Source organism: Streptomyces sp. NPDC005262 (assembly GCF_042872425.1).
GTDB lineage: Bacteria > Actinomycetota > Actinomycetes > Streptomycetales > Streptomycetaceae > Streptomyces.
Genome location: NZ_JBIAKK010000003.1, coordinates 456,793 through 513,861, shown reverse-complemented (window position 1 = coordinate 513,861; position 57,069 = coordinate 456,793). Strand labels below are relative to the sequence as shown.

General features: G+C 69.9%; 47 protein-coding genes and 7 pseudogenes (2 of these 54 cut by a window edge). 32 read left to right on the top strand and 22 right to left on the bottom strand.

Annotated features, from left to right (window positions below; genetic code table 11):
* The 3 genes from ACFYP5_RS12275 to ACFYP5_RS12265 all read left to right on the top strand — a co-directional run.
* Positions 1-177, top strand: the 3' end of a protein-coding gene (locus ACFYP5_RS12275) for an FAD-dependent oxidoreductase (protein ID WP_389034017.1). Its footprint begins 1,638 nt before the window's first position; only the last 177 of its 1,815 coding nucleotides appear in the window; the start codon falls outside the window, past its left edge; its stop codon occupies positions 175-177.
* A gap of 48 nt (positions 178-225) precedes the next feature.
* The gene (locus tag ACFYP5_RS12270) at positions 226-726 is read left to right on the top strand and encodes an Hsp20/alpha crystallin family protein (protein WP_389034015.1); all 501 of its coding nucleotides are present in this window, start codon (positions 226-228) and stop codon (positions 724-726) included.
* A 213-nt stretch (positions 727-939) separates the two neighbouring features.
* Positions 940-1,572: a hypothetical protein gene (locus tag ACFYP5_RS12265; protein ID WP_389034012.1), complete on the top strand. Its 633-nt coding sequence runs from the start codon at positions 940-942 to the stop codon at positions 1,570-1,572.
* A gap of 444 nt (positions 1,573-2,016) precedes the next feature.
* Here the strand turns inward: ACFYP5_RS12265 and ACFYP5_RS12260 are convergent.
* Positions 2,017-2,232 (bottom strand): annotated as a pseudogene (locus ACFYP5_RS12260) (SpoIIE family protein phosphatase); the annotation flags it as partial.
* On the opposite strand from ACFYP5_RS12260, the pseudogene ACFYP5_RS12255 reads away from it, so the two are divergent.
* From ACFYP5_RS12255 to ACFYP5_RS12240, 4 genes and pseudogenes are all read left to right on the top strand, one after another.
* Positions 2,232-2,414, top strand: a pseudogene (locus tag ACFYP5_RS12255) (hypothetical protein); the annotation flags it as partial. The pseudogenes ACFYP5_RS12260 and ACFYP5_RS12255 overlap by 1 nt on opposite strands.
* A 287-nt stretch (positions 2,415-2,701) precedes the next feature.
* The gene (gene panD, locus ACFYP5_RS12250; protein ID WP_389034009.1) at positions 2,702-3,127 is read left to right on the top strand and encodes an aspartate 1-decarboxylase; all 426 of its coding nucleotides are present in this window, start codon (positions 2,702-2,704) and stop codon (positions 3,125-3,127) included.
* A gap of 28 nt (positions 3,128-3,155) precedes the next feature.
* Positions 3,156-3,506, top strand: coding sequence for a GNAT family N-acetyltransferase (locus ACFYP5_RS12245; RefSeq protein ID WP_389034007.1), 351 nt, complete (start codon positions 3,156-3,158; stop codon positions 3,504-3,506).
* 44 nt (positions 3,507-3,550) lie between these two features.
* The gene (locus ACFYP5_RS12240; RefSeq protein WP_389034005.1) at positions 3,551-4,177 is read left to right on the top strand and encodes an aspartate/glutamate racemase family protein; all 627 of its coding nucleotides are present in this window, start codon (positions 3,551-3,553) and stop codon (positions 4,175-4,177) included.
* 357 nt (positions 4,178-4,534) lie between these two features.
* Here ACFYP5_RS12240 and ACFYP5_RS12235 read toward each other — a convergent pair whose 3' ends face one another.
* The gene (locus ACFYP5_RS12235; protein WP_389034002.1) at positions 4,535-5,917 is read right to left on the bottom strand and encodes a diaminopimelate decarboxylase; all 1,383 of its coding nucleotides are present in this window, start codon (positions 5,915-5,917) and stop codon (positions 4,535-4,537) included.
* Between the two features lie 208 nt (positions 5,918-6,125).
* Positions 6,126-7,544, bottom strand: coding sequence for a helix-turn-helix domain-containing protein (locus tag ACFYP5_RS12230; protein ID WP_389033999.1), 1,419 nt, complete (start codon positions 7,542-7,544; stop codon positions 6,126-6,128).
* 212 nt (positions 7,545-7,756) lie between these two features.
* On the opposite strand from ACFYP5_RS12230, the pseudogene ACFYP5_RS12225 reads away from it, so the two are divergent.
* Positions 7,757-8,212: pseudogene (locus ACFYP5_RS12225) on the top strand (M64 family metallopeptidase); the annotation flags it as partial.
* Between the two features lie 57 nt (positions 8,213-8,269).
* On the opposite strand, the pseudogene tnpA reads toward ACFYP5_RS12225, so the two are convergent.
* A pseudogene (tnpA, locus tag ACFYP5_RS12220) lies at positions 8,270-8,605 on the bottom strand (IS200/IS605 family transposase); the annotation flags it as partial.
* Between the two features lie 71 nt (positions 8,606-8,676).
* On the opposite strand from tnpA, the pseudogene ACFYP5_RS12215 reads away from it, so the two are divergent.
* The 3 genes and pseudogenes from ACFYP5_RS12215 to ACFYP5_RS12205 all read left to right on the top strand — a co-directional run bounded on the left by ACFYP5_RS12215 (position 8,677) and on the right by ACFYP5_RS12205 (position 10,766).
* A pseudogene (locus ACFYP5_RS12215) lies at positions 8,677-9,895 on the top strand (RNA-guided endonuclease InsQ/TnpB family protein).
* Positions 9,896-9,917: 22 nt separating this feature from the next.
* Positions 9,918-10,286: pseudogene (locus tag ACFYP5_RS12210) on the top strand (M64 family metallopeptidase); the annotation flags it as partial.
* Entirely contained in the window at positions 10,281-10,766 is a 486-nt protein-coding gene (locus ACFYP5_RS12205; RefSeq protein ID WP_389034474.1) for a M64 family metallopeptidase, read from the top strand. The pseudogene ACFYP5_RS12210 and the gene ACFYP5_RS12205, both read left to right, overlap by 6 nt.
* A gap of 24 nt (positions 10,767-10,790) precedes the next feature.
* On the opposite strand, the gene ACFYP5_RS12200 is transcribed toward ACFYP5_RS12205, so the two are convergent.
* From ACFYP5_RS12200 to ACFYP5_RS12185, 4 genes are all read right to left on the bottom strand, one after another.
* Positions 10,791-11,588: a family 1 encapsulin nanocompartment shell protein gene (locus ACFYP5_RS12200; protein WP_389033996.1), complete on the bottom strand. Its 798-nt coding sequence runs from the start codon at positions 11,586-11,588 to the stop codon at positions 10,791-10,793.
* Entirely contained in the window at positions 11,588-12,658 is a 1,071-nt protein-coding gene (locus ACFYP5_RS12195; protein ID WP_389033994.1) for a Dyp-type peroxidase, read from the bottom strand. Before ACFYP5_RS12195 ends, ACFYP5_RS12200 begins: the two co-directional genes overlap by 1 nt.
* A gap of 325 nt (positions 12,659-12,983) precedes the next feature.
* Positions 12,984-14,426, bottom strand: coding sequence for an NADP-dependent phosphogluconate dehydrogenase (gene gndA, locus ACFYP5_RS12190; RefSeq protein WP_389033991.1), 1,443 nt, complete (start codon positions 14,424-14,426; stop codon positions 12,984-12,986).
* A 283-nt stretch (positions 14,427-14,709) separates the two neighbouring features.
* Positions 14,710-16,239, bottom strand: a complete 1,530-nt coding sequence (locus tag ACFYP5_RS12185; RefSeq protein WP_389033988.1) for an SDR family oxidoreductase — start codon at positions 16,237-16,239, stop codon at positions 14,710-14,712.
* Between the two features lie 339 nt (positions 16,240-16,578).
* On the opposite strand from ACFYP5_RS12185, the gene lepB reads away from it, so the two are divergent.
* The 4 genes from lepB (at position 16,579) to ACFYP5_RS12165 (ending at position 20,978) form a co-directional block, all read left to right on the top strand.
* Positions 16,579-17,361 (top strand): signal peptidase I, encoded by a 783-nt coding sequence (gene lepB, locus ACFYP5_RS12180; protein ID WP_389033985.1) that lies wholly within the window; start codon positions 16,579-16,581, stop codon positions 17,359-17,361.
* Between the two features lie 94 nt (positions 17,362-17,455).
* Positions 17,456-18,055 (top strand): TetR/AcrR family transcriptional regulator, encoded by a 600-nt coding sequence (locus tag ACFYP5_RS12175; RefSeq protein WP_389033982.1) that lies wholly within the window; start codon positions 17,456-17,458, stop codon positions 18,053-18,055.
* 160 nt (positions 18,056-18,215) lie between these two features.
* Positions 18,216-19,583, top strand: a complete 1,368-nt coding sequence (locus tag ACFYP5_RS12170; protein ID WP_389033980.1) for an ROK family protein — start codon at positions 18,216-18,218, stop codon at positions 19,581-19,583.
* 126 nt (positions 19,584-19,709) lie between these two features.
* Positions 19,710-20,978: a transglycosylase family protein gene (locus tag ACFYP5_RS12165; RefSeq protein ID WP_389033977.1), complete on the top strand. Its 1,269-nt coding sequence runs from the start codon at positions 19,710-19,712 to the stop codon at positions 20,976-20,978.
* Here the strand turns inward: ACFYP5_RS12165 and ACFYP5_RS12160 are convergent.
* Positions 20,948-22,147, bottom strand: a complete 1,200-nt coding sequence (locus ACFYP5_RS12160) for a DMT family transporter (RefSeq protein WP_389033974.1) — start codon at positions 22,145-22,147, stop codon at positions 20,948-20,950. The genes ACFYP5_RS12165 and ACFYP5_RS12160 overlap by 31 nt on opposite strands.
* A gap of 228 nt (positions 22,148-22,375) precedes the next feature.
* Here ACFYP5_RS12160 and ACFYP5_RS12155 point away from each other — a divergent pair, with 228 nt between their 5' ends.
* On the top strand, positions 22,376-23,074 hold the full coding sequence (locus tag ACFYP5_RS12155) for a (2Fe-2S)-binding protein (protein WP_389034472.1): 699 nt from the start codon (positions 22,376-22,378) through the stop codon (positions 23,072-23,074).
* A gap of 194 nt (positions 23,075-23,268) precedes the next feature.
* On the opposite strand, the gene ACFYP5_RS12150 is transcribed toward ACFYP5_RS12155, so the two are convergent.
* A complete protein-coding gene (locus ACFYP5_RS12150; protein ID WP_389033971.1) occupies positions 23,269-23,859 on the bottom strand; it encodes a TetR/AcrR family transcriptional regulator in 591 nt (196 codons plus the stop codon).
* A gap of 290 nt (positions 23,860-24,149) precedes the next feature.
* On the opposite strand from ACFYP5_RS12150, the gene ACFYP5_RS12145 reads away from it, so the two are divergent.
* From ACFYP5_RS12145 to ACFYP5_RS12130, 4 genes are all read left to right on the top strand, one after another.
* Positions 24,150-25,091, top strand: coding sequence for an alpha/beta hydrolase family protein (locus ACFYP5_RS12145; protein ID WP_389033969.1), 942 nt, complete (start codon positions 24,150-24,152; stop codon positions 25,089-25,091).
* 208 nt (positions 25,092-25,299) lie between these two features.
* Positions 25,300-26,244, top strand: a complete 945-nt coding sequence (locus ACFYP5_RS12140) for an NAD-dependent epimerase/dehydratase family protein (RefSeq protein WP_389033966.1) — start codon at positions 25,300-25,302, stop codon at positions 26,242-26,244.
* Between the two features lie 365 nt (positions 26,245-26,609).
* Positions 26,610-29,213, top strand: a complete 2,604-nt coding sequence (locus ACFYP5_RS12135; RefSeq protein ID WP_389033963.1) for a PA14 domain-containing protein — start codon at positions 26,610-26,612, stop codon at positions 29,211-29,213.
* Positions 29,214-29,361: 148 nt separating this feature from the next.
* Positions 29,362-31,725 (top strand): GH92 family glycosyl hydrolase, encoded by a 2,364-nt coding sequence (locus ACFYP5_RS12130; RefSeq protein WP_389034469.1) that lies wholly within the window; start codon positions 29,362-29,364, stop codon positions 31,723-31,725.
* A gap of 70 nt (positions 31,726-31,795) precedes the next feature.
* On the opposite strand, the gene ACFYP5_RS12125 is transcribed toward ACFYP5_RS12130, so the two are convergent.
* Positions 31,796-32,128, bottom strand: a complete 333-nt coding sequence (locus ACFYP5_RS12125; protein WP_389033960.1) for an STAS domain-containing protein — start codon at positions 32,126-32,128, stop codon at positions 31,796-31,798.
* Between the two features lie 258 nt (positions 32,129-32,386).
* Positions 32,387-32,899, bottom strand: coding sequence for a MarR family winged helix-turn-helix transcriptional regulator (locus ACFYP5_RS12120; protein ID WP_389033958.1), 513 nt, complete (start codon positions 32,897-32,899; stop codon positions 32,387-32,389).
* 80 nt (positions 32,900-32,979) lie between these two features.
* Here ACFYP5_RS12120 and ACFYP5_RS12115 point away from each other — a divergent pair, with 80 nt between their 5' ends.
* Positions 32,980-34,143: a PP2C family protein-serine/threonine phosphatase gene (locus ACFYP5_RS12115; RefSeq protein WP_389033955.1), complete on the top strand. Its 1,164-nt coding sequence runs from the start codon at positions 32,980-32,982 to the stop codon at positions 34,141-34,143.
* 65 nt (positions 34,144-34,208) lie between these two features.
* On the opposite strand, the gene ACFYP5_RS12110 is transcribed toward ACFYP5_RS12115, so the two are convergent.
* From ACFYP5_RS12110 to ACFYP5_RS12090, 5 genes are all read right to left on the bottom strand, one after another.
* Entirely contained in the window at positions 34,209-34,664 is a 456-nt protein-coding gene (locus ACFYP5_RS12110) for an ATP-binding protein (protein WP_389033952.1), read from the bottom strand.
* A 99-nt stretch (positions 34,665-34,763) separates the two neighbouring features.
* Complete coding sequence (locus ACFYP5_RS12105; protein WP_389033950.1) at positions 34,764-35,207, bottom strand: response regulator; 444 nt, start codon at positions 35,205-35,207, stop codon at positions 34,764-34,766.
* Positions 35,204-36,829: an ATP-binding protein gene (locus ACFYP5_RS12100; RefSeq protein ID WP_389033947.1), complete on the bottom strand. Its 1,626-nt coding sequence runs from the start codon at positions 36,827-36,829 to the stop codon at positions 35,204-35,206. Before ACFYP5_RS12100 ends, ACFYP5_RS12105 begins: the two co-directional genes overlap by 4 nt.
* Positions 36,822-38,033 (bottom strand): PP2C family protein-serine/threonine phosphatase, encoded by a 1,212-nt coding sequence (locus ACFYP5_RS12095; RefSeq protein ID WP_389034467.1) that lies wholly within the window; start codon positions 38,031-38,033, stop codon positions 36,822-36,824. Before ACFYP5_RS12095 ends, ACFYP5_RS12100 begins: the two co-directional genes overlap by 8 nt.
* A 386-nt stretch (positions 38,034-38,419) precedes the next feature.
* Entirely contained in the window at positions 38,420-39,307 is an 888-nt protein-coding gene (locus ACFYP5_RS12090; protein WP_389033945.1) for an RNA polymerase sigma factor SigF, read from the bottom strand.
* 454 nt (positions 39,308-39,761) lie between these two features.
* Here ACFYP5_RS12090 and ACFYP5_RS12085 point away from each other — a divergent pair, with 454 nt between their 5' ends.
* From ACFYP5_RS12085 to ACFYP5_RS12075, 3 genes are all read left to right on the top strand, one after another.
* Complete coding sequence (locus tag ACFYP5_RS12085; protein WP_352305537.1) at positions 39,762-41,246, top strand: SDR family NAD(P)-dependent oxidoreductase; 1,485 nt, start codon at positions 39,762-39,764, stop codon at positions 41,244-41,246.
* Positions 41,247-41,525: 279 nt separating this feature from the next.
* Positions 41,526-41,699 carry a hypothetical protein gene (locus tag ACFYP5_RS12080; RefSeq protein ID WP_389033942.1) on the top strand — a complete coding sequence of 58 codons (174 nt, stop codon included), beginning with the start codon at positions 41,526-41,528 and terminating at the stop codon, positions 41,697-41,699.
* 237 nt (positions 41,700-41,936) lie between these two features.
* A complete protein-coding gene (locus ACFYP5_RS12075) occupies positions 41,937-44,297 on the top strand; it encodes an alpha-L-fucosidase (RefSeq protein ID WP_389033940.1) in 2,361 nt (786 codons plus the stop codon).
* On the opposite strand, the gene ACFYP5_RS12070 is transcribed toward ACFYP5_RS12075, so the two are convergent.
* The 4 genes from ACFYP5_RS12070 to ACFYP5_RS12055 form a co-directional block, all read right to left on the bottom strand.
* Entirely contained in the window at positions 44,275-45,711 is a 1,437-nt protein-coding gene (locus tag ACFYP5_RS12070; RefSeq protein WP_389033937.1) for a lipase maturation factor family protein, read from the bottom strand. The two genes, ACFYP5_RS12075 and ACFYP5_RS12070, sit on opposite strands and share 23 nt — an antisense overlap.
* Positions 45,712-45,749: 38 nt before the next feature.
* Positions 45,750-46,259: a DUF1990 family protein gene (locus ACFYP5_RS12065; protein WP_389033934.1), complete on the bottom strand. Its 510-nt coding sequence runs from the start codon at positions 46,257-46,259 to the stop codon at positions 45,750-45,752.
* A complete protein-coding gene (locus ACFYP5_RS12060) occupies positions 46,256-47,221 on the bottom strand; it encodes a YndJ family protein (protein ID WP_389033932.1) in 966 nt (321 codons plus the stop codon). Before ACFYP5_RS12060 ends, ACFYP5_RS12065 begins: the two co-directional genes overlap by 4 nt.
* 151 nt (positions 47,222-47,372) lie before the next feature.
* Positions 47,373-47,876 (bottom strand): cyclic nucleotide-binding domain-containing protein, encoded by a 504-nt coding sequence (locus tag ACFYP5_RS12055; RefSeq protein ID WP_389033930.1) that lies wholly within the window; start codon positions 47,874-47,876, stop codon positions 47,373-47,375.
* A 286-nt stretch (positions 47,877-48,162) separates the two neighbouring features.
* Here ACFYP5_RS12055 and ACFYP5_RS12050 point away from each other — a divergent pair.
* From ACFYP5_RS12050 to ACFYP5_RS12020, 7 genes and pseudogenes are all read left to right on the top strand, one after another.
* Positions 48,163-48,915, top strand: a pseudogene (locus ACFYP5_RS12050) (glycosyl hydrolase family 18 protein); the annotation flags it as partial.
* Positions 48,916-49,023: 108 nt separating this feature from the next.
* A complete protein-coding gene (locus ACFYP5_RS12045) occupies positions 49,024-51,090 on the top strand; it encodes a SpoIIE family protein phosphatase (protein ID WP_389033927.1) in 2,067 nt (688 codons plus the stop codon).
* Positions 51,091-51,258: 168 nt separating this feature from the next.
* Entirely contained in the window at positions 51,259-52,683 is a 1,425-nt protein-coding gene (locus ACFYP5_RS12040) for a wax ester/triacylglycerol synthase family O-acyltransferase (protein ID WP_389033924.1), read from the top strand.
* A 118-nt stretch (positions 52,684-52,801) separates the two neighbouring features.
* Positions 52,802-53,800, top strand: coding sequence for an aldo/keto reductase (locus ACFYP5_RS12035; protein WP_389033922.1), 999 nt, complete (start codon positions 52,802-52,804; stop codon positions 53,798-53,800).
* Positions 53,801-53,802: 2 nt separating this feature from the next.
* Positions 53,803-54,114, top strand: a complete 312-nt coding sequence (locus ACFYP5_RS12030; RefSeq protein ID WP_389033919.1) for an L-rhamnose mutarotase — start codon at positions 53,803-53,805, stop codon at positions 54,112-54,114.
* Position 54,115: 1 nt separating this feature from the next.
* Complete coding sequence (locus ACFYP5_RS12025; protein WP_389033916.1) at positions 54,116-54,973, top strand: amidohydrolase family protein; 858 nt, start codon at positions 54,116-54,118, stop codon at positions 54,971-54,973.
* A gap of 34 nt (positions 54,974-55,007) precedes the next feature.
* Positions 55,008-55,868 carry an Fpg/Nei family DNA glycosylase gene (locus ACFYP5_RS12020; protein ID WP_389033915.1) on the top strand — a complete coding sequence of 287 codons (861 nt, stop codon included), beginning with the start codon at positions 55,008-55,010 and terminating at the stop codon, positions 55,866-55,868.
* A 27-nt stretch (positions 55,869-55,895) separates the two neighbouring features.
* Here ACFYP5_RS12020 and ACFYP5_RS12015 read toward each other — a convergent pair whose 3' ends face one another.
* A complete protein-coding gene (locus tag ACFYP5_RS12015) occupies positions 55,896-56,591 on the bottom strand; it encodes a zf-HC2 domain-containing protein (protein WP_389033912.1) in 696 nt (231 codons plus the stop codon).
* A gap of 36 nt (positions 56,592-56,627) precedes the next feature.
* Here ACFYP5_RS12015 and ACFYP5_RS12010 point away from each other — a divergent pair, with 36 nt between their 5' ends.
* Positions 56,628-57,069 carry the 5' portion of a LytR/AlgR family response regulator transcription factor gene (locus tag ACFYP5_RS12010; RefSeq protein WP_389033909.1) on the top strand. It continues 341 nt past the right edge of the window, so the window shows 442 of its 783 coding nt (coding positions 1-442); the start codon lies at positions 56,628-56,630; the stop codon falls past the right edge of the window.

Sequence of the window (57,069 nt, the reverse complement as noted above, 5' to 3'; positions counted from 1 at the left end):
AGCGGCTCGGTAAAGCGGGTGGCCTCGGCGGCCGGTGAGGGCGCGATGGCCATCCACTTCGTGCACCAGCACCTGGGGCACTCGGCTGCACCCGGCACCACGGGCACGTCCGCTGGCGCGGGCGGCTCGGACGTCTCCCCACGCATACGGCACAAGGAGTCCGCATGGCTCGCATGACGAATGGCGGACGATGAGATTACGAGAAGGAAGAAGGAGGCGATGGCGATGGCCATGCCCGTCCGGCGCCACAGCGGTGGCGGTGTGCAGGAAAGGCCCGTCTGGGCACCAACCCCTCTCAATCCCCTGGTCGAGTTCGACGAACTGCTCAACCAGATGAGCGGCCTGCTGGAGTCGACGGTGGGCGCGACACCCGCGGTTGCGTGGACGCCTCTCGCGGACGTGTCGGAGTCCGAGGACGCGTTCCACGTAGAGATCGAACTCCCCGGCGTGAAGAGCAAGGATATTGACGTCGAGGCCAACGGTCCCGAACTCGTGGTCAACGGAGAGATCAAGGAGCGAGAGCGCAAGGGCGTCCTGCGCCGCAGCACCCGCCGCGTCGGAACCTTCGAGTACCGTCTGCGGCTGCCCGAAGAGCTGGACACCCACAAGATCAAGGCTGAGATGCAGGACGGAGTGCTCAGCATCACCGTCCCCAAGGCCAAGGTCGCAAAGCCGCGACACGTCGAGATCACCGAGACGAGTGAAAGCACCGAGAGCAGCGGCTGAGACGCGAGCACCGCGGTGCCGGACACCCGTCCGGCACCGCGGGCCGGGCCGGCGAGGCTCGACACCCCTCACGGCGGCGGAGACGCGCTACGTGGATCCCCACCGGATTCCCTTTCGGCGCCGCAGACGCCAGGCGCGCAGCAGCCGAAGGGGAAGCAGACCCAGCGGTGCTCGGCCCATGTCCGCCTGGTCCTCACTGTTGGCAGAAGGCCGATGATCACGGGCACCTATATCGGCTCGGCCGTGGTGACAGCCGGCCTCGCCGTTCTGCTGATCAACGGCTCCCTGACGACATGGTGGTTCTTCCTGCTGGTCTCGCTGACCTTCTTCGTGGCGTCCGCGGAAGCGAGCTCGTCCAATCTGACGGTGAGCGAGGTCTTCCCCATGGGGACCCGAGCCCTGTCCATCTGGCTGGCCTCGATCGGCACGGCCGTGGGCGGAATCACCTTCCCGCTGCTGTTCGGCCACTTGATTCACAGTGGCGATGCCGACCTGGTGGCCATCGGCTTCCTCGTCGGAGCGGCAGCCATGGCGCTGAGCGGGCATCCCGAGGTCTTCTGCGGTGTCCGGGCCGAACAACAGTCCCTGGAGAACACCGCCCGGCCGCTCACGGCTGAGGAAACCCAGGCAGCCTGGCGCAACGAGCCCGCAGCATCGGCCGGTCCGCCGAGCACGCCTGCGACGGCGGGCAGAGCAGGCGCTGTCGTTGTCCCGCGGACAGCCGGCCCAGCAGTCCGGCCGATGGCTGGCTCCTCCCCGGTTCGTGCCCATCGCGGAGTCAGCTCTCGGGTTCCCCCTTCGCTGCCTGAAACGTCCTGGTCTGGCTTGGCGCCGCATTCGCAGTAGGACTGCTTGACCAGCTCACCGTTCTCGGACACCGCCGTGCCCTGGCTGAACGACGGAGTGACCGGCCTGATCCGCCAGGCGCGCCCGATGAACTGCCGGAGGCACTGGAGGCCGTGGGGGATCCCAACCCGGCGCAATGCCGCAAGAGCGTCGTGGACCAGTTCCCGCCGGACGCCATGGCGGCCGGCTACGAGAAGGTGCATCTACGGCGGGCCACCACAGAATCCAAGCCTCCGGCAGCACCGCCGATAAACAGGGCGCCGATGCGGCCAAGGAGTTGCAGTCCGTCGCCTGGGGCCCCTACATGCGCGGGTATGGCGCTGCGGATGTGGGGCACCATCCCCGCCGCTTTCCGGAGACTGAGCTAGGCTCGGCATCCACCGACGTCAGCGTCTGCGTCCTCGCAGTGCCGGCGCCGCGGCTGCGTCCTTCGGTCTCTTGCGGTCACGGATCTGGGGGCTGCCACTCGAACATCAAAATCGTGGCGTCGTCGCTGAGTTTGTTGTGCCGATGCTCGAGGATGGCATTGATGAGCAGGCGCAGCACTTCCGGTGCGCTCTGTCCTGCTGCCGTCGACCGGATGATGTAGTCGGTGAAGCGCTCCAGGCCGAACTCTTCGCCTGCCTCGTCGCGTGACTCTACGACGCCATCTGAGTAGATTCGAGTCCCACGCCGTCACGCTTGTGGCGTCGCTCATCCTCGGCAAGGAGGCTTTCGGCCCGTCCGGCCTGGTGTTTCCTCTGCTCGTGCCTGCGATCGGCGTGGTCACGGCCGTCATCGGCCTCCTGGCTGTATCACCCCGCGCGCCCGAGACCGCACCGAGGGCAGCCCCACGGCACGGGCGTCGGCACCCTAGGGCAACTCCTTCGCCAACCTCTCATAACTGACGTACCGTCAAGTAAGTCAGCGTCTGATCAGCATCAGTCCCCAGAGGGTTTTCCTGGTAGACGTCTGGTCGGCGGCGTCACAACAGCCTGGCTCGCACGGAAGCGCAGGCAGGGAGTCTTCTTCCCATAGAAGATCGATGTTGTGCAAGATCTTCGAGTCCGACGCGTGTCAGTGTAGGGTGAAAAATTCGCCCTTGACCTGCAGAAATGTGGGCAGGGAGCCTAGATCCAGGAGTGCCTCGATGATGCGTACCATGTTCAAGTCGAAGATCCACCGGGCCACCGTGACCCAGGCCGATCTGCACTACGTCGGCTCTGTCACTGTCGATGCCGAGCTGATGGAAGCGGCCGATCTGCTGCCCGGTGAGCTCGTGCACATCGTCGACATCGACAACGGTGCCCGGCTGGAGACGTACGTCATCGAGGGCGAGCGCGGCTCCGGTGTCATCGGCATCAACGGCGCAGCCGCCCACCTCGTGCACCCCGGCGATCTGGTCATCCTGATCAGCTACGCCCAGGTCGACGACGTCGAGGCCCGCGCTCTGACCCCGCGCATCGTCCATGTCGACGCCGGCAACCGGATCGTCGAGCTCGGAGCCGACGCCTCGGCGCCCGTGCCCGGCACCGCCACCGAACGCAGCCCGTACGCCGTTCCCGCGGCCAACTGACCGTTCTGTTCACGAGGGAGACCCCGTCATGGCTGAGAACACCGCGCTCGAATTCTTCGACGACCGTGCGAACGGCAACCTGCTGGCACGGATGGACGGCCGGACCGCCGGAGTCATCGCGTACTTCGTGATGGACGGCACGCCCGCCGCTCTCGTCGCCGTGCACACCGTCGTCCAACCGGAGCACAGGGGCAAGGGTTTCGCCGGAGCCCTGGTCCAGGAGTTCTACGCCATGGCTGACCGTGAGGGTGTGCCCGCCGTCCCGCTCTGCTCGTATGCCGCCAAGTGGGCTCTGGGCCACCCCGACCAGGCTCCGGTGGCCCCGGCCGAGCTGGTGGAGCGGGCAGGGCAGCAGCTCAAGTCCCACCCCGAGCTGTAGCGATCCGATCCCGTAGCGGCCGAACAGGATCCGAGTCCTCGCCGATGACACTTGCCCTCCTGCACACATCCCCGGTCCACGTCCCGGTCTTCGATGCGCTCCGCGACGCCGACCACCCCGGTCTCGCCCTGCGGCATCTCGTGCACGAGGACCTGCTCGCGCGTGCCCGGGACGCAGGTCCGGACGCGGTGCGGGGGGAGATCGAGGCGCTGCTCGCGGGAGCGGTCGCCGAGGGTGCGACCGCGGTGCTCTGCACCTGTTCGACGATCGGCGGGGTCGCCGAGTCCTCAGCGGAGTCGCTCGGCGTCCCCGTCCTGCGCGTCGACCGCCCGATGGCGGCCGCCGCCGTCGCGCGGGACCGGGTGGTGGTCCTCGCGGCGATCGACGACACCCTGCCGCCGACGCTCGCCCTGCTCGCCGAGGAGGCCGGCGATCGGTGCGTGGACATCCGCACGGTGCTGGTAGCCGGCGCATGGGCGCGGTTCGAGGCCGGTGACCGTGACGGCTACCTCGAGCTGGTGGCGGCGGCCGCCGACCGGGTGACGGACGCCGATGTGATCGTGCTGGCCCAGGCGTCCATGGCCGATGCCGCCACCCGCACAGTCACCCCGGTTCCGGTCCTCTCGAGCCCCCGCCCCGGGCTCTCCGCCGCGGCCGCCGCGGCGGGCTGAGCCGCCGTACGGGTTCTCGCCCGACGGTACGGAACTCTTACGTATGGACTCGGCAGGCGAGGGCAGCCGCTCCGGGAGACGGTGGACTCGAGATCCGCCCGAACCTTCGGAGGCCCGAGATGACCAACCCGTATCCCGACCCCGTGCCACCCGCGCCGACCCCCGGCCCCATGCCGGGACCGCCGTCGCCGCTGCCGGAGCCGACGCCCGCGCCGCCCGTCCCGGGCCCTGTGCCGCCGGGTCCGTCGCCCGACCCGATTCCGCGGCCGCCGCGGCCCGAACCGGAGCCGGTACCGGAGCCGGAGCCGTCGCCCCAGCCGCCCGGATGACGGGGCCGGTCCCTACCGCCGTGACCTGCTACCGGTCGCGCCGCGGTCCGAGCCCGAGGAGTGAATCGGCGTGGCCGGCGCCGCTCTCCTCGGCGATCGAGTCCAGCGACTGCGCGTCACGCACCGGCGCGAAGCGCACCGTGTCCCCGTCCGAACCGTCGACCCCGCTGTCGCCGACCGTGCTGAAGCCGTACACGGCGGGGCGCGGCAGACTGTTGTACGACCACGGTGTGGAGAAGTAGTACGCGCCCGTGTCGTACAGCACCACGAAGTCGCCCTCCCGCAGCTCGGGCAGCTCCCGGGCGTGCGCGACGACGTCACCGGCGAAGCAGCACGGTCCCGCGATGTCCTGGACCAGCGGCGGACCGTCCTTGGGCCGCCCCTCGGCGTCGAACGCCCCCGCCCGCAGGGGCCAGGCGTCAGGCATGAAGACGGTACGGGTGGCGATCTGCGCCCCCGCGTGAGTCAGTGCGATCCGGCGGCCCCCTGCGTCCTTCGTGTACTCGACGAGTGCCCCGATGAACCCGTTCTTGGCGAGCAGCGACCGGCCGAACTCGGTGACCAGCCCGTAGCGGCCGTCGAAGAGACCCGGTACCGCCGCCCGCAGTGCCGCCGCGTAGGCGGCGAAGGTGGGCCGGACGGAGTCGTCGTCGAAGTTGACGGGAAGGCCGCCGCCGATGTCGATGCTGGTGACCTGCCGGGTGCCGAGCGTCTTGTTGATCTCCTCGGCGAGCTGGTACATCTCCGCGACACCGGCCGCGATCAGCTCCAGCGAGCAGCCCTGAGAACCGACATGGGCATGCAGCTGGGTCAGCCAGGAGTGCTCGGTGAAGGCTTGTACGACACGCTCGCGCGCGCCGGGATCGAGCAGCGCCACGCCGAATTTGGAGGTCGCCGTGGCGGTGCTCATCGCCCCGATGGAGCCGCTGCCCACCTGCGGGTTGACGCGCATCCCGATGACGGAGGCCGAGCTGCTGGGCCGCAGCGAGGCGATCCGGCGCACCTCGTCGAGGCTGTCGGCGTTGAGCGCCACTCCGAGCGCGAGCGCCTGACGGATCTCGTCACGCGTCTTGGCGGGGGAGTCGATCACGATGGCCGAGGGCGCGAAACCGGCGTCGAGTGCGAGCCTCAGCTCCCCCGGGCTGGCGACCTCGCACCCCATGCCGCAGTCGGCGAGCAGCCGCAGTACGGGGACCAGGGACGCGGCCTTGGCGGCGAACGTGTGGAGCACACCGGGGGTCCCCGCGAACGCGTCCTGGAGGGCGGCGACGGAGTCACGCACCCCGTCGGTGTCGATGAACCCGGCGACGGGCCGGGACTCGCCCAGCAGCCCGGCGCCGACGGCGTGGCGGACCGCCGCGGCGACACGCCCGGAAGGTGGAGGGCCGGGAGCGGGCGAGGTGAGAGGCATGTGCCGAGAGTCGGTGATGGGAGCCCCGCAAGTGTCTGTCGGACGGGACGGGATCGGTATAGGTCCTTGGCCGTGGGCCAGCGGTTGTATCAATACAGGACAAATCTATCCGCTGAGGTGGGCGGCGGCAGTGCTGGGCAGCCAGGTGTCGGGGTGGTCGAGATCGACGCCAACCGCTCCCGGGCGCGGCGCGGCCGATACCGCAGGGTCAGGCGGTCGGCGGGCGCACCGGCGCCGGACCCAGCGTCGTGCTGCCGGGCGCCGCCCGGTGGCCGAGGCCGGTCCGGTACGCGTCCATCGCGGCCTCGGTGCGGCCGGTCCGCCGCAGCAGATCTCCGAGAAGCCGGCAGATGTCCGCGAGGTCACCGGCGGCGCCCGCCCGCTCCAGCAGGCCGAGTGCGGTGACGTAGTGCTCCTCGGCGCGGTCGAGGCCGCCGCGCTCCTCGGCGATCAGGCCGAGCAGCCGGTGCACGCCGCCCGCATGGACCGAGCCCCGGTCCGCCTGCAGTTCGCCGAGCAGCCGCAGCAGCAGGTCCTCCGCCTCCTCCCGCTTGCCGAGGCGGCGTAGGACGTCTGCGAGTTCCACCTCGACCTGTGCCGTGTAGAGCGCGGCCCGCTTCGACGCCAGCATGTCGCGGGCGGCCCGCAGTTCGCTCTCGGCGCCGGACAGATCGCCGTCCTGCGCGTGGACGTAGCCACGCATCCAGTGGCAGTGCGCCATCTCCGTACGGATCTGGAGCTGTTGGTAGATCTCGGCTGCTTTGGCGAGCGAGGCGTCGGCCTCCTGGGTGCGGCCGGCCGCGATGAGCGTACGGGCGACGCCCCGGTGCAGCCCGGCGACCAGCTCGGGGTCGGACACCTGGGGGGCCAGGGCCAGGGCCAGTTCGCCGGCCTGCGCGGCACGGGCGTGGGCGCCCATGTCCATGTAGGGGGCGATCGCGGCCGTGTACAGGAGCAGGAGCGCACCGGGGTCCTGCAGGCCCGACGCGTTCAGTTCGTCGATCGCGCTCTCCAGCAGATAGCAGGCGTACCGGAGTTCGCCCGCCAGGAGGTGCGCGACGGCCCGGCCCCGGACGGCCGGGGCGCGCTGCGGGAGCGGGGCATCCGCAAGCAGCTTCTCCGCGGCCTCGAAGCGCTCGCGGGCCTCCGGCAGCTCGCCCGTCTCCAGCGCGCACTGTCCGAGCCCGAGCAGAGCCGTGGCGCGCTCGCCGTCGAGGCCGAGCCGTTCCGCCTCGGCGAGCAGCCCGCCGAAGGCGGCCACGGCGTCCTCGGCGGCGCCGGTGGCCAGAGTCCGCTGGGCTTCGACAAGCTTCAGCCGCAGGTCGGTGGCGAGATGGGCGGGACGACCCGTCGCCAGCTCCTCGTACGTCACCCCCAGACGCTCCGCGAGATGACGTACGGCAGCCTCCGAGGGGCGGACCCGTCCTGCCTCCAGGGTGGAGATGTACGCGGGGGTGTAGGCGGGTTCAGCCAGCTGACGCTGAGTGAGGCCGCGCTCCGTACGCAGTCGGTGCACGCGTCGTCCGACGGCGCCGGGGTCGTCGGACGGCCCGCGTCCGGCCCTCTGTTCGCCCCCGTCGGGCGGTTTCTGCCCGGTGTCCGTCCCTGCGGTGTGCTTCGCGGCCACTGTGTCGCCCTCCTGCTTCTCACATCTCACCCTGCGCCCGGTGAAGGGTAGTTGCCCGGTGATGAACAGCAACCATGCGCCGTCCGGGCCTTGTTCCTGGTCCGACGCACCTCTAGGTTAAGCCTCGCGCTAAGTCGATTTAACTCGCGAGTTAATCATCGGTCGCGCCGACTCGCGTCCGCCCGAAGTCCGAGGCTCTCAAGGAGTTCTACATGCGCATACGCCCAGGCACGCGCCGAACGGCGGGATCGGTGGCGGGACTCGCCCTCGCCGGCCTGCCGGCAGCGACCGCCGCCGGGACCGCCCCCGCGGCGGCCGCCCCGACCGGGGCCGACGGCGGGGGAAGCCACCGGGTCGAGTACTTCCCGCAGCCGGGCGGTGCCGGGAGGACCGTCGAGGTCCCGGCCACAGCACCCGCGCGGACCGGCCGGAGCTCCGGTGCGTCCCTGAGCGCCGCCGAGGCCGCCGTGGGCGGAACGGTCGGTGAGCAGGCCGTGACCGGCTCGACCGACGACCGGCTCGACGTCGTGATCATCGGGGACGGCTACACGGCCGACCAGCAGGACGACTTCCACGCGGACGCCACCGCCAAGTGGGCCGACATCACCGCCATCGAGCCGTACCGGAGCTACCAGAACCTGTTCAACGTCTGGACCGTGGACGCCGTCTCCGACGAGTCCGGCATCAGCGGCGATCCGGGCGCCGACGTCGTCAGGGACACGGCCCTGACGGACGATCGACAACGGAGCCCCGCCCACATCCGGCGAACTGCGATCCGGACCACAGTCGCTGGGTCTTCCAGTAGTACCGGACCAGTTCGGGGTGCTCCTGGCGGAGCCTGCGGGAGCCTACGCCTTTGAGGCTGTTGATTGGCTTGGACAGGGCGATCTTGGGCGGGAGGCTCACGGGGAGGTGGATGTGGTCGTTCTCGCAGTTGAATTCGGATAGCTCGCATTCGAATTCGGTTCACACGGCGCGTGATCTCTTCCATTGCGCTTGAGGCGGACGTCGAGGGCCTTGTACCGGTACTTCGTCACGAAAACCAAGTGTGCGTGAAGGATAAAAGCTCAGGGTCGGCCAGTACGAATGTCCTGATGCTCAGTCATAACGACGCTGTTGTAGGGAGATCGGCGTGCAGTTGAGGTACAGCTTCCGCCTGTACGCGAACGGTCCTCAGCGTTCGGCGCTGGCCAGGGCGTTCGGGTGTGCGCGGGTGGTCACAACGACGGGCTTCGCGCCCGTGAGGACGCCCGTGCCCATGGTGATGTGTTCCCGAAGGTCGGGACCTGTCCAGGTTGCTGATCACCGAGGCGAAGAAGACCAGTGAACGGGCCTGGCTCGGCGAGGTGTCGGCTGTGGTTCTGCAGCAGTCCCTGCGGGACCTGGACACCGCGTACCGGAACTTTTTCGACGGCCTCAAGGGCAAGCGCCCCCGCATGGGCGCACCCCGGTTCAAGAGCCGTAGGGACAGTCGGCAGACGGTCAGGTTCACCGCCAACGCCCGGTGGAAGATCACGGCCGGGGGTGACCTGTCCCTCCCGAAGATCGGCGACGTACGGGTCAAGTGGTCCCGGACACTGCCGTCCGCCCCGTCCACGGTAACCGTGGTCAAGGACGCGGCCGGGCGGTACTTTGCGAGCTTTGTGGTGCAGACAGGCCCAGAAGAGATGCTGCCCGAGGTCGCCGGTCAGGTCGGTATCGACCTGGGGCTGTCGCATTTCGCGATCCTCTCCGACGGCACAAAGATCGAATCCCCGCGCTTTCTGCGCCGGGCGGAGAAGAAGCTGAAGCGGAAACAGCAACGCCTGGCCCGCAAGGCGCAGGGCAGTAGTAACAGGATGAAGGCCCGGCTGAAAGTCGCCCGCGCACATGCGCAGGTGTCCGACGCACGGCGCGAGTTCCACCACCAGCTTTCCACTCGGATCGTCCGTGATAACCAAGCGGTTGCCGTGGAAGACCTGGCGGTCAAGGGACTGGCCCGTACGCGCCTGGCCAAGTCCGTGCACGACGCCGGATGGTCGGCGTTCGTGGCCATGCTCGAGTACAAAGCCGCCCGGTACGGGCGCACCTTTGTGCGTATCGGCCGATTCGAGCCGACCTCTCAGGTCTGCTGTGTGTGCGGTGTCAGGGACGGCCCCAAGCCCCTGCACGTCCGCGTGTGGGAGTGCGGGGCCTGCGGGGTGGTTCTGGACCGGGACATCAACGCGGCGGTCAACGTCGCCAAGGCCGCCGGACTGGCGGTGTCAGCCTGTCGAGCGCAGGTAAGACCGGGACTCGTCCCGGCGCAGCGCGGTGAAGCAGGAACCCACCGAACCGGTCACACGACCGTGGTAGGAATCCCCGGGCTTTAGCCCAGGGAGCGGAAGTCAATTCTGGTGCGCGGACACCGAGCGCCTCGTCTGCACCGACATCGACAAGGTGGCGTCGTACGCGGCCGAGGCGCCCGCCGCCGACCTCGTCGTCGTCATCGCCAACTCCACCAAGTACGGCGGTGCCGGCTACTCCGGTCTGCAGGCCGAGGGCTACCCGTTCAACGGCGTGTCGACCCTCTCCTCCGACCATGCCTCGTCGAGCATGATCGCCGCCCACGAGATCGGCCACTCGGTGGGTCTTCTGGAGGACGAGTACACGTACCCCTCGTACGGCACCTGGACGGGCGGTGAGACGGACGGCCCCAACTCCACCACGTACACCCCGGCACAGCTCATCGAGAAGCGGACCAAGTGGTACCGCTGGCTGGGGCAGAGCGACCCGACGGGCTCCACGGTCGGCACGTACGAGGGGAGCGCCTACTACCCGTACGGCCTCTACCGGCCGACCTCGACCTCGATCATGCGTGAGCTGTCCAGCACCGACTTCAACCTGCCCGGACGCGAGGCGATGATCGCCGGCTTCTACCGCGCGGGCAACGCACTCGGTACCACCCTCGACACGAACACCGAGATCAAGCACGGCAAGCGGATCCGGGTCAGCCTGGCTGAGGGGACCACCGGCCTCGCCCGGACGGATCTGCGCTGGTACGTCGACGGTGTCGGGAAGGTGCACGCCCGGGGCCGCACCGCCGTCACCCCCGACTCGCTCGGCGTCCGCGCCGACGGTCGCAGGCACGAGGTGACGGCCGAGGCCGTGGACCGTACGGACGCCATCCGGGACCCCGCCGTCCGCGCGCTGGCCACCGACACGCTCACCTGGAGCGTCCGGGCCACCGGCCACCGGAGGTGACGGGGCTGTTCCGGCCCTCCCGCGTCAGGCGACGATCGGGATCGCGGCCTCCGGCGTCAGCATCCGGAATGTGAACGACTGGTGGAAGTAGAGCCGGATGTGGGTCGCGTCGTGGTCCTGATAGCCGATGGACAGGTCCTGGCCGAGCCGCAGTTCGAAGTCGCCGCCACGGGTGGACAGCAGCACGCCGCCCTTGACGGCGGGCGCCCACAGGATCTGGTCGTCCAGCAGTCGCGCGAGATGCGTGGCCACCGGATAGCCGTGGTCGGACGTCTCGGTCGCCTCGGTGAACGCGTCGGCGCCGAGCAGCAGCCGGTACGGCCCGCCGACACCGGCCAGCCGCAGCTGGGTCAGCGCCTGGCTCACGGTGGTCGGGTAGTCGCGGGCATCGGCCGGCAGTGGCAGCGCAGGGTGCGAGGAGCCGTCGCGAAGACCGGTGATCCCGGCGGCGGCGTACCCGTCGATGACGGCCATGTCCTCGGCGAACGCACAGGTCCGGGCGGCGTCCTTGACGGGTTGCCAGTCGCTGTCGTCGGAGCCGCGTTCGACATCGTCCACGGCCGCGCGGGTCACCGTGAACGGCACCCGCCACTCGATGACCGGCTTCGAGGTGCGGGCCCGGGCGATGACGTCCGGTGTGGGCGGATCGATGTCACTCAGATGCCCGTCACCGACCGCCGCGAGGGCGGGCCCCTCCGGGTCCGTCACATCGACGACGCGGCGGCCCGCCAGATGGCGGCTGAAGGTGCGTCGGGCCTCTTCTTCGATCTGGTCCCAGGCGGCTTCCGTGATGGGGGCGAGTTCGCGGTGGAGGTTGTTCATCACTGGGCGCTTTCTTGCAGGCTGCCGATGTGCAGCGAACCGTCGCCCGAACCCGTCGGAGCCGGGGCCTGGGCCACCGGCGCGGGCGCCGGCTGCGGCAGGGACTCGGTCCCGGACAGGACGGGGGACGGCGGCGGGGCGTCGAGGAAGTCGGCGCAGGGGGCGTAGAAGAGCGTGCCGGTGACCGCGGTCGAGAAGTCGAGGATGCGGTCGTACGTACCGGGCGGACTGCCGAGGAACATGTTGCGGAGCATCTGCTCGGTCACGTCCGGGTCGGCGGCGTAACCGATGAAGTACGTGCCGAACTCGCCCTGCTCGAAGCTGCCGAACGGCATGTTGGCACGCAGGATCTCCCGCTCCGAACCGTCAGGCGCGGTGAGGGTGTTCAGCGCGACATGGGAGTTGGCGGGTTTGACGGCGTCGGACATCTCGATGTCGTCGGCCTTGGTGCGGCCGATGACCCGCTCCTGCTCCTCCGTGCTCAGCGAGTTCCAGCCGGCCAGGTCGTGGAGATACTTCTGCACGATGACGTAGCTGCCGCCGGCGAAGTCCGGGTCGGCGGACCCCACGAGGGCCGCAGCACGCGCATCGGCACCCACCGGGTTCTCCGTCCCGTCGACGAAGCCGAGCAGATCCCGGTGGTCGAGATAGCGGAACCCCTGGGTCTCGTCGACGACCGTCACCGCCCCACCGAGTCGGGAGATCAGCCGGGCGGCCCACTCGTAACACACGTCCATCTGCTCGCCCCGGATGTGGAACAACAGGTCGCCGGGGGTGGCGGGCGCGTGGTGGCGGGCGCCGTGCAGCTCCTGGAACGGATGGAGTCCGGCCGGCCTCGGCCCCGCGAACAGCCGGTCCCAGGCATCCGAGGCGAAACCGGTCACACAGGCCAGATCGGTGCCCGGGAAACGGAAGTCGATGGACCGGGCGAACGCCCCGAGGTCCGGCAGCACGTCGCGTACGGCGGCCTCACCACCGGGCTCGATCGTGACGACCAGGATCAGGGCGGCGGTGGACAGCGGCGTGAGGATGGGCTGGGCGGCGGCCGGTTCCGGGACGGCGGCGGGCATGCGGCGGCTCCGAGGAGTGGTGGCGACAGCGCGGTCGTGGCGTCGGTGAGGTGCCGCCGGCACCCGGGTACGGGGTGGATGCAGCCGGGGGCGCGGGTGGCTGGTGTCGGTGGGTGGTTTGCACGGGGTGCCGCCGGCACCCGGGTACGGGGTGGATGCAGCCGGGGGCGCGGGTGGCTGGTGTCGGTGGGTGGTTTCCACGGGGTGCCGCCGTCGCGGCGGTGCGGAGTGCGGGACGGCGGCGGGACTCGCTGCTACTTACGCATACGCACGGTCCCGCCGCACCCCGGGTGGCCCGGCCGGACGAACGGACGCCCGAGGCCCGTCAGCCGGTGGCGATCTCCGACCGGTCGCCGCCCCAGAGGGTGTGGAAGGAACCCGCGCGGTCTGTGCGCCGGTAGGTGTGCGCCCCGAAGAAGTCCCGCTGCCCCTGCGTGAGCGCCGCGGGGAGACGGTCGGCGCGCAGACCGTCGTAGTACGAAAGCGCGGCGGCGAACCCGGGGGTCGGCACTCCCTGGCGTACCGCCTCGGCGACCACCGTCCGCCAGTCGTCCTGCGCCGCACCGATCTCCTCGGCGAACTGCTGGTCGGAGAGGAGGCTCACCAGCTCCGGCCGTGCGTCGTACGCCGCCCGGATCCGGTCCAGGAATGCCGCCCGGATGATGCAGCCGGCCCGCCAGATCGCCGCCACCGCACCGAGATCGATCTTCCAGTCGTACGTCTCGCTGCCCGCGCGGATCTGATGGAACCCCTGCGTGTACGAGACGATCTTGGAGGCGTACAGCGCCTGCTCCACCCGGTCGGCGAACGCCGCGGCCTCGGCTCCGGCCAGCGGAGTGGACGAGGGGCCCGGCAGTTCGCGCGCGGCCTCCCGCAGATCCGTGTGGCCCGACAGCGAACGGGCGAAGACGGCCTCCGCGATACCGGAGACCGGCACGCCCAGATCGAGTGCGATCTGCACGGTCCAGCGGCCCGTGCCCTTCTGCTCGGCCTGGTCCTGCACGATGTCGACGAACGGCTTTCCCGTCTCCTGGTCCGTGTGGGAGAGGACTTCCGCCGTGATCTCGATCAGATACGAGTCGAGCCGGCCGGTGTTCCAGCCGCGGAACGTCTCGGCGATCTTCGCGGGGGAGTAGCCGGCCACCCTCCGCAGCAGGTCGTACGCCTCCGCGATCAGCTGCATGTCCGCGTACTCGATGCCGTTGTGGACCATCTTCACGAAGTGCCCGGCACCGTCGGGGCCGATGTGTGTGGTGCACGGAGTGCCGTCCTTCGCCTTCGCGGCGATTTTCTCCAGCAGCGGTCCCAGTGATTCGTACGACTGGGTGGAACCTCCGGGCATGATGCTCGGCCCGTTCAGCGCGCCCTCCTCGCCGCCGGAGATGCCGACACCGACGAAATGGATGCCGCGCTCGCGCAGAGCCTTCTCGCGGCGGCGGGTGTCCTCGAAATGGGCGTTGCCGCCGTCGATGATGACGTCGCCCTCGTCGAGGAGCGGGGCGAACTCCTCGATCACCGCGTCCGTCGGATCGCCTGCCTTCACCATGATGATCAGCTTGCGCGGGCGTTCCAGCGCCGCCACGAACTCCTCGGGTGTGCGCGCGGCGACGAACGTGCCCTCGTCGCCGAACTCCTTGACCAGGGCATCGGTCTTCGCGGTCGTACGGTTGTGCACCGCGACGGTGAAGCCGTTACGTGCGAAGTTCCGGGCGAGATTGCGGCCCATCACCGCAAGTCCAGTGACGCCGATCTGCGCAGTGCCGCTCATCTGTGTGCTCCTGCAATCTGTCGAGGATGCCGGGATGACCAGTATGGATACGGGGCGCGGGGACGGCCTGTTCAAGCCGCCGTACACCGGCCACGCCAGCCGCAGCGGACCGTCCGTACGGTCGAATGGGGAGCCGACCGGACCGTGCGCCGGAACCGGAGCTCCGGCGAAGGGCCGGCAGGGTGAGCGGGCTCGGGCTCCTGGGGTGCCCGGTTCGGCTCGGCCGGACGGTTGCGTCGGCGGCGCGAGCCGAGATGCGGTGGCACCGCTCGCGTGTCGCCTGTCAGAGGGCGGAGGCCGCCTTCACCTGCTCCGACCGGGTAGGCAGCATGGCTGCGCGAGCGATGTTGCGGGCCATCCCTCCGAAGACGACGGCGTGGAACGGGGCGACACTCCACCAATAGGCGTGACCCAGCAGCCCTCGCGGATGGAACAGCGCGCGCTGTCGGTAGTGCGCGCCTCCGGTCCCGTTCCGCTCGGCGTACAGCTCCAGCCAGGCCAGGCCGGGCAGCCGCATCTCCGCGCGCAGCCGAAGCAGATGGCCCGGCACGATCTCCTCGACCCGCCAGAAGTCCAGCGAGTCACCCACCCTGAGTCGGGTGGCGTCCCGGCGGCCCCGGTTCAGTCCGACACCGCCGATCGCACGGTCGAGCCAGCCGCGGACGGCCCATGCCAGGGGGAAGGAATACCAGCCGTTGTCGCCCCCGATGCTTTCGATGACCCGCCACAGAGCCTCCGGCGCGGCGTCGATGTCGAGTTCCCGCTCGTCGGTGTAGAGGCTGCCGCCTGCCCAGCCGGGGTCCGTGGGCAGCGGGTCGCTCGGCGCACCGTGCACCGAGGCCGACGACCACCGGGTCGTCACGTTCGCCTCGCGCACGCGCTGCAGTGCGAGCGCGAGCGCTCTGGGGAAGGTGAACGGCCGCCCCGGCCCGTCGGGGACGTAGCGTGTGATGTCGTGCTCGCGGCACACGACCTCGTACTTCAGCGATTCGGCGAGCGGGCGTGCGATGGAGCCGGGAACGGGTGTGACCAGCCCGATCCAGTGGCTCGACAGCCGGGGCGTCAGCATCGGGACGGGGAGGATCAACCGATGCGGCAAGCGGGCGACGGCCGCGTAGTCCTGCATCATCTCCCGGTACGTGACGACGTCCGGGCCGCCGATGTCGAAGGTGCGGTTCAGCCCGGCAGGCATGGTTGCACTGCCCACGAGATATCGCAGTACGTCACGGACGGCGATCGGCTGGATCCTGGTGGACACCCAGCTCGGCGTGACCATGACCGGTAGACGTTCGGTGAGGTAGCGCAATATCTCGAAGGACGCCGAACCGGAGCCGATGATCACGGCCGCGCGCAGCGCTGTGGTCGGCACGCCCGACTCCAGCAGGATCCTGCCGACCTCGGCACGCGAGCGCAGATGTGGCGACAGTTCGTGCCCGGGGACCCCGGCGGGTGTGAGTCCCCCCAGGTAGACGATGCGTGACACACCTGCGGCGCGCGCCTGCTCACCGAATGTCCTGGCCGCCTTCCGGTCCGTGGCCTCGAAGTCCGATCCGCTGCCGAGCGCGTGCACCAGGTAGTAGGCGACGTCGACACCCCGCATGGCCGGCCCCAGCGACTCCGGGTCCATGACATCTCCGCGGACGACCTCGGCCCGGTCGGCCCAGGGCTGGTCCCGCAGCTTCTCGGGCGTACGTGCGAGACAGCGCACGCTGTGCCCGGCATCGAGCAGTTCGGGGACCAGCCGTCCCCCGATGTAGCCCGTCGCACCGGTCACCAGGCAGCGCAGTACCGGTGCGCCGTCTTCGTGGTTCATGGCGCCTCCCCATGTCTCGATGTCCGACTCTTCCACCGTGCCTGTGCGCCGTACTTTCCGCTGCCCGGCGACTTCTGGACCACCGAGTGGCAGGAAGCCGCACAGTTCGGTGCCGCCGTCCGTTCACGGCGCGGCAAGGCCACCGCAATGGCCGTCGAGAACTCCGATGGCTCCCTCGCCGGACATCCGTCGGTGCGAGCGGTGGTCGGGCGCGGTGCCGTAGGCGACGGTACGGAAGATCCACAGCACAGTACGCCTGGTCGGGAGGGCTAAAACCTGAAGCGTGTTGCCCATAGAGTGGTCGTGAAGCACTGAGAACTGGTCCCGACCTCACAAGGGTTGCGGACGGCGCGTGCGGCAGCCGACCGGGGCGTGCCGCGACGAATCGGGGGCGGCGTGACAGAAGCAGAAGTCGGAGCGCGCAATTCGAGCGACGCGGAGGGCGAGCCCCCTGCCGAGCAGCGCCCCCGGAAGAATGAACGACGGTCCTTCTGGGCGGAGTTGCCCCTGCTCATCGGCGTTGCGCTGGTGCTGGCGCTGCTCATCAAGACGTTCCTGGCCCAGGCCTTCTCGATCCCCTCGGACTCCATGCAGAACACGCTGCAGCGCGGGGACCGTGTGCTGGTCGACAAGCTCACGCCCTGGTTCGGCGCACAGCCGGAGCGGGGGGAGGTCGTGGTCTTCCACGACCCGGGCAACTGGCTTCCGTCCGACCCGACCTCGGGCGCCAACCCGGTGCAGGAAGTGCTGTCCTTCATAGGCCTGATGCCGTCGGCGGACGAGAAGGACCTGATCAAGCGTGTGATCGGGGTGGGAGGAGACACCGTCGAGTGCAAGGGCACCGGCCCGGTCAAGGTGAACGGCCAGGCCCTCGACGAGCCCTATGTGTTCCCCGGCAACACCCCTTGCAGCTCGGATGCCGAATTCAAGATCACTGTTCCGCAGGGACACATCTGGGTGATGGGGGACCACCGTCAGGCATCGGCGGACTCGCGCTACCACCGGGATCAGCCGGGTGGCGGTGCGGTACCCGTCGACGACGTGGTCGGACGTGCTTTCACCGTCGTCTGGCCGGTCGACCGATGGGACTGGCTGTCCGTCCCGGACACCTTCGAGCAGTAGACGGCCGGTGAGCATCGGCGTCCAGGTACGACCGGAGTCCGTCTAGGGGGCCTAGGTAGTAGCCTAGGGCCCCTTGCTGCGGTGGAGGTGGCGGATGGTTCGCGCGGGTCTGACGACCGATCGCGTGGTGGAGGCGGCGGCCGATCTGGCGGACTCCCTCGGTCTCGACAAGGTCACCGTGTCCGCGCTGGCGCGCGGCTTCGGGGTGAAGGATGCCAGCCTGTACTCCCACGTCAGGAGCGTGCAGGACCTTCGCACCCGGGTGGCGCTGCTGGCCGCGGGGGAGTTCGCCGACCGACTCGGCACGGCGGTCGCCGGACGGGCCGGAAAGGACGCACTCGTCGCGTTCGCCGACGCCTACCGCGCCTTCGCGCTGGAGCGGCCGGGCCGGTACGCGGCGACCCAGATCCGGCTCGATCCCGCCGTCGTCGCCGAGTCCACCGCGTACCACCGCACCATCGAGATCATCTATGCGATGCTGCGCGCCTACGACCTGGCCGAACCCGACTTCACGGACGCCGTGCGGCTGCTGCGCAGCACCTTCCACGGCTACAGCGCGCTGGAGGCCAACGGCGGTTTCGGTGCCCCTCGCGACGTGCAGGCGTCCTGGCAGCAGTGCGTCGAGGCGCTGCACGTCGTACTGGAGCGCTGGCCGTCCGCACACCCCAGCGGGAAGGGGCACAACGATGGATGAGCGGACCTCCACCCGCACCCGCCGTCCGGAAGTGCCCGCGGCGATCCTCCACCGCAAGGTGAGCGACGCCGGGCCTGTGCTGCGTGGCATCGGCTGAGCTGGGCGGCCGCATCCGTTCCGAGCCCCGCCGACGGGCTTGATTCCGCGAAGAAAGGAAGACATGGCCGAGCGCACCGGACGGACCGTGCGCGACCTGCGGCGGGGCAATCGGGCGAGAGTCCTGCAACGGCTCTATTTCGACGGGCCGTTGAGCCGCCAGGAGCTCGGCCCCGCCACCGGGCTGAGTTCCGGATCCATCAGCAACGTCGTCGCGGAACTTGCCGCGGAGAGGCTCCTCGAGGAGGCCGGCATCGTCGGCTCCGACGGTGGCCGCCCGCGCACGCTGCTGCGTGTGGCGCCCGGCGGGGGACTCCTCATCGGCATCGACATCGGCGAGACCCGGGTCCGGGTCGAGCTCTTCGACCTGTCGCTGACCGAACTCGCCCGCGCGGAACGGCCGCTGGCCCGGGACGGCTACGACGTCGAGCGCATCGTCGGCCATGTCGGCAGCGGCGTGACGGACGTGCTGCGGCAAGCGGGAGCGGATACGCGACGGCTGCTCGGCATCGGTATCGGGGTGCCGGGCATCGTCGAACGGGGCAGCCGGGAGAGGGCCGTCGGTGAGGCACCTCCCGCACCGGGCGAGGTCGGCGCCGTCGTGCACGGTCAGACGATCGGCTGGCGCGATGTCCCCTTCGAACGGCTGCTGCGCGACGCGGTCGACGTACCGCTCGACGTTCCGCTGTTCATCGACAACGGCGCGAAGACGCTGGGCCAGGCCGAGATGTGGTTCGGCGGCGGACGCGACGCACAGGCCGCCGTGATCGCCCTGATCGGATCGGGTGTCAGTGCCTGCGTCAACCGCGGCGGCATCCTCGACGAGGACCGGAGCAGCACGCCGCTGGAATGGGGGCACACGACGGTGCAGCTTCGTGGCCGCCGCTGCCGCTGCGGGTCCATCGGCTGCCTGGAGGCGTACGCGGGTGCGCAGGCCATGCGCGAACGCTGGCACGAGGCGGGGGGCCCGCTGCCCCCCGAAGCCGACGACGAAACCGCGCTGGCAGCGCTCCTGGCCGCCGCGTACCCCGATGCCGACGGTCCGGATCCCGATCCGGTCGCGCTCTCCGTCCTCGACGAGACCGCCGAATGCCTGGGCGCGGCCCTGGCCGACCTCGTCAACCTGTTCCTGCCCGAACGCATCCTGCTGGGCGGCTGGGCGGGGTTGCTGATCGGACCACATCTGATTCCGGACATCCGTCGGTACGCGGAGGACTACGCGCTCCGGCACCCGGCGGCACGCACCACGATCGAGATGGGCCGGCTGGGCCCGGACGCGGTCACCCTCGGCGCGGCGACGCTCCCGCTGGCCGAATTCCTGGCACAGGGCGGCAGCCGCCGGGCGACGGACGCGCCACCGAGCGTGCCCGCGGCCCGGCTGCCCACGGCAGCCGACGTCGTACGCAACCGCCACCGCACCCCGGCACGATGAGGTCCGCCTGCGCTCCCCGGTCCGCCCATCACCGGCAGGTCTCGGCCACTGCCTTGTCATCACCCTTTGTCTGCCCATAAGTTGACCGCTTGCGACGTGTCCTACAGCCAGTGGGGGAGCCAAGTCATGGCCGCGAACGGACGACACCGCAGATACCAGCCGAGCCGCATCAACCGCGCCTCGCTCACGGTCACGGTGGGCGGCGCGGGTATCGCGCTCCCCCTCGTCACCGCCGCCTCGGCGGGCGCCGCATCGACCGATGTCTGGGACAAGGTCGCCGCCTGCGAGTCGACCGGCAACTGGCACATCAACTCGGGCAACGGCTACTTCGGCGGGCTGCAGTTCACCCGGTCGACCTGGGCGGCGTACGGCGGCACGGTCTATGCCCCACGCGCCGATCTGGCCACCAGGGAACAGCAGATGGCCGTCGCGGAGAAGGTGCTGGAGGCACAGGGCCCGGGCGCCTGGCCGACCTGCTCCGTAAGAGCGGGGCTGAATAGGGGCGGCGGCGCCCCCGACCTCACGTCTGAGTCGGAACGGGCCGGCGGCCCCGTCGACGCCTCGTCGGCAACGACCTCCACGCCGAAGAAGGCGAACCCGAAGACGAAGCGGACGTCCGCGCCCGCCACCCCGACCACGGTGCCCGGCAAGCGCGACTCGTACACCGTCGCGCGCGGCGACTCCCTCTCCGGGATCGCGGCGACCGAGCATGTGCAGGGAGGCTGGCAGCGCCTCTACACGGCGAACCGGAAGGTCGTCGGCGACGACCCCGATCTGATCTTCCCGGGCCAGCGGCTCACCCTGGACGTGGCCGACACACCGCAGGCCGGCCCGACGAGCGGAACCAGGCCCGCCGCGAAGCCGAGCCGGTCGGCCGAGCCGAAGCAGAAGGCCCGTCCGCACCAGCCCGCGAAGCCGAGTCACCGGCCGACGAGTCCGCACCAGGCGGCGAAGGCCCAGCCGAAGAAGACCGAGCGGGCCGAGAAGGACTCCGGGCTCGTCGCGCCGGTGTCGGCGACCCGTGTCGGCACCGCGTACCACCAGGCCGGTTCCTGGGCGAGCGGCTACCACACGGGCGTCGACTTCCCCGTCCCCACCGGCACCTCGGTCAAGGCGGTGGCCTCCGGCACGGTCGTTTCGGCAGGCTGGGCGGGGGCGTACGGCTACGAGATCGTCATCCGGCACGGCGACGGCAGGTACAGCCAGTACGCGCACCTGTCCGCGCTGCTGGTACGCGAGGGCCAGCATGTCAGCGGCGGCCGGCGCATCGCCCGATCAGGTTCCACGGGCAATGCCACCGGACCGCACCTGCATTTCGAGATCCGTACGGGGCCCGGCTACGGCTCCGACGTCGATCCGCTCTCCTACCTCCGGGCGGGCGGCGTCAACGTCTGAACGGTCCGATGCAGCTCCATGGGACCGCCGGCCGCACGGTCCTCCGCGGAAAACGCACCTTGTCGTTCCGAACCGGCGCGCGGCTGCCGTGCGGAGCCGAAGTCGACCTGGCCCACCCGCCGCCGCTCCAGCGGCACCGTGACTCCCAGCGGGAGCGGCGCCGGAAGCGCTTCTTCGGCAGCGGCGGGCGGGGCTGCCCCGACGGTCACGGCCGTGGCCCTTCCGGGATCCGGCGGAATGATCACCGTGAGCTCGGCCTCCGCAGCGCCCACCGCGGCAACCGCCGGCGGGACGTCCGGACCGGCCGGGAGCACCTGGCGTCCTTCGCGCTGCTCCGCGCCCAGCCGTTCCGTCATCAGCATGATCAGGCCGCCCGCGGCAACCGCACCGCAGGCAAGTGCCAGGAACGCGCCCGCCGTGCCGTGCCGGAACTGCTCACCGAACAACGTGATGCCGACCGCCGAGGCGATCACCGGGTTCACCACGGTGACTGTCGCCAGTGGTGCGGTGAGGCCGGCGCCCCGGTAAGCGGACTGCGACAGCAGCAGCCCGGCCGACGCCAGAGCCGCTATGACCACAAGCGTGGGCAGCCCCGCGCCGACCGAACCGGACGCCCACTGCATCGCCACCGTCTTCGTGAAGACGGACGCGATACCGAAGGCGACACCGGCGCCGGCGGCCAGGACCACACTCCGTACCACCGGTGGTCGCATGCCCTTCGCGATCAGCACGAGCAGCGCCACACCACCGAACGTCACGGTCGCGAGCATCAGCTGCTGCGGACCGCCCAGGGTGTGCGACTCCTTGTTGCCGGTCAGGGCGAGCAGACCCGCCAGGCCGACGGTCGCCATGATCGCGCCACGCCAGGCGGTCGCCCTGGCCCGGCGGCGCGCGAAGAGCGCCGCCATCGGCAGGGCGAAGACGATCGTCAGCGCGCCGAGCGGTTGCACCAGACTGAGCGGGCCGTAAGCCAGTGCCATCACGTGCAGCACCGCACCGACACCGTTCAATGCCACCGCCACCCACCAGACGCTGTTGCGCAGAGGGGCGAACGAACGGCCGTCTCCGGCCGTGGCGACGCGCTCCTGGACGATCGCCCCGGCCGCGTAGGCGACCGCAGAGATCAGTGACAGCAGCACGGACAGCGCAAGGAAGCTCATGTACACCACGATGGCCCTTCAAAGCCGTCGAGTCGTCGTCCCTGAGACGGCGTTCCGACGTACTGCTTTGGTAGTAGGGGAGTGGTTTTTGTGTCCTCCTCCCGACGGTAGTCCTCCCGCTGCCGAGACTCAGGACGATCATCTCCACGGCTACGGTGAACGCTGAGACGCGGCCCCGAGGGGTGGCCTGATCGTCACTACGAGTGACTGGGGGAGTCCGTGGAGGAGCAGCAGCGCATGGAGCAGGCGCGGGCCGAGTCGGTGGGCGGATTCTTCACCCTGCGCAGAAATCCGGTGTCCGGCGGCGCGCACCGTCCGCTCGCCCTCCTGTACGCGGGGGAGACGGCACCGCTCACGGCCCGCATCGACACCGTGGCCGCCCGGCTCCGTGCCCCCGAGCGCAGGGTCGCCGCGTCCGTGGCGCACCTGGGGCTGGCCGCCCGCCTCTGGTCGACCGCCCTGGGACCGGCCGTCCTCTCCGGTCGCTTCCCGGACCTCTCCCCGGCCGCACTCCACTGGGATCCGCAGCACCCCGCGCCGGACGATCTGTGGCTCGACTCCGCGGCCACGCTGCCGGGCACGGCGGACCGCATCCGCGAATGCGTCCAGTACGGCCACCTCGTACCGCTCGCGGAGGCCATCCGACGGGACGGACACATCGCACCCCGGCTGCTGTGGGGAAATGCGGGCTCGGCCCTGGCCGGAGCGCTGCGCGAGCTGATCAGCTGGGCCCGCGCCCACCATCGTCCCGACGCGGCGCACCGGGCCCGCACCCTGGCCGCCGAACTCTTCGACCACCCGGACCTGCGGGCCACCGGGACGCCGCACACCCCGGCATTCCGCAGGAACAGCTGTTGCCTCTACTACCGGTGCCCAGGCGCCGGCCTCTGCGGGGACTGTGTCTTCGACCGCCGACCGGGCGCTTCCGCTCCATGACGAGCTGTTCGGGCTTCAAGATCATCCCGTGGCGGGTCTCCGGCGTGAGGATGCGGACCGGACCGGGATGGTTCGACCGAGAACGGGTTCTGAGAAGCGACCGAGATCAACGGCAGTTCGACGATCCGTTCCTGAACAGCTCCAGGAATGGACCGACGTCCACGCGAGGACTCCGTCGTTCGCGAGCGCCACGGTCAGCACGGTTGGCGTAGTCCTGCGACGAGGAGTGCGACCAGTCGGCGCACGTCGTAGCGGGCGTCGCTCTCGGCGCCGATACAGAGGTTTCCGATGCCGCGCATGAGTTGATAGGCGTCGAGGTCGGAGTGGATCTCGCCTGCGGCGACGGCAGCTTCGAGGAGCTGGGTGCACACCGGCAGGAGGCGTTCGAGGAAGTAGGCGTGCAGCGTCTCGAAGCCGGTGCTGTCCCCCTGCATCGCGGCGGCCAGGCCGTGTTTGGTGACCAGGAAGTCGACGAAGAGGTCGACCCACCGTCCCAGGGCGGCATGGGGGGTCGAGCTGGTAGCCAGCAGGGCCGGACCGGCCTCGGCGCAGGCGTCGACCTGGTGGCGGTAGACGGCGATGACGAGGTCCGCCCGGGTGGGGAAGTGACGGTAGATCGTGCCCATCCCGACGCCGGCCGCGGCTGCGATGTCGCGCACCGGCGCTTCCACGCCCGACGTGACGAAGACCGCGGCGGCCGCGTCCAGCAGGGTCTGCTGATTGCGCCGGGCGTCCTTGCGCTTGGACCTGGCTGAGCCCCCCGGGCCCTGGTCGCTGTCGTTCACCGCGGCATTCCTTCCGTAGGTCTTGCAAAGCGGAACAGTGCTCCGTATTGTTAGCGGAGCAACGTTCCGTTTCACCCATGATGGCAGACCCGGGGGCGCTCCACCAGGTCGCTGATGCGATCACGCTCCCCCCGGAGGGGAGAGCGCGCGAGGGTCGGGGCCCACGTTGATGTGGCTCCGCATGAGAAACGCTCCTTGCTCCCCACTCCGCCCGGCCTGTGGCGCCACCGACCGCCGGCCCCACCGAACCCAAGAGTGCGAACGCACTGAACTGAACGGATGGCACTTCCATGCCTGACTCGGATACCGCGAACGCGCAGAAGATGGCGGCTGCACCCACCACGGTGGTCTCCGCCAAACCGGTCGTCCTGTCCGCCCCGGGCCGCGGTGAGGACCTCCAGGTCCGCGTGTCCGCCCCCGCGACGGGCGGAGATCTGCCCGTCATCGTCTTCTCGCACGGCTTCGGCTGGTCGATGAACGGTTACGCCCCGCTGGCGGACTTCTGGGCCGCTCGCGGCTTTGTGGTACTGCAGCCCACCCACCTCGACTCCAGGACGCTCGGCTTCGCTGCCGAGGACCCCCGTAGGCCGCGGATCTGGCGCTTCCGGATCGAGGACCTCACCCGCGTGCTGGACGGACTCGACATTCTGGAGGCTTCCGTGCCGGACCTCGCCGGGCGCCTCGACCACGACCGCATTGCTGTGGCCGGCCACTCATGGGGAGCCCAGACGGCGAGCACTCTGCTGGGCGCGCGCGTCCTGGACTCCGACGGTGTTCCCGGAGAGGACATGTCCGATGCCCGGGTCAAGGCGGGCGTACTGCTCGCGCTGACCGGCCTGGGCGACGACCTGACCCCGTTCGCCGCCGAGAACTTCCCTTTCATGAGGCCGTCCTTCGACAGCATGACCACGTCGGCTCTCATCGTCGCCGGGGACAACGACCAGTCACCCCTGTCCACTCGCGGACCGGACTGGTTCACCGACCCCTACACCTGCAGCCCGGGAAACAAGAGCCTGCTCACGCTGTTCGGGGCCGAGCACTCGCTCGGCGGAATCGCCGGGTACGAGGTCGCCGAGACGACGGACGAGAGCCCCGCACGCGTCGCCCTGATCCAGCAGCTCAGCACGGCTTACCTGCGTAGCGCCCTCCACATCGAGGACACCGGCCGGCGGGCGGCGGCCACCGCGCTGGAGGAAGACCCCAACCCGCTGGGGAAGTTGCAGAGCAAGTGAGCTTTGCGAGCCTCACGGGCGCCGGCAGGCCCGGTCCGCCATGGTGGACGGCGCCGAGCAACCACGAGGCGACGCCCAGCGGTTGGAGCGCGGCGTCGCCCAGCACGGCCGTGTGCGCACGTTCGCGTCTCGACGGATTCCCCCGGCGGGCGTTCACCGGAATCGTCGGCACTGCTGACGATCAGGATTGCTGCAGGAAGGACAGGCGATGATCCTCGTCACCGGAGGTTTCGGCTTCATCGGATCCCACACCGTGCGAGCGCTGCTCGACCTGGGCGAAGACTGCGTTGTGGTCCAGCGCCGTGCCCGTGAACTCCCGGCCGTACTCGCTGGAGCGCGGGTGGAGGTGGAGCAGGCGGACGTCGCCGATCGCGATGCCCTGCTCGCGATCGGCGACCGTCACGACATCACGGGCATCGTGCACCTGGCGGGCTCCTATCCCTGGCCTCCTGTCCCTGACGCGCCGGTCGAGGCGACGCGGCAGGCGCTCGGCGGGCTGCTGAACATCGTGCAGGCGGCGCAGGAGTGGGGTGTGCGGCGTCTGGGTGTCGCCAGCACGATCGGGGTCTACTTCGGCGCCGGGGACGACGGACCGCTACGCGAGGACGCTCCGCTGGCGATGGGCGCATCCGTCTCGATACCCACCTTCAAGAAGGTCGGCGAACTGCTGGGCGGATTCCTCGCCGACACCACGGGTGTCGACATCGTCAACTATCGCGTCTCGGGTACCTGGGGCCCGCTCGGCCATCCCGATCCGTTCTTCGCCGCGCCCGCCCTGATCCACGCTGCCGCCCGCGGCACCGCTCCGGACCTCTCCCACCTCGTGGGGCCGGCCTTCGCCGGGGACGGGCTCGACCTCAACTATGTGAAGGACACCGGGCGGGCGATCGCCCTCCTCCAACTCGCGGGCAAGCTGAACCACCGTACGTACAACGTCGGCTCCGGCCGGGCCACGACCAACGCCCAGCTCATCGAAGCGATCAGGGAGGTGGTCCCCGACGCCCAGGTCGGTCTTCCAGCCGGAAGCGATGCACCGCACCTGGTCCTCGACATCGGCCGCCTCCAGCAGGACACCGGCTATCAGGCCGAGTACGACACCGCGCGAGCTGTCGGCGACTACATCGCGTGGCTGCGCGCAGGCAACAAGAACTGAGCGGAGGTCACGCCCCGACCACGGCCCCGACCATGCCTGATCTTGCCTGCGGTGACGCCGCTTCCGCTCGGCGGCTTCGGCCGCGACGCCGGCAGGGACGGGAACCGGACCGCCCGGACGGCGGCCGTGTCAGCCCGGACGGCAAGATGCCGGCGGCCGGAAATGCGCAGGCCAAGACGCCGATCGGCTGTCTTGCCGGCCGGTCCGTCGCTGGCGTTCCGAGGGTTCCCTCCGGCCCTCTCCTTCGGGCTGTCATGCACCTGGACAGTGGAACGGGAGTCGTGCTGTCATGCCAACTGTCATTCCTTCCAACGTTGTACATCCTGTTGCAACGAGCCGCCACCCTTCCTCACCAAGGAGGATCCGTGCGCATCAGAAAGAAAGTTGTCCTGCTTCTCGCCGCTGCTCTCGGCGCCGCCGGCCTGTCCGCCGGGCCTGCCGCGTCCGCGGCCTCGGACCCCGGCAGCCCCGTCGACGTACATGGCCTGAAGGGCGAGTACTACACCCAGTCCGCCCCCGGTGCCTTCGACTTCGGGCAGCTCAAGGCCACCGGATTCGACCCGGATATCGACTTCCCCACCCTCGAATCGCGCCTGAGCTCGGCCACCGGACAGGCCGACGACGCCAGCGTCCGGTGGACCGGGAAGATCGTGCCGGAGAAGACCGGCGCCCATGTCTTCTCGATGATCGGGGACAACGGGTTCCGACTCTGGATCGACGGAAAGCCCGTCATCGACCACTGGGTCGACGACTGGGAGAAGGAACAGACTTCGCAACCGGTCGAGCTGACCGCGGGCAAGGCCTATGACTTCAAGGTCGAATACTTCGAACACTTCGGCGGGTCCAACCTGCATCTCAAGTGGACCGAGCCCGGCGGCACCAAGGAGCCCGTGCCGCAGTCCGCCTTCCGGCTGCCCGACGACTTCGCGTACGACGGGGCCATCGGTGCCACCGTTCTCGCCGACGGCCGTACTCTCAAGCTGGACTTCGCACAGAAGCTCGCGGCTCTGCCCGCCGGACTCACCAACCACCTCGACGCCGTCATCGGCGGTGCGAAGTGGCCGCTCGGCGCGGCGAAAGCCGATCCCGGGGACCCGCGCAGCCTCACCGTCGCGCTCAAGGAGCCGGTCGTCGGCAACAAGGCCGGCGACGCCAACGGGCTGGCCGATGTCCGCTACGACGGCGAAGGCGGGCTGACCGGCGAGGACGGCAAGGCCGTCGGGGCCTTCTGGTCCAGTGGGCAGAACCGGTCCACGTACGAGCTCCGCACCGAGTGGGCCGATGAGGTCGGCCCGCACAACGCGCTTCCCGAGTACCCGCGTCCGCAGCTCACCCGTGACAACTGGCAGAACCTCAACGGCTCCTGGGAGTTCGCCGGGGCGAAGGCCGGGGAACAACCCCCCGTCGGCAGGAAGCTCGGCGAGAAGATCCTCGTTCCGTATCCGGTGGAGTCACAGCTCTCCGGCCTCGAACGGCACGAGGACCGGATGTGGTACCGGCGCACCTTCACCGTGCCCAAGGGGTGGAAGGTCGGCGACGGCAAACGTCTGCAGCTGAACTTCGGGGCTGTCGACTGGCAGTCCGAGGTGTATGTCAACGGCACCGAGGTCGCCCGCCACAAGGGCGGTTACGACAAGTTCAGCGCCGACATCACCGATGCGCTGAAGCCGGGCCGCACCCAGGAGCTGATCGTCGGCGTCTACGACCCGACCGATGCCCAGGGCGGCGAGAACCCGCCGATGGGCAAGCAGCGCCTCGACCCGAGCGGCATCTGGTACACCCCGTCGTCCGGCATCTGGCAGACCGTGTGGATGGAGCCGGTCGCCGCAGATCACGTCGACTCGCTGAAGCTCACCCCCGATGTCAAGGGTGAGAAGGTCGCTGTCGAGGTCCATGGGGTACGTGACGGGGTGCCGGTCACGGCGACCGCGTACGACGGGAAGCGCGAGGTCGGCACCGTGACCGGCCGCACCGGTTCGACGCTGGACCTGCGGGTTCCGAACCCGCACCTGTGGTCCGCGAACGACCCGCACCTCTACCAGTTGAAGGTCTTCGTCGGATCGGACCGGGTCGGCAGTTACTTCGGGATGCGGTCCATCGCCGTGGAGAAGGTGAACGGCACCCCGCGCACCGTCCTCAACGGCAAGCCGGTCTTCCTGATGGCCACCCTCGACCAGGGCTTCTGGCCCGATGGGCTGCACACCGCGCCCACCGACGAGGCACTCGCGTCCGACCTGAAGATGCACAAGGCCATGGGGTTCAACTCCGTGCGCAAGCACATCAAGGTGGAGCCCGACCGCTGGTTCTACTGGGCGGACAAGCTGGGCCTGCTCGTCTGGCAGGACATGCCGGCGATGAACACCGTCAACCCGTCCGCCGCCGCCCGCACCGAGTACGAGCACGAGATGAAGGAGATGATCGACGAACACTACAACCACCCGTCGGTCGTCATGTGGGTCACGTTCAACGAGGGCTGGGGCCAGTACGACGAGGCCCGTATCGCCGACCAGGCGAAGTCCTGGGACCCGACCCGGCTGATCAACAGCATGTCGGGCATCAACCTGGGCGTCGACGGAGGCACCGGCGACATCATCGACGAGCACGGTTATCCGAGCCCGGCCCTGCCCGCACCGGACGGGCGACGCGCACTGGTCAGCGGCGAGTACGGCGGACTCGGACTGGCGGTGCCGGGCCACGCCTGGGCCGTGCAGCAGTCGTACATCGCGGTCGACCAGTCGACCTACACCGATGACTACATCGCCAAGCTCGACGAGGTGCGAGCGCTCGCCTGCAAGGGCAGCAACGGCGCCGTATACACCCAGATCTCGGACGTGGAGGGCGAGTTGAACGGACTGCTCACCTACGACCGACGGATCGTCAAGCCCGATGTCAAGCGGGTCAAGGCGGCGCAGGACGCACTCGTCCGCGACGCGTCCAACCCGGTCGTGACGGGATGCCCCACCGCCTGACCGGTGACAGTGCTCTGGTCCGCCCCTGCCCGGGGCGGACCGGAGCGTTCGCGTCCGAACTCTTGACGCGGATCACCGGGGAACCAAGAATGATCGCGCTCTGACAACGTTGTCCAAGGAGGAGTACCCCATGCACCGGATCCCACGGATGCACCGGACCCCACGGCCGAGACTCCGCGGCCCGGCGGCCGCACTCGCTGCCGTCGCGCTCCTCGGCGGTGTCCTCACCACCGGGGCCACGGCCCAGGCCGCGCCCCGCGCCGACGGGGAACTGACCGATCTGGTCAACCCGTTCATCGGCACCCAGAACGAGGGCAACACCTACCCGGGCGCGTCCGTGCCGTTCGGCATGGTGCAGCTCTCCCCGGACACCGGCCACAACACCGGCTACGACTACGCCCAGAACCACATACGCGGCTTCTCCGCCGTACATCTCTCCGGTGTGGGCTGCGGACTCGGCGGCGATCTGCCGACGCTGCCCACCACCGGTGACGTCACACAGACCGACTACGCCAAGTACGCGGCGGAGTTCAGCCACGACGACGAGAAGGCGAGCCCGGGCTACTACAAGGTCGGGCTGAAGAACGGGATCGACGCCGAGCTCACCGCCACCAAGCGCACCGGTGTGCAGCGTTACACCTTCCCGGCCACCGACAAGGCCAACGTCCTGCTCAACGCCGGCCAGTCGCTGCACCGGACGCTCTCCTCCACGGTGGAGATCCTCGACCACCGCACGGTACGGACGGCGATCACCGGCAGCGGCTTCTGCCAGGACACGAAGCCGTACACCGTCTACACGATCACCCACTTCGACCGCCCGTTCACCACCTCCGGCACCTGGAACGGCGACACCGTCACCGAGGGCTCCAAGAAGTCCTCGGCCACCGATGCCCGCAACGGTGCCTGGCTGCGCTTCGACACCACCAAGGACCGCACCGTCGAGGCCACCACCGCGCTGAGTTACGTCGACGCCAAGGGCGCCGCGCTCAACCTCCGTGCCGAGGGCGGCCGCAGCTTCGACCGGGTCGAGCACGCCGCCCAGCAGTCCTGGGAGGAGCGGCTGGAAGGTGTGAAGGCCAAGGGCGGCAGCGACGAGCTGCGCCGCACCTTCTACTCGTCGCTCTACCGTTCCTTCCTCGCCCCCAACGTCGGCAGCGACGTCGACGGCCGCTACACCGGCTGGGACCAGAAGACCCACCGCGCTGTTGCTGCTGACGGGGCTTTCACGTACTACCAGAACTGGTCGCTCTGGGACACCTACCGCACCCAGGCCCAGCTCCTCTCGCTGCTCGCCCCGCGCGAGTCGCGCGACATGGCGATCTCGGTCCTGCGGATCGACGCCGAGAGCGGCTGGCTGCCCAAGTGGGGCTACGGCACGGTCGAGACGAACATCATGACCGGCGACCCCGTCACCCCGTTCCTCACCAACGCCTACCAGCAGGGGCTGCTGAAGGGACATGAGGAAGAGGCGTACCGCGCCCTGAAGAAGAACGCCGACGGCGTCCCGCCCACCGACTCCGCGCCCGTCGGCCGCGAAGCCAACGTGCAGTACCTGAAGGACGGGTTCGCCCCGTACATCAAGGACCGTCCGCACGCCAAGCCCGGCGACTCCGACTTCGACCACGGTGCCTCCGCCACCCTGGAGTACGCCCTCTCCGACGCGATGCTGGGCGAGATGGCCCGCGACCTCGGCCACGACGCCGACGCGAAGCGATACGAGGACCGCGCCCAGAACTACCGGAAGATCTTCGACCCCTCGACCGGCTTCTTCCGCGCCCGTGACGCCGCGGGAGCCTTCACCGGCCCCGCCGACCCGGCACAGAGCGAGGGCTTCCACGAGGGCACGTCCTGGCAGTACCAGTGGCTCGTGCCCCAGGACCTGCCCGGCATGGTCGGCCTGATCGGCGGGAAGGACGCCGCCAACCAGCGGCTCGACTCCTTCTTCGCGTACGACAAGCTGCTCGCCGATCCGGCGAAGACCGCCCGCGAGGTCTGGGTCAACGGCCCGTACGCGTACTACAACGCCGACAAGTACAACCCGCAGAACGAGCCCGACCTCATCGCCCCGTACACCTATCTCTCCACCGGGCAGCCGTGGAAGACCACCGACGTGGTGCACGCGGCGCTGACCCTCTTCACCGACGCCCCCACGGGTATGACGGGCAACGACGACCTCGGCACGATGTCCGCCTGGATGGTGCTCTCCTCCATCGGTGTCTTCCCGGTCCAGCCCGGCACCGACACCTGGGGTCTGTCCACGCCGGCGTTCGAGCGTGTCGATCTCACGCTCGACCGTCGCTACTACCCGCACGGGTCGTTCACGGTGAGCGCGCCCGGGACGTCGGACGCCGATCGCTACATCCAGTCGGCGCGGATCGACGGTGCGGCTCAGGCGCGCACCTACCTCACCACCGACGACATCCGCTCGGCCCGCTCGCTCTCCTTCACTGTGGGCAGCAGCCCGTCGGCCTGGGGCACGTCGCCCGCGGACGCACCGCCCGCTCTCGGCTGAGCCGCTCCGCCGGAACGCCCGGACGCCCGCCCCTCGGCTCACCAGGGGCGGGCGTCCGCCATTGCCGGGGTCAGGCCGGCGACGGCGGGTCGATGGCCTCCGCCACCGTAGCGAAGACCGGCAGCGCACTGTCCAGCCCGAGTACGCGGATGAGCCTGTCCATGAAAGGTGAAGGCGCGGCGAGCCGCATCCGGGCGCCCAGCACGGTCTGCCCGTGGAGGAGCATGTTCACCGTCGTGGAGTCCGCGAACGAGACGGCGGAGAGATCGACAACGACCGGGCCCGGCCCGTCCTGGGCCGCATTCTCCAGTGCGGCGCCGAGAACGCCGACGTTGTCGATGTCGAAATCACCCGACAAGGCGAGTATCAGCGCGCCTCGCTCCTGGCGTGGGACGATTCGCATGGCCTTGTCTTCGCTGGGCGGTGGAAGCACGGAAGGCACCTCAGGATGCACTGGGTGGACGGGAACGGCCGCCGCGGGCGGGCGGCTCGGTCGCGATCCGTCCCGGCTCGCGGCGTGGGGTACCTGCCGAACCATAGAAGGAACAGTTGTCGCTTGACAACATTCTCCGTGGGTAACAATCTATTCCAGATGATCAACAACGACCGCACCCACGTCGGGTCCGGCTCGCTCACGCGCAGGGACAGGGGCCGGATGAAACTAGGCGCTCTCCGCGACATCGTCGCTCAGCCCGGTCGCCGGACCGCCGTCCGCCCCGATCCGCTCGGCAGCGGCCGTGTTGAATGCGGCCAGCCCTTCCGCGAGGGCGGCCACCGCGGCCTGCGGCATGCGTCCCAGCACCGCGGCGAACTCCTGGGTGCGGATCGACCGGTACTCCTCCAGCAGGGTGCGGCCGTGCTGGGTCAGCCGGAGCTCGACCTCCCGGCGGCTGGTGGCACTGGGCTCCCGCCGGACCATGCCCATGGCCTCCAGGCGATCGCAGAGCCGGCTCACCGACGGCGCGCGCGAACCGAGCGCCTCACCGAGCGACCGGAGATTGCTGCCCTCCTGCTGCTCGATCACGAGCAGCGCCCGCAGCTGGGAGGGCGAGAACGCGACCGCAGCCGCGGCCTCCTGCCCGCGCGACCACAGCACCTCCAGCAACTCGGAGGCGGAACAGACATCCGCGGACACCTGCTCAAGGGGGCGCGGGTGACCGGTGGGACGGGGCATCCGTCCACTCTTTCACTCCGCACGCCCGTCTGTCAGCCCGGAACCGGCCCCGTCGCCGCTCGAAGAAGGACCCGGAGACCGTGAGCGCGCGCCAGGAGATCGAACGAGCGGTGCGGGCGGCGGCACCGTACGCCCTGGTGGAGACGGTCCGCGAGGCACTGCGCAGGGAGTACGGCGCGCTCCGCGTCCAGCTCCTGCTGGCGGACTACGGCATGACCGTACTCAAGCCCGTCGACCCCGTCGACGGCCCCGGCGACCCGCTGTCGATGCACAACAGCCCGGAGGGCCGGGCCTTCGGCAGTCAGGAACCGCGCGAACAGTCCCACCGGTCCGACGACGCCCTCGACCATCACCTCCCGGTGACGGTGCGAGGGGAACGGCTCGGCATTCTCACTGTGCGCCTGCCCGCCGGGAACTCCACCCCGGCCACGGTGGACGAGCTGACCCATGTGGCCGATCTCCTGGGTCACGAGATCCTGGTCGCGGAACGGGACACCGATCTCTACCAGCGGGCGCGCCGGGTCAGCAGACTCACGCTCGCGGCCGAGATGCAGTGGCAGCTCCTTCCCGCGCGGGCCTGCACGGCGGCCGAGTACGCCATCGGCGCGCAACTGGAACCCGCCTACGCGATCCACGGCGACAACTTCGACTGGTCCGCCGACGCCGGCCAGCTGACCGTCGCCGTCACCAACGGCATGGGCGAGGGCATCCAGGCGTCGCTGCTCACCAACCTCGCCGTGAACGCGCTGCGCAACGCCAGGCGTGCCGGGATCGACATCGCCGACCAGGCGTCCCTCGCGGACCAGGCGATCTACGGGCTGCACCGCGGCAGCGCCCACGTCTCCACGCTGCTGCTCCACTTCGACCTGGCCACCGGCCGGGTGGGCGCCGTCGACGCGGGCTCTCCGCAGCTGTGGCGGCTGCGCGGCAGAACGGTCACCCGCATCGACCTGGAGGCGGAGCTCCCGCTCGGCATGTTCGAGGAGTCCCAGTACTCCGTGCAGGAGTTCCACGTGGTGCCGGGGGACCGGCTGATGCTGGTCAGCGACGGCGTCTACGGGGCCGTGTCGCCGCTGGGAGAAAAGTACGGGGAACGGGCTCTGGCCCGCGCGATCCTCGCGACCAGGCTGCTGCCGGCCGCCACCGTGCCGCGCGCCGTACTGCGCGAGCTGGCCGACCACCGGGGCTCGGAGTCACTCGACGACGCACTCGTGATGTGCATCGACTGGTTCGGCCGGCAGTAGGGGGACCTTCCCCGGGACACGGGCCCGGTCCCCGCCGGACCGGGTCCGGGCCCCCACCGAGGGGGTCAGCTGCTGAGCTCGAACTCGGCCCGGATCCGCTTGCCCACCGGTACACGCTCGGCGGTCAGACGGTCACAGAGGGCGACGACGATCTCCATGCCGTGACCGCCGAGGCGGGTCGGGTCGGGGGAGAAGAGCACGGGAAGTGCCGTGCTGCTGTCATAGACCGTGACGCTGATCCGCCGCGCGGTGCCCTCCAGCTCCAGCAGGTAGGGGCCGTGGCTGTAGCGGTCGGCGTTGGTGACCAGCTCGCTCACGGCCAGCATCAGGTCGTTACGGGTGTGCTCGCCGAGCACCGCCAGCCATTCGCTGGTGAGCCGCAGCAGGAACTGATCGGCCAGGTCGCGTGCCTGCGCGACGCAGCCCGGCTCACCACCGAACACTTCGGCGATGTGGAGTGCCTCAGTGAGCCGGTGACCCGGGGGCGGGTCGTCCGGCCGGGAGAGGGCGTGTTGGTTCATGAGCTCCAGCCAGGGCGCAGCGGGGGAGGTCGGTGACCTTGTCTTCGCGATTCATCTACCCGTGTCAAGGGCTCCCACTCCTGGACATCGCGAAGGTGGTCAGGAGCGGCCCGGAAGTCGTACGACCGTCACGAAGAATTCGTCGATCTGGCGTACGGCCGAAATGAACTGATCCAGGTCGACCGGCTTGGTGACATAGGCGTTGGCATGCAGTTTGTAGCTGCGCAAGATGTCCTCCTCGGCGGAGGACGTGGTGAGTACGACCACCGGAATGAGTGCCAGATCCGGATCGCTCTTGATCTTCTCCAGCACCTGCCGGCCGTCGTACCGGGGCAGGTTCAGGTCGAGCAGGATCAGGTCGGGGCGAGGGGCGTCACCGTACTCGCCGCGGCGGTAGAGGAAGTCCAGCGCCTCCTGACCGTCCCGCGCCACATGGAGCGTGTTGCGGATCTTGTTGTCCTCGAAAGCCTCCCGGGTCATGAGCTCGTCGCCGGGATCGTCCTCCACGAGAAGGACTTCGATGGGCTGTACCGGGGTGTTCACGTTGCGTCTCCGGAGGGATCGGGATCAGGAGCGGGGGCGGCGGGCTCAGCGGCCGGGTGGCGCGCCGCGTCGGGGCTGACCGGCAGCGAGAAGTGGATGCGAGCGCCTTCACGGTATTCGGGGTCCAGCCAGATCCGGCCGCCGTGGAATTCGATGATCTTGCGGCAGAGCGCCAGTCCGATGCCCGTGCCGTCGTAGTCCTCGCGGGAGTGCAGGCGCTGGAAGATGACGAACACCTTCTCCGAGAACTCCGGGGCGATGCCGATGCCGTTGTCCTGCACGGTGAAGAGCCACTGCTCATCCTCCCGGACACAGTTGACCGTGATCACGCACGGGACCTCGGGCCTGCGGAACTTCACCGCATTGCCGATCAGGTTCTGCCAGATCATCGTGAGCGTGGTCGGGTCACCGGTCACCTGCGGCAGTGGGTCCTGCCGGACGAGGGTGGTGCCGGTCTCCTCGATGGACAGTGCGAGATTGGCCGCGGCGCGGTCCAGCGCGCGGTCGAAGTCCACGGAGTTCCAGCTGTCGTGCACCCGGCCCACCCTCGAGAAGGTGAGCAGGTCGTTGATGAGCACCTGCATCCGCTTGGCCCCGTCGACCGCGAAGTCGATGTACTGCTTGCCCCGCGCGTCCAGTTCGTCGCCGTACCGTTTTTCCAGGAGCTGGCAGAACGACGCCACCTTGCGCAGCGGCTCCTGGAGGTCGTGCGAGGCGACGTAGGCGAACTGCTCCAGTTCGGAGTTGGAGCGACGGAGCTCCTCGGCCTGCTGGGCCAGCAGCGATTCACGCTCCTGGGCCTCTTCGAGCTCCGAGACCAGACGGCTGCGCATGTCCTCGACGGCCGCCGCCACCGTCCGCACGTCGGACGGCCCGTGGACCTCGATGCGGTGCCGGAACGCGCCTGCCCGTACCTTGCCCGAGCCGATGGCGAGGGCGGTCAGCGGCCGGGCCACCACGCGGTTGAACAGGATGCTGAGTGAGACCACGGTAAGCACGAACACGAGCACCAGGGCGATCATCGCCCGGTCGCGTATGACCCGGGCGTTGTTGAGTCCGGCGCGGGCCCGGTCCCGGGCGGCGTCGAGGTGCTGCTGCTGCGTGCCGTAGAGCGAGCGCAGGATGTCGAATTCCCGCTTGCTTTCCAGGATCCTGGCGGCGGAGTCGGCCGTCGGCCCGCTTCGCGCCGAGGCGATCAGCGGTTCCGCGTGCAGCGTGCGCCACCGTGCGGAAGCCGCGGCGATCCGGTTCAGGTCGTCGCTGAACGGCTGTTCGTCACCGAGTACCGCGCGCATGCGGGCGATCCGCTGCTGTTCGTCCCGCTTGCCGGCCTTGTACGGTTCGAGGAAGGCCTTGTCGCCGCTGAGCGCGTATCCGCGCACCCCTGTCTCCTGATCGAGCAGGGCATTCTGCAGCTGGAAGGCGGAGGAGCGGGCCGGCTGGATACGGTCCACCAGGTCGGTGGTCCGGTCGGACATCCTGGCCAGCACGAGCCCTCCCACGACCAGGCACCCGCAGACGACCAGCACGAATCCGCCCAGGATCAGATGCACCCAGTTCTGGACCGAAAGGCGGGAGAACCACGGCTTGCGCGGGGCCGGTCCGGTGGCCATGTCACTCATCGGGGGTCTTTCTCCAGCCGAGATGCAGTACGGCGACGTCGTCGGCCAGGCCGCCGTAGGGCGAGGCGCCCTCCGTGGCGCCGGCGACCAGCGCGTCGATGAAGGGGCGGGCGGCAAGACCTCCGGCGTTCTGTGCCATGGCGAGCAGACCCTCCTCGCCGAGACGCGAGTCAGGGCCCGTCCGCCCCTCGAAGAGTCCGTCGGTGAAGAGCACCACCCCGCCCTCGCGGGGGAGTGCGAGTTCGGTCGTCGACCACTGGCCGGCTCCGGGAAGGAGCCCCAGTGCCATGCCGCCCTCGGGCTCGAACCACTCGACCTCCGTGCCGCGCCGCAGCAGGAGCCCGGGATGTCCGGCCCGCACCACGCTGACGTGCCGGGCGTCGGTGGGGAAGACGAGCGAGGTCACCGTCGCGAAGACATGCGGGTCGGAGCGCTCGGCGACCAGAATCGCCTCGAGGAGCCTTATCTGTTCCAGCGGGTCGGTGCCGCACAGTACGGCCGTACGCCACGCCACTCGCAGACACACACCGAGCGCGGCCTCCGCCGCGCCGTGCCCCGACACGTCGCCGATCACCGCGTGCACGTTGCCGTCGGGGGTCTGCACCACGTCGTAGAAGTCGCCGCTCAGCAGACCGTGCGCGCGGCCCGGCTCGTACCGGGCTACAGCATCGAAACTCTCGTCGCGCAGCAGCGGGACGGGCAGCAGCCCGCGCTCCAGGCGCGCGTTCTCCTGGGCCATCAGCCGGTTGGCACGCAGTGCGGCGGCGGCGCGTTCGACCTGCTTGCGCTGGAGGGCGTAGCGAACGGCGCGGGACAGTGCCTGGGGGTCGATGCGTCCCTTGACGAGATAGTCCTGCGCGCCGGTGGCGACGGCGGCGAGGCCCGCTTCGGCCTCCGCGAGTCCGGTCAGTACGACGATCGCGGCGTCCGGTGTCGTCTCCACGATCTGGGTGACGGCCTGCAGCCCGTGCACATCGGGAAGATGCAGATCGAGCAGCACACAGACCGGGGTACTGAGGGCCTGCAGGAACTCCAGGGCCTCGGTCAGGGACTTGCGCCAGATGAGACCGGAGTCCAACTCGCTGTCGGTGAGCATCTCCTCGACGAGCAGGGCGTCACCGGCGTCGTCCTCGACCAGCAGGATCGTGGCGTCCACACTCCATACGGAGCGCCCGGGGGCGCTTTGCGCCGGGAGGGCGGCCAGGGCCGTGGGATGTGCCGGGGCGTTTGCGCGCGGCTCAGACACTCTCCACCCCCTCGTGCGGTCTGCCCAGGTCGTTTCCGATCGTCTCGCAGCATATGCGAAGGAGTCGTGCCGCCACGCGACCCGGCGCGGACGGAACCCCGCGGGCCGGCCTGCCGGGTGTGCCCGGAGCGGGCAGACCCGACAGGCCGGGAAACACACCACCGGAACGAGCGGCATCGCGCCGCTCCGGCGCCCGGCGGATCAGTCGGTGGCATGTAGCCCGTCGCCTTCTCCGCCCGCGCGGAGGCGGCTGTGAGGACGACGCGCCGTCACGCCGTCGATGCACGGCCGCTTCGAGCGGTGCAGATCCGTGGCGGCACGTGCTCCGGCGCTCAGTGCCGCGGTCAGGCCTCCACGGACATACCGGCGCGCAGCTGCTGGACGATGCGCGCCAGCAGCCGCGAGACGTGCATCTGCGAGACGCCGAGCTCGGCACCGATCTGGGACTGCGTCATCTCCTGCCCGAACCGCATCTGCACGATGCGTCGCTCACGGTCGTCCAGCTTCTCCAGCAGCGGCGCCAGCGCATGGAGATTCTCGACCGCCTCCATACCGGGGTCGGGCTCACCGAGGAGTTCGGCGTACGACCGCTGGTCCTTGCTCGAATCCGTGTCGGCCGAGGGGGTGTCCAGGGAACCGGCGGAGTAGCCGTTGGCGGCGACGAGCCCCTCGATGACCTCCTCCTCCGGAAGGTCGAGATGGGCGGCCAGTTCCTTGACGGTGGGGTCGCGGTCCAGCTCGGCCGAGAGCCGCTCCTTGGCCTTCGCGAGGTCGACACGCAGCTCCTGGAGCCGGCGCGGCACGTGCACCGACCAGGTGGTGTCACGGAAGAAGCGCTTGATCTCGCCCACGATGTACGGCACGGCGAAGGTGGCGAACTCCACGTCACGGGAGAGGTCGAACCGGTCGATCGCCTTGATCAGGCCGATGGTGCCGACCTGGATGATGTCCTCGGTGTCGTCACCGGCCCGGTTGCGGAACCGCGACGCGGCGAAGCGCACCAGCGAGAGATTCATCTCGATGAGGGTGTTGCGCGCGTACTGGTACTCGTGCGTGCCCTCTTCGAGGACCTGGAGCTTGTCGAGGAACAGCTTGGAGAGCTGCCGCGCGTCCTTCGGGGCGACCTTTCCCGTGTCCTCGACCCAGGGCAGCTCAACATCCCCGGCGCCGGTGAGGGCACCGGGCTGCTGGTGGAGTGTTCCTGCGCTGATCCGCTCCGACGCGGTCGCCATGTCGTCGCCCTCCCTGTTCGTTGGATGCTCGAGCGGCGTCTGCCCCGCTTCCCGTGAGTAATGCGCGAAGTCCCGAATTTTTTTCGTCAGCCCGGCCACGGCGGGCACTCTGCCCCCTTATGTGCGTTTCGTCTCGTCCACCGCGGCTCATCAGGGCAGATTCCGACGGACCTCGCCCTGCGATTCCCCGTCCTCGCGGGGCGCCGCGGCCCGAGCGGTCCCCCAGAGCCCGTGGCGCCTCTCGTGCTCCCGCCGTCCCGCTGCGCCGACCCGGATGGAGCAGCGCGGCGGACATGGCAGACTTGAGCGGGGCATTCGGCCCGAAGTGCGGCGGCTTCGCGCAAGCCCGCAGCCGGGCCTCAACACCGTGGATGCCAGTCCTCGTGAGCCCACTGCGGCGACGTGTCCGGGGCCGCCGAGAGAACCCGGCGGCATGACTGACAGAGGAACGGCAATGACGGTGACAGAGGACAGCCAGGAGCTCGCTCCCGGTATCGAGGAGTTCGGTCCCGGTATCGACCCGGAGCGGCTGGCCGTCTGCCTGAGCGTGCTCGACGAACTCGACTCCATCGAGGTCGACCACCCGGACGCCATCGCCGTGCGCCGCGCCACCGCCGGTGTCTACCGGACGGTGAAGCAGCGCCGCCGCCAGGAGCGACGGGCCGCCAAGACCGCGCACGACAAGGCCGTCACCGAAGCCACGGCCACCGGGTCGGCCGAACGTATCGACGACGAGACCCAGGGGGTCCTGCCGTCCTCCTCAGCCGGTGCCGAGATCGCCGGGATACTTCAGCGGCCCCGGTCCTGCTACATCTGCAAGACCCGGTACGTCGAGGTCGACGCGTTCTACCACCAGCTCTGCCCGCAGTGCGCCAAGGAGAACCGGTCCCGCCGCGACGCGCGCACCGACCTCACCGGACGCCGGGCGCTCCTCACCGGCGGCCGCGCCAAGATCGGCATGTACATCGCGCTGCGGCTGCTGCGCGACGGCGCGCACACCACGATCACCACCCGCTTCCCCAACGACGCGATCCGCCGCTTCAAGGCGATGCCGGACAGCGCCGAGTGGATCCACCGGCTGAAGATCGTCGGCATCGATCTGCGCGACCCCGCCCAGGTCGTCGCGCTCGCCGACTCGGTCGCCGCCGAAGGACCGCTGGACATCCTGATCAACAACGCCGCCCAGACGGTGCGCCGCTCCCCGCAGGCGTACAGCGAACTGGTGAGTGCCGAATCCGCCCCGCTGCCCGCGGGCGAGCTCCCCGCCGCCGAGGTCATCGGCACCTTCGGCAGCGGTTCGGTCGACCGCGTCGCGGCCCTGCCCGCCGCCCGCAAGGAGGGGCTGACCGCTCAGGACGTCACCGAGCTCGCCCTGGTCACCGGCTCCGCGTCGCTGGAGCGGATCGCCGCCGGCACCGCGATCGACGCGGGCGGTCTCGTACCCGACCTGCATCACACCAACAGTTGGATCCAGACGGTCGAGGAGGTCGAACCGATCGAGCTGCTCGAGGTCCAGCTCTGCAACTCCACCGCGCCGTTCATCCTGATCAGCCGGCTCCGCCCGGCGATGGCCGCGACGGCCGCCAAGCGGGCCTATGTCGTCAACGTCTCGGCGATGGAGGGCGTGTTCAGCCGGGGTTACAAGGGCGCGGGCCACCCGCACACGAACATGGCCAAGGCCGCGCTGAACATGCTCACCCGCACCAGCGCCCAGGAGATGTTCGAGAAGGACGGCATCCTGATGACCGCCGTGGACACCGGCTGGATCACCGACGAGCGTCCGCACCCCGACAAGATCCGCCTGGCCGAGGAGGGCTTCCACGCCCCGCTGGACCTGGTCGACGGCGCCGCCCGGGTCTACGACCCGATCGTGCGGGGCGAAGAGGGCGAAGATCTGTTCGGCTGCTTCCTCAAGGACTACGCGCCCGCAGGCTGGTAGATCACCCGGATGTCCGAAAGTGAGCCACTGGACGCATTCCATCGAGCGCGGACGCGCTCATTTGGTTAGTCTGATGTGCACGGACGCCACCAAGGGATCCACGAAACCTCCTCGGCCGTCCTGGGACAGGCCTGTAACCAGGCCACCGTCCCCGATCCACACCCGGCGCCACCGCGACCGAACTGTTCCTGCCCCTGCCCCTCATGGGCAGTCGATTTCCGGTTACTGAGGCCGGAGGCTCGGCGCCGCCCGGGGTGACGTGACACTAAGGAGTGCGCGGTGACACCAGAACTGACGAAGCACGAGAAGCGACCGACGGAGCGAAACGGAAAGCAGGCCAAGCGGCCCGAAAAGCTCCGGAACATCGAAGTCTGGGCCAGGTCCGCACCGATCCGGCTGGCTGGCTACGAGGACGACCTCGCCGAGCCGCACATCCTGCCGGGCATCGACTGATCCTCCGGCCCGACCCACGCGGCCCGATCACTCGCCCCGGTCCGTCAGATCGGAAGCCCCGGCCCTCCGCCACCACGGAGCGCCGGGGCTTCGGCATGTGGTCCGGCGACTCGGCGGCACTGATCGGCCAGCCTGGCCCCGGCACATCCAGTCATCCGATGGCTATGGGGAAGAAGTTTCGTTCTGTCTGGAAAATTTCATTGACAGGTCCCCGCCACGCTCCAATCATCGGACGTCATGACCGAACTTCCCAGACGCCATGTACTCGGAATGACGGCAGGGGCGGCAGTCGGCGCCGCCCTGCTCACCCCCGCCACCGCCGATGCGGCCCCGCGAACCGGAGCCGCACGCCCGGGACCGGACGCCCACGACAGCGACTGGGGCACCGTCCCCGCCGCCGTCCCGGTGCCCCTGGACAGCTGGTTCGACAACGACGGCATCGATACCGCCGAGGCCCGTGGCGGCAACTTCGACGGCTCCGGCTACACCTTCCCCGGTGAGGAGCTCCCCGCCGGAGAACGAGAGATCGACGGGACCACGTTCCTCTTCCCCGCCTCCGGCGCCGGTGCCAAGAACAACATCGTCGCCCTCGGCCAGCGCATCGACCTGCCGCCCGGCCGCTACCTCTCCGGGCTCTTCCTCACCGCATGCAGCTACGGCGCCGCCTCCGGCCAGGCCACCGTCCACTACGCGGACGGCACCACATCGACCCCCGCCCTCGGCGGCCCCGACTGGTATTCCGGCAGTGGTGCGCTCACCGCCGCGTACCGCTACCGCCCCGACGGTGACAAGGACGCGCACCAGGTCTCCATCGCGGTCACCGAGATCGCGCTCGACCCGACCAGGGAAGCCGTCGCGCTGACCCTGCCCACCACCCGGCCCGCCGAGGCCAACAGCTCATCCCTGCACATCTTCGCGCTGTCGCTCCAGCCGGCCGTCGAGGGGCGGGCGCTGTCCCTGCGGGAGGCGCACTCCACCACCTCGCTGCTGGACTCCGGCGCGCAGAGCGTCGAGGCCACCGTCGTCAACGCGGGCACCGTCGCCGTCCTCGCCACCGACGGCCTCAGCCTCTCCGTGGACGTCCCCGGGGCACGTACCGTCGAACCCGCCCGCATCACCCGGCTTGCCCCCGGTGACCAGGCCCGCGTCCGGATCGGCATCCGCAGCAGGCCGGGCACCGCACCCGGCACCGCCCAGGACGGCAACGTTGTCGCGCACGGCCGTGGACAGCAGGCGGCCACCGTCCGCCGCTCGCTCACCCTCGGCGTCCCCGACTACCGGCCCACCGACGCCTCCCTCTCCACCCACCAGGCGCCGTACTGGTTCCAGGAAGCGAAGTTCGGCATCTTCATCCACTGGGGGGTCTACTCGGTACCCGCCTGGGCGCCGGTGGGCACGCAGTACGCCGAGTGGTACTGGAACCAGATGCAGGACCCCAACAACCCGACGTACGCCCACCACCGCGACACGTACGGCGAGTCCTTCGACTACGACGACTTCATCCCGCAGTTCCGTGCCGAGCGATTCGACCCCCGGTCCTGGGTGGAGCTGTTCCGGGACGCGGGTGCGCAGTACCACGTCCTCACCTCCAAGCACCACGAGGGATTCGCGCTCTGGGACACCAAGCTCTCGGACCGCAACGCGGTGAAGATGGGGCCGGGGCGCGACCTGGTCAAGGAGCTTTTCGACGCGTCGCGCCGCTACACCCCGGAACTGCACCGAGGGCTGTACTTCTCGATGCCCGAGTGGTTCAACCCCGACCAACCTTGGATGGGCCACGCCCCGCGCAACCCCTACACCCTGGAGCCCCTCCCGTACACCGGATACACGGCGGGCAAGGACTACGTCACCGAGTTCCAGGGCCCGCAGATGCTGGAGCTGGTCCACGGGTACGACCCCGAGATCCTCTGGTGCGACATCGGCGGCGACAACGACAGTCACCGGGTGCTGTCCGAGTACTTCAACCACGCCAAGAACCGGGCCAGGCCCATCGATGTCACCGTGAACAACCGCTCCGGGATCGGGACGTACGACTTCACCACGCCCGAATACACGACGTACGACCAGATCGTCACGGCGAAATGGGAGTCCAGCCGGGGCCTCGACCCGTTCTCGTACGGCTACAACGCCCAGACACCCGACGAGAAGTACATGACGACCGAGGAGGTCGTGCACTCGCTCGTCGACATCGTCTCCAAGAACGGCAATTTCCTGCTCGACATCGGACCGAAGGCCGACGGCACCATCCCCGAGATCATGCAGCGCCGGCTGCGCGAGACGGGGGAGTGGCTCAAGACCAACGGCGAAGCCATCCACGGGACCACGTACTGGTCACGGATGCCGCAGCTCGGCGAGGACCTGCGGTTCACCGTCCGGCCGGACAAGGCCTTCTACATCCACTCACTGGCGCAGCCCGGCGCCACCCTCACCGTCGAGGCCCCGGTGCCGATCCGCAGCGGTGACCGGGTCACCCTGCTCGGGTACGACCGGCCGCTCCACTGGCGCACCACGGGCGGCTCGCTGGTGATCGACGTGCCCGCGGGCGCCCGGAGGACCGGGAAGCACGCCTGGGTCTTCAAGGTCGCCTGGTCGGGCTGAGGAACGAAGGACCGAGCGAGACGGGCCGGATGAAGTCCCGCACGTAGGTGCGGTGCCACCAGCGTCCGGTGGCCCGCAGTTCGCGCCAGGTCGTGTACCGGTAGTGGTACACCCTGGCGCGAATGTGTGCGGGCGGGACGTCGGGGAACGGGTTGTGGCGCAGCAGCCGCAGCGTGTCCCGGTCGTTCTCCAGCAGCCGCTCCACGAATGGGCCGAACCAGGACTGCGCATACGCGGGGGAGAGCGCCGCGAACCACATCAGCCAGTCGAGCCGCAGATGGTACGGGGCGAACTGGCGCGGCAGCCGGCGTGGATCGCCCGGTTTGCCATGGAAGCCGTACTCCTGCCAGGCCGTGCCCGGGTGGAGCAGTTGCTCGTCGGTGCCCTCGACCACGATCTCCAGACGGACCCGGCTGATGCTGCCGAACGCACCGTACGTATTGACGAGATGCAGCGGGTCGAAGGAGCGGTTCATCACCTGGCGGCGGGAGATCAGGTTGCGCGCCGGACGGTAGCTGAGCACCACGACCAGCGCGGTGGCGGCGATGACCACCACCTCGTACCAGAGCGGCGGGGCGGACTGCGGGGGCGGCGTGGCCACCAGGGACCAGTCGACGGCGGACAGGGCGAGGGTGATGGTCACCCAGTTCAGCCAGGCGAAGTTGCCGGACAGCACCAGCCACAGCTGGGTGGCGATCATCAGCCCGGCGGCGGCACTCGACACCGGCTGTGGGGCGAACAGCAGCACCGGGACCAGGAGCTGGGTGACATGGTTGGCCGCCACCTCGATCCGGTGGAGCGGCTTCGGCAGCCGATGGAAGAACCAGCTCAACGGGCCCGGCATCGGCTGGGTCTCGTGGTGGAAGTCCAGACAGGTCAGCCTGCGCCAGCACTCGTCGCCACGGATCTTGATCAGTCCGGCGCCGAACTCGACCCGGAACAGCACCCAACGGAGCAGCCACAGCACGAGGACGGGCGGAGCCGTAGCGGAATTGCCCAGAAAGACGGCGAGGAAGCCGGTCTCCAGGAGCAGCGACTCCCAGCCGAAGCTGTACCAGACCTGACCGACCTGGACGATCGACAGATACAGCGCCCAGGGCAGCAGCCACAGCAGCATCGCCGCCCACAGCGGAACGAACGAGTCCACCCCCGCGAGCAGCGCCACCGCGACGGCGCAGCCGGTCCAGCAGACGGCGGCGAAGAAGCGGTCGGAGTAGTGGAGGCGGAAGAGACCCGGGGCGTCCCGCCAGTCCGTACGCCGCAGGAACTCCGGCACCGGGAGCATGCCGCGCTCGCCGATCAGCGCCCTGAACTGGAGCGCGGCGGCGAGAAAGGCGACGAGATAGATGCCGGCGAGAGCCCGCTGGAAGATCAGCCGGCTGAGCCAGTAGCCATCTGCGGTGAACCACTCCATCACGTCCAGTATCGGCGCTGCGGAGCGACTGGGCGGGTTCAGCTCGCCGATACGATCCGGCGCAGTGCGGTGCCGAGCCGGCGCGCGTACATTCGCTGGGCCACCGGCACGAGCGGCCCGGCGAGCCGGGTGTACCAACTGACCGGACGGGAGAACGCCAGCACGGTGAACCACACGGTGCCGTCGTCCGCCAGGTCCACCACGAAGCACTCCTCCCCGCACTCGGGGTGGCGCGGACGTGTGCCGTAGGCGAAGCCGATGTGCTTCTTCTCGTACGCGGTCCAGACCACCTCGCACGGCGCGGTGAACCGGAACGGGCCGAGCCCGATCGACACCCGCACGCTGGTACCGGCCTCGGCGCGGGCCGTCGACGCCCGTACCCGGGCGCCGGAGGTGCGATGCATGTGCCAGCCGGTGACGGCGGCGCCCGCGGCCTCGAAGTCGGCGCGGCCGCGGCCCACCGCGACCCGGTGGTGGAGATGGTGGTACCCGTCGGGGAGCGGGCCGAGCCGGGTGGCGCCGACCTCGGGATAGGTGAGGGTGCTCATGAGGTCCTGCCTTCGAGGACGGTGAGGGGGTCGGTGAGGGGTGGGTCGGTGCGGACCGGTGTGGTGAGGGCCGGGTCGGCAGGCGGCCGATCGGTACGAGGACGGTCGGGTGGGGCGTGCTCGGGTGGGGCCTGTTCGGGACGGCCCTGGAGCCGTCGCCAGGCGAGCACCGAGCAGAGCGCGAAGCCCAGTGCGTTGCCGAGCCCGTGGGTCGCGGCCATCCAGGTCAGCGTGGGGTGGGGCAGCCCGGTCGCCTCGCCGAGCGCCCAGCTCAGCGCGAGCACCATGGTCGCCACCAGCACGGCGGACGAAACGGCGAAGAGCATGCGGGTGGCCCGGTCCCGGCCGCTGCCTCGGATCGTGCGCCAGGTCAGCAGGGCGACGGTCCACATCCCGGCCGTCAGAACGGCTGCTCCGGCCAGCTCGGTCCAGTCGCCGACGAAGTATCCGATGAGCACGAGCAGGGTGCCCAACGGCACGCTCGACGCGGCGAACCGGCCGGCCGGGCCGTCCGCGACCCGGCAGACGAGTCCGGCGATCAGCGCGGCGGCGAACCCGGCGAAGTGGAAGTGCGGCACGGTCAGCGCGAGGATGCCGAGCCCGAAGCCGAAGAGGGCATGCCCGGAGCGTTCGGCGACCAGCGCGGTGGCGGCGACCGACGGGGTGACCAGGGCGGTGAACAGTGCGATCTCGGCGGTGCGGTGAGCGGCGGAAGCCCGGACCGTGCGGAACAGACGGGGTGGCGCATGCAATGCGAGGAGTACGGTCCCGAACGCGTAGCAGCCGGCGAGGACCGTGGCGGGGCCGCCGCGCGGCAGCCAGAGAGCGACGGCTCCGGGGACGGCGTAGAGCGGCCACAGCCGGCGGATCCGGTCGAGCTCGGGCGCCCCGGCCAGCAGCAGCCCGGCCGGTACGACGACCAGCATGCCCAGCATCACGATCAGGTCGACCAGTACGGACACGGCACATCCCCCGTCTTGAACGCGTTCAAGTAGTTGCCCGTGCCGATTCTAGGGCTTTTCTTGAACGTGTTCAAGAAGGGGTGTCGAGGATGTGCGGCCCTTCAACAGGCCGTGGTGGAACGGCGGGTGGCAGGTGACCGTGCGCGGCGCGTCAGATATCCGCGAGGTCCTGGCCGATGTCTGCTTCATGGGCCGTACCCGCCCGGTTGCCGGACTGTGGACCGTACAGGGCGAGCAGCCGGGTCCGGGTCCCGCGCAGCCGTGCCGCCACGGTCTCCGCGACGTACTTGTACAGGGCACGGCCCAGCTCGGCGTCTTCGTCGCACAGTGCGCAGACGGCCGCGGCATCGAACTCCACGGCTTCCACCGGATAGATCGCGGCGGCGCCGAGATGCCAGATGCGCGGCGGGAACAGCCAGGACCAGCCCAGCAGTTCGTCCCGGCCCAGCGTTTCGACCACCACGGAACGACGGCCGGGCACATGGAGGTCGAGTTCGACCTGGCCGGAACGGATGATCCAGAAGCGGTCGGCCTTCCGGCCCTCTTCGAAGATCCGGGTGCCGACGGGCAAGGACACCTCGCGGGCCGCCTGGTCGAGCAGTCGTGCGCGCCCTTCGGGTGGGAGCGCGTCCAGCAGATTCTTGGCCTTTGACATTCCGTCCTCCGTCCGCCACGGATTCCGGGGTGTTGTGCACGCGGACGTCAGCCGTACCGGCGCACCACCTCTAGAGAACGATATGCGCTCTTCCGCGCCGCCGCTCGGGCGCGGCACGGGTCGAGCCGCGCCCTGCTCCTGGAGCCTCTCCCGCGCCGAGCGGCCCGCTCGGCGACCTGCCTGTCATCGGTCCAGTCCCATTGGCGGAAGGGCTGGACCATTTTTAGCGTGTGCATTGTCAGGTACATGATGAAAAACTGGTGCGGTGGGCGGCCGGCCATGACAGATGGACTCGACCGTGAAGGTCCCGACCCCTGCCGAGATGTGCCAGGCCAAGGCGTCGGGTCTGACCACCCTGCTGTCCATCGGCGGTGCCACGGCCGGGATCGACCTCAGCTCCAGCGCCGTCGCCGACCGCTTCGTCGACACCGTGGTGCCGATCCTGCAGACGTACAACTTCGACGGCATCGACATCGACATCGAGACCGGCCTCACCGGCGGCGGCAACATCGCTCAGCTGTCCACGTCCCAGGCCAATCTCATCCGCATCATCGACGGTGTACTCGCGCGGATGCCGTCCAACTTCGGCCCGACGATGGCGCCCGAGACGGCGTTCGTCACCGGGGGCAGCGTGGCGTACGGCTCCATCTGGGGCGCGTACCTGCCCATCGTGAAGAAGTACGCGGACAACGGCCGGCTCTGGTGGCTGAATATGCAGTACTACAACGGCAGCATGTACGGCTGTTCCGGCGACTCGTACTCCGCCGGCACCGTCCAGGGGTTCACCGCGCAGACCGGCTGTCTGAACAACGGCCTGACCATCCAGGGCACCACGATCAAGGTTCCGTACGACAAACAGGTCCCGGGCCTGCCGGCGCTGCCCGGCGCCGGGGGCGGCTACATGGCGCCGAACCTGGTCTCACAGGCCTGGAACACTTACGGCGGCGGGCTGAAGGGGCTGATGGACTGGTCGCTCAACTGGGACGGGTCGAAGGGGTGGACGTTCGGAGACAACGTCAAGGCGCTCCAGGGTCGCTGAAATCGGCGGGACAACGGTGCGGCGGAGGGGGGCCCGGCGACCGGGCCCCCTGGCGTCCGGCTCGGGGATCATTCGAAGAATCGGACAATTGATGGCAGAGTGACCCGCATGGATGATCGGGTTGCGGGTGCCCTGTCACTCCCGGACGACTGGCCCGCCCACCCGGATCTCAGCCTCGCCCTGAACCGTATGGGCAGCTTCGACTGGGACCTCGACAGTGGTCTCATGCATATGGACCGGACCGCACTCGACGTGTTCGACCTGCGCGTCGACGAATACGACGGCCGGCCGGAGAGTCTGGGCCCTCGGGTACCGACCGACGAGGCCGCACGGCTCGATGCCATGGTGTCTCAGGCCCTCAAGTGCGGGCAGACCAACTACGGGGCGTACTTCCGCATAGTCCGGCGCGACGGCATGCTGCGCTGGACCCACACCCAGGGCTTCATCCGTCGCGACGAGGCCGGCTGCCCCCACCGCATCATCGGCATCGTCCGGGACGCGACCCAGGAGATGGCCGACTCGACCGCCCGCCGGGAGCTGGACGAGGAGCGGCGCCGCCGCACCAGCCTGGTCGAGACCACCACGGCCGCCCTGGCCCATGCCCGTACCGTCCAGGACGTCATCGAGGTCCTGGAGAACTCGCAGGGACTCGCCCACCTCGGTGCGACCAGTCTCGTCGTGGGGCTGGTCGAAGCCGGGCGCATCCATCTCGTCGCGGACGGCCCTGCGGGGTCCTTCGTGCCGGGCACTCGTTTCACCCGTACGGACGAGCCGTACCCGATGAGCGAAGTGATCCGTACGCTCAGACCTCGTTTCATCGTGTCCGCCGAGGACTTCGCCACCTCGTACCCGATCCTGTGGCCGCGCATCAGCGATCTCGGCATCACCTCCGCCGCCTATCTGCCGCTGATCGCCCAGGCCCGGCCCATCGGTGCACTCGGACTCCTCTACAGCGGCAAGGACGGCTTCGAGGGCGACGAACGCAATCTGCTGGTCGCACTCGGCAGTTCGATCGCCCAGAGCCTCCAGCGGGCCATGCTGTACGAGCAGGAGCACGACCTCGCCGAGGGGCTGCAGCAGGCCATGCTGCCCCGCCGGATCCCCGAGGTACCGGGTGCGCAGATCGCCGTGCGGTACCGCTCGGCCCGGCAGGGGCAGGACATCGGGGGTGACTGGTACGACGTCATTCCGCTGCCCGGCGGCCGCGTCGGCGCCGTCATCGGGGACGTACAGGGCCACGACACGCACGCGGCGGCCGTCATGGGACAGCTGCGCATCGTGCTCCGCGCGTACGCGGCGGAGGGGCACAGCCCGGCCACGGTGATGGCGCGGGCCTCGGCGTTCCTCCACGAGCTCGACACCGATCGCTTCGCGACCTGCACGTACGCCGAGGTCGACCTGAGCACCGGAGTCATACAGCTGGTCCGGGCCGGTCACATCGATCCGCTGGTCCGGGACAGCGACGGGAGCTGTCGCAGGATGCCCGTCGAGGGCGGGCTGCCGCTGGGCCTTTCGGCCGAGTTCGGCGGGCTCGAGTACCCGGTCAGCACCATGGAGCTGGACCCGGGTCAGACGATGGTGCTGTACACCGACGGCCTGGTGGAGCTGCCCGGCGTCGATCTCGACGAGGGGATGCAGCTGCTGGCCGCCATGGTCCGCGACGGTCCGCAGGACCTCGAGCGGCTGGCCGACCAGCTCTGCGAGGAGGTCGACGAGTGCGGCGGTGAGGACGACGTGGCGGTGCTGCTGCTGCGCCGAAAGGCCGTGCACGCGCCCCGGCCGGGCGGCCGGCTCCGGCAGAATGTGGCCCAGAACGACCCGGAGGCGCTGAGCTCGGCCCGGCACATGATCAGGGCCGCCGTACGGGCCTGGGGCGCGAAGGACCGGGCGGACGAGGTCGAGCTGGCCGCCGACGAGCTGATCACCAATGCGCTGACGCACACCGACGGCGGGGCGATCGTCACCATTCGGGTGCTCACCGGGTCCAGGCGGCGGCTGCGGGTCGATGTCGAGGACCGGTCGAGCGCACTGCCACGCCGCCGGGACGCCGGAGAGACCGGCGTGTCCGGGCGGGGCCTGTTGCTGGTGGACCGGCTGGCCGACGCGTGGGGTGTGGAGTCCCGCGGCACCGGCAAGTGCGTCTGGTGCGAATTCATCATTCCGGAGCGTGAATGACGGGCCGCCGGCGGAGGGGCCGGGCCGGTGGAGGGAGCGGGCGGCCATACCGAACAGTAACAGAACGTAACATGTCTGTACTTGACCGTAACCGATCGAGGGGGATTGACTGCGACTGCGGCAGTCGTTGACTCCGGCAATCTTTGTCTTCGATGACATGAGGACCCGTTGGGCACTGAGCTACTGGCACCTCTCGATCTGGCGTTCTGGCATCTCGAATCCGATGCCCACCCGATGCACCTCGGCGCGCTCGCCGTCTTCTCGTCGCCCCCAGCCCCCGCGCGCGGCGTCGACGCGGAGGAGGTCCTCCAGCTGCTCGGGACCCGCGCGGCCGCGATCCCCCGGCTGCGGATGCGTGTACGGGACGTCCTGCTGCCGGTCGGCGGCGCCGCCTGGTCCGTCGACAAGGACTTCGACGTGTACCGGCACGTCAAGCGGGTGCGGCTGCCCCAGGGCGAGGTCGATGCGGGGGGCGGCGGGTTCATGGCGGGGGCCACCCGGCTCGCCGGCGAGCTGATGGAGCAGCCCCTCGAACGTGGGCTGCCGCCCTGGCAGATGTACGTCATCAGCGGCGCCGACGACGGCCCCTTCGCCGTGCTCGTGAAACTGCATCACGCGCTCGCCGACGGAATGCGCGCGGTCGCCATCGGCGCCGGGATCTTCGACGAGATCGCCTCCGTCGGGGCCCGGGCCCGTGGTAGTGCGAGCACCCGCCTGGCGCGCCCGGTCCCGCCCCGCTCCTGGATGCCCGGGCCGCGCCAGGTGGCGGGCTTCGCGCTGGGCCGGATCGAGGATCTCAGCCGGGCGTTCGGTGTCGGCGCTTCCGTCGTACGGGCCAGCCGCCTCGACTTGCGCGGCGCCCCCGCACTCACCGCGACCTCCAGCGGCACCCGGCGACTGGCCACCACCGATCTGGACGCCGAGGCCGTCGGCCGGATCCGCCGGATCGTCGGCGGCACCACCAATGACGTCCTGCTCGGCGTCGTCGCCGGGTCGCTCCGGCGCTGGATGCTGGAGCGCGGCGACGAGCTGCCCGACGCCGACCCACGCGCCCTCGTCCCCGTCTCCCGGCGCAGGCCCGGTGCCACCGCCGCCACCGGGAACCGGCTGTCCGCCTATCTGCTGGGCCTGCCCGTCTCCGAGGCCGACCCGTGGAACCGGCTGCGCGCCGTCCGTACGGCCATGGACCGCAACAAGGCCGCCGGGCCGCTGCGGGGCGCGGGTGCGGTCGCCGTACTCGCCGACCAACTGCCTTCGCTGGCGCATCGCTTCGGGGCCCCGCTGGCGGGCAGCGCGGCCCGGATGCTCTTCGACGTGCTGGTCACCAGTGTGCCCCTGCCGCGCTCGGCGCTCTCGCTCGGCGGCTGCCCGCTGCGGGCCGTCTATCCGATGGCGCCGCTGGCCCGCGGCCAGTCCCTGGCCGTCGCCCTGTCCACGTACAGCGGCCGGGTCCACATCGGTCTGGTGGCCGACGGCAAGGCGGTCCCGGACCTGGAGCGGCTGGCCCGCTGCGCCGAGGACGAACTGTGCGAGCTGCTCGCCCTGATGCCGGCGGACCGAGGTGCCCGCGTGTCGGACGGCGTCAGCCTATAGGTAGGACAAATTTCCTCGAACAAGTCGTATGTGGTGCCGTTCAAGGAGTTGACGCGCCCAAGTGATCCGATGAATATTCGTTGTGCAGAAACAGCGATCATCGGGGAGCGGCAACGGCATGCGGCGAAACAGGCTGGGAAGCAGTGCGGTCGAGGTCACCGAGCTGTCCTTCGGGGCGGCCGGCATCGGCAATCTCTTCCACGAGGTCGATGCCGCGCAGGCCGCCGCTGCCGTGGACGCCGCCTGGGACGAGGGCGTCCGCTACTTCGACACGGCACCGCACTACGGGCTGGGCCTCTCCGAACGCAGGCTCGGCGAGGCCCTGCGCCACCGGCCCCGCGACGCTTACGTGGTGTCCACCAAGGTCGGACGGGTGCTCGACCCGCTGCCGGCCGGCGAGCCGGCCCCGGACGACGGTCTCTCCGAAGGCTTCGCCGTAAGAGCCACCCACCGACGCCGGTGGGACTTCAGCGCCGACGGCGTGCGCCGCAGCATCGAGGACAGCCTCGAACGCCTCGGCCTCGACCGGATCGACCTCGCCTATCTGCACGACCCGGACGACCACGCCGAGGAAGCCTTCCGCACCGCTTACCCGGCCCTCGAGAAGCTGCGCGCCGAAGGAGTTGTCGGCGCCATCGGCGCGGGCATGAACCAGACCGCGATGCTCACCCGCTTCCTGCGCGACACCGACGTCGACACCGTGCTCTGCGCCGGTCGTTACACCCTCCTCGACCAGTCCGCGCTGGCCGAGCTGCTGCCCGAAGCAGCCGCCCGCGGCCGCGCCGTCGTCATCGGCGGGGTCTTCAACTCCGGACTGCTCGCCGACCCGCGCCCCGGCGCGACCTACGACTACGCCGCCGCGCCGATGACCCTGCTCGATCGGGCCCTGCGCATCAAGGCCGTCACCGAGGCGCACGGTGTACCGCTGCGCGCCGCCGCGCTGCGCTACCCGCTCGCTCACCCGGCCGTCGCCTCGGTGCTCGTCGGCACCCGCTCGCCGGACGAGATGCACGACGCCGCGGACCTGCTCTCCCGCGAGATCCCGGACGCCGTCTGGGACGAACTGCACGCAGAGGGTCTGCTCACCGAGGGCCCGCTCCACGAGGACGGACGCTGATCATGAGGATCGCCCTGCACACCAAGGTCCGTGCCGACCGCATCGAGGAGTACGAGGCGGCGCACCGCGAAGTCCCCGCGGAACTCACCACCGCGATCCGCGCGGCGGGCGCCAGCTCGTGGACGATCTGGCGCAGCGGCACCGACCTCTTCCACGTCATCGACTGCGCGGACTACGCCCGGCTCCTCGCGGAGCTGGAGCAGCTCCCCGTCAACGTCGCCTGGCAGGCCCGGATGGACGAGCTCCTCGATGTCGCGCACGACTACTCGACGGACGGTGCCGCTGCCGGTCTGCCCGTCGCCTGGCAGTTGTGACATGACCGGCCGGGAACGGATCGTCGACGCCCACCACCACGTATGGGACCTGGCGGTACGCGACCAGGAGTGGATCACCGGGGACGAAATGGCCCCGCTCGCCCGCACGTTCACCCTCGCCGACCTGGAGCCCGAGGCCCGCGCCGCCGGGGTGTACGCCACCGTCCTCGTCCAGACCGTCACCGTCCCCGAGGAGACCCCCGAGTTCCTCGCCCTCGCCGGCGGCAACGACCTCGTCGCGGGCGTCGTCGGCTGGACCGACCTCACCGCGCCCGACATCGCCGACACCCTGGCCGCGCTGCGCGAACTCCCCGGAGGCGACCGGCTCGTCGCCATCCGCCACCAGGTTCAGGGAGAAGCCGACCCCGAGTGGCTGCTGCGCCCCGACGTCCGTCGCGGGCTGTCCGCCGTGGCCGCCGCCGGACTCGTCTACGACCTGGTCGTCCAGTCCCATCAGCTGCCCGCCACGGTCTCGGCCGCCGCCCTGCTGCCCGAACTCACCTTCGTACTCGACCATGCGGGCAAGCCGCCCGTCGCCACCCGGAACCTGCACCCCTGGGCGGCCGACCTCAAGGCCCTGGCCGACCACCCCAACACCGTCTGCAAACTCTCCGGTCTGGTCACCGAGGCCGACCTGCGCTCCTGGACGGTCGACGACCTCCGCCCGTACGCCGACACCGTTCTCGACGCGTTCGGGCCCGACCGGCTGATGTTCGGCTCCGACTGGCCGGTCTGCCGGCTCGCGGCGAGTTACGCGGAAGTCGTCGACACGGCCCGCACCCTCACCGAAGACCTTGCCGAGGACGAGCGGGCGGCGGTCTTCGCGACCACCGCCGAGCGGGTGTACCGACTTCGATAGGCACAGTCACCCCGGGTGCGGCACCCTGGGAACCATGCCCGAACTACCGGAGGTCGAGGCCCTGCGGGTCTTTCTCGACGACAACCTGGTCGGCAAGGAGATCGCCCGCGTCCTGCCGCTCGCCGTCAGCGTGCTCAAGACCTACGATCCACCACTCAGCGCACTGGAGGGCGGCACCGTCACCGGCGTCGCCCGGCACGGCAAATTCCTGGACATCGGCGTCGGCCCGCTGCATCTGGTCACCCATCTCGCCCGGGCCGGCTGGCTCCACTGGAAGGACAGCTTCCCCGCCACCCCGCCGCGCCCCGGCAAAGGACCCCTGGCGCTGCGCACCGTACTCACCGGTGGCGACGGCTTCGACCTGACCGAGGCGGGTACCACCAAACGCCTCGCCGTCCATCTAGTCCGCGACCCGGCCGAGGTGCCCGGCATCGTCCGACTGGGGCCCGATCCGCTCGACGACGCGTTCGACCGTGACGCGTTCGCCGCGCTGCTTGCCGGAGAACGCCGTCGGATCAAGGGCGCTCTGCGCGACCAATCGCTGATCGCGGGCATCGGCAACGCCTACAGCGACGAGATCCTGCACGCCGCGAAGATGTCACCGTTCATACTGACCGCGAGCCTCACCGACGACGAGATCACCCGGCTGCACACCGCGCTGCGCACCACGCTCCAGGACGCCGTGGCACGCTCCAGCGGAGTCGCGGCCGGAAAGCTGAAGGCGGAGAAGAAGAGCGGCCTCCGTGTCCATGGCCGCGCCGGCGAACCCTGCCCGGTCTGCGGGGACACCATCCGGGAGGTCTCGTTCAGCGACTCGTCGCTGCAGTACTGCCCGACCTGCCAGACGGGCGGCAAACCGCTGGCCGACCGCCGGCTCTCCAAGCTGCTCAAATAGCGCCTCGCCGCGCTCACCACCGGTCCCTCAGCGGGTCAGCTGAAGCAGCCGCCGTCCGTCCGCCGCACGGATCTCGAAACGGTCGATGGCGGCAGGGCGCAACGCAGCCCCGCCCTGCATCGACAGCGGCTTCTCGTCCGGTCCGGCCACCGACCAGGTGGTGACGGTCTCCTCGCTGCCGTCCCGCCCCACCGCGACCAGTGCGCACACCCCCGCCAACGGGACGCGCGACACCTCCAGGCCGACATCCGTGCCCCACTCCTTCGCCCCGGTCGTCACCACGGCCGCCAGACCCGTGGACCGGTCGGCCGCCGCCCACCGCTGCACCTGGACCTGCCCCGGCGGCCCGGCCGAGGCACCGACCACCACGAGCGGCCCGCCCACCGCGAGGACCACCGCCGCCGCCACCAGCGCCAGCCGCCGCCTGCGGGTCCTGCGCCGCGCGGCCACCACCGCGCCCACCGCACGCCGCATCAGCTCCGGGCCCGCCCGCACCACCGGATCCACCCCCGGCGGCGTCCGCCGCGCATGCTCCGCGAGCACCGCAGTCACCGCGCCGAATTCCGCCGCCCGGAGTTCGCACAGGGGACACTGGGCCAGATGCTCCTCGAAGCGGAAGGCATCGGCAGCGCCGAGCACGCCCAGTGCGTAGGCGCCGACATTGCGATGAGGTTCCGGGGTGCGCATGCCGTCTGGTACGGACCCGGCCCGCGAATCACTCAAGCCAACTCCACCGGACACGCTCTACACTCCGGCCTCATGCTGCGCGTACTGGCCGTCGACGACGAGGCTCCCGCCCTGGAGGAGCTGCTCTACCTCCTGCGCGCCGATCCGCGCATACGCAGCGCCGAGGGCGCCACTGGGGCAACCGAGGCGCTGCGCCGGATCGGCAGCGCCGTCGACGCGGGACCTGACGACCCGTCCGCCATCGATGTCGTCTTCCTCGACATCCACATGGCGGGCCTCACCGGACTCGATGTCGCCCAGCTGCTGGCCGGGTTCGCCGCGCCCCCGCTCATCGTGTTCGTCACCGCCCACGAAGGCTTTGCCGTCCACGCGTTCGACCTCAAAGCCGTCGACTACGTCCTCAAGCCCGTGCGCCGCGAGCGGCTCTCCGAGGCCGTGCGCCGCGTCGCGGAGCAGATCGGCGACCGCTCCGCACCCGCGCCCTCCGCGCCTGTCCACTCCGCGCCCGTCCATG

What these genes read in the sequence shown, in the direction of transcription:
- ACFYP5_RS12090 (WP_389033945.1), bottom strand. Translation starts at nt 39,307, where the DNA reads ATGGCGACCGCGTCGGAGCGGATCAGCGCAGGAACACTCCACCAGCAG.
- ACFYP5_RS12145 (WP_389033969.1), top strand. Translation starts at nt 24,150, where the DNA reads ATGCCTGACTCGGATACCGCGAACGCGCAGAAGATGGCGGCTGCACCC.
- gndA (WP_389033991.1), bottom strand. Translation starts at nt 14,426, where the DNA reads ATGAGCGGCACTGCGCAGATCGGCGTCACTGGACTTGCGGTGATGGGC.
- ACFYP5_RS12045 (WP_389033927.1), top strand. Translation starts at nt 49,024, where the DNA reads ATGGATGATCGGGTTGCGGGTGCCCTGTCACTCCCGGACGACTGGCCC.
- panD (WP_389034009.1), top strand. Translation starts at nt 2,702, where the DNA reads ATGATGCGTACCATGTTCAAGTCGAAGATCCACCGGGCCACCGTGACC.
- ACFYP5_RS12235 (WP_389034002.1), bottom strand. Translation starts at nt 5,917, where the DNA reads ATGCCTCTCACCTCGCCCGCTCCCGGCCCTCCACCTTCCGGGCGTGTC.
- ACFYP5_RS12170 (WP_389033980.1), top strand. Translation starts at nt 18,216, where the DNA reads ATGGCCGAGCGCACCGGACGGACCGTGCGCGACCTGCGGCGGGGCAAT.
- ACFYP5_RS12075 (WP_389033940.1), top strand. Translation starts at nt 41,937, where the DNA reads ATGACCGAACTTCCCAGACGCCATGTACTCGGAATGACGGCAGGGGCG.
- ACFYP5_RS12125 (WP_389033960.1), bottom strand. Translation starts at nt 32,128, where the DNA reads ATGCGAATCGTCCCACGCCAGGAGCGAGGCGCGCTGATACTCGCCTTG.
- ACFYP5_RS12200 (WP_389033996.1), bottom strand. Translation starts at nt 11,588, where the DNA reads ATGAACAACCTCCACCGCGAACTCGCCCCCATCACGGAAGCCGCCTGG.
- ACFYP5_RS12085 (WP_352305537.1), top strand. Translation starts at nt 39,762, where the DNA reads ATGACGGTGACAGAGGACAGCCAGGAGCTCGCTCCCGGTATCGAGGAG.
- ACFYP5_RS12165 (WP_389033977.1), top strand. Translation starts at nt 19,710, where the DNA reads ATGGCCGCGAACGGACGACACCGCAGATACCAGCCGAGCCGCATCAAC.
- ACFYP5_RS12240 (WP_389034005.1), top strand. Translation starts at nt 3,551, where the DNA reads ATGACACTTGCCCTCCTGCACACATCCCCGGTCCACGTCCCGGTCTTC.
- ACFYP5_RS12185 (WP_389033988.1), bottom strand. Translation starts at nt 16,239, where the DNA reads ATGAACCACGAAGACGGCGCACCGGTACTGCGCTGCCTGGTGACCGGT.
- ACFYP5_RS12175 (WP_389033982.1), top strand. Translation starts at nt 17,456, where the DNA reads ATGGTTCGCGCGGGTCTGACGACCGATCGCGTGGTGGAGGCGGCGGCC.
- ACFYP5_RS12055 (WP_389033930.1), bottom strand. Translation starts at nt 47,876, where the DNA reads ATGTCAAAGGCCAAGAATCTGCTGGACGCGCTCCCACCCGAAGGGCGC.
- ACFYP5_RS12265 (WP_389034012.1), top strand. Translation starts at nt 940, where the DNA reads ATGATCACGGGCACCTATATCGGCTCGGCCGTGGTGACAGCCGGCCTC.
- ACFYP5_RS12245 (WP_389034007.1), top strand. Translation starts at nt 3,156, where the DNA reads ATGGCTGAGAACACCGCGCTCGAATTCTTCGACGACCGTGCGAACGGC.
- ACFYP5_RS12070 (WP_389033937.1), bottom strand. Translation starts at nt 45,711, where the DNA reads ATGGAGTGGTTCACCGCAGATGGCTACTGGCTCAGCCGGCTGATCTTC.
- ACFYP5_RS12020 (WP_389033915.1), top strand. Translation starts at nt 55,008, where the DNA reads ATGCCCGAACTACCGGAGGTCGAGGCCCTGCGGGTCTTTCTCGACGAC.
- ACFYP5_RS12195 (WP_389033994.1), bottom strand. Translation starts at nt 12,658, where the DNA reads ATGCCCGCCGCCGTCCCGGAACCGGCCGCCGCCCAGCCCATCCTCACG.
- ACFYP5_RS12120 (WP_389033958.1), bottom strand. Translation starts at nt 32,899, where the DNA reads ATGCCCCGTCCCACCGGTCACCCGCGCCCCCTTGAGCAGGTGTCCGCG.
- ACFYP5_RS12110 (WP_389033952.1), bottom strand. Translation starts at nt 34,664, where the DNA reads ATGAACCAACACGCCCTCTCCCGGCCGGACGACCCGCCCCCGGGTCAC.
- ACFYP5_RS12100 (WP_389033947.1), bottom strand. Translation starts at nt 36,829, where the DNA reads ATGAGTGACATGGCCACCGGACCGGCCCCGCGCAAGCCGTGGTTCTCC.
- ACFYP5_RS12030 (WP_389033919.1), top strand. Translation starts at nt 53,803, where the DNA reads ATGAGGATCGCCCTGCACACCAAGGTCCGTGCCGACCGCATCGAGGAG.
- ACFYP5_RS12270 (WP_389034015.1), top strand. Translation starts at nt 226, where the DNA reads ATGGCCATGCCCGTCCGGCGCCACAGCGGTGGCGGTGTGCAGGAAAGG.
- ACFYP5_RS12025 (WP_389033916.1), top strand. Translation starts at nt 54,116, where the DNA reads ATGACCGGCCGGGAACGGATCGTCGACGCCCACCACCACGTATGGGAC.
- ACFYP5_RS12035 (WP_389033922.1), top strand. Translation starts at nt 52,802, where the DNA reads ATGCGGCGAAACAGGCTGGGAAGCAGTGCGGTCGAGGTCACCGAGCTG.
- ACFYP5_RS12155 (WP_389034472.1), top strand. Translation starts at nt 22,376, where the DNA reads ATGGAGCAGGCGCGGGCCGAGTCGGTGGGCGGATTCTTCACCCTGCGC.
- ACFYP5_RS12130 (WP_389034469.1), top strand. Translation starts at nt 29,362, where the DNA reads ATGCACCGGACCCCACGGCCGAGACTCCGCGGCCCGGCGGCCGCACTC.
- ACFYP5_RS12065 (WP_389033934.1), bottom strand. Translation starts at nt 46,259, where the DNA reads ATGAGCACCCTCACCTATCCCGAGGTCGGCGCCACCCGGCTCGGCCCG.
- ACFYP5_RS12140 (WP_389033966.1), top strand. Translation starts at nt 25,300, where the DNA reads ATGATCCTCGTCACCGGAGGTTTCGGCTTCATCGGATCCCACACCGTG.